Genomic DNA, 56,935 nt, shown 5'->3' with positions numbered 1-56,935 from the left:
CCGAGCTCATGGCGAAGACCGATCTTGACGCGCGGCAAAAGACCTTCATCGACATCATCGTCAAGTCCGGCAACGCGCTTTTGACGATCATCAACGACATTCTGGACTTCTCGAAGATCGATGCCGGACAGATGACGCTGCGCAAGGCGGCCTTCGATCCGGTGGAAGCGGTCGAGGATGTCGCGACGCTGCTTTCTTCGCCCGCGGCGGAGAAGGATCTCGAGCTTCTCGTGCGTGCCGATCCGAACCTGCCTGCCGCCATCATCGGCGATGCCGGGCGGTTTCGCCAGATCGTCACAAACCTCGTCGGCAACGCCGTCAAGTTCACCGAGAAGGGGCATGTCTTCGTCGATATCGGTTTCCGGCCCGGCTCGGACGGCGAGGTCATGGTCGCGATCAGGATCGAGGATACCGGCATCGGCATCCCGCCAGACAAACTGCAATCGGTCTTCGACAAATTCTCGCAGGTCGATTCCTCTTCGACGCGGCGCCACGAGGGTACCGGCCTTGGTCTTGCCATCACTGCCGGTCTGGTCGATCTGTTTGGCGGCTACGTCAACGCCGAGAGCGAACCGGGCAAGGGCTCGGTCTTCACCGTCAATCTGCCCTTCGCCATCGCTGCCGCCCGCCTCGATCCCAAGCCGCTGCCCGTCAATGTACGTGGCGCACGTGTGCTCGTCATCGACGACAACGAGGTGAACCGCCGCATTCTTTCCGAGCAGCTGTCGCTTTGGGGTTTTGACGGCGTGGCTGCGGAAGACGGCAGGACCGGCATTGCCATCCTTGAGGCTGCACACCAGATCGGCGTCCAGGTCGATGCCCTGGTGCTCGACTATCACATGCCGGAGATCAACGGTGCGGAAGTCGCCCTCAGGCTCAGGGCCGACGCCCGCTTCGAGAGCCTGCCGATCATCTTTTTGACCTCAATGGATATCTCCGGCACGGAGAGAGAGTTCGCAGCCCTCAACGGCCATGCGCATCTGATGAAGCCGGCCCGCGCCAACCTTCTGCGCAACACGATCGTCGAGGTCATGCGCGCAAGCCGCGTGAAGCAGGCTTCTGCAGCCGAAATCGCCCGCCTGCAGGCAGAAACCGAGATGAGGGAACCGGAGCCTTCTACGGCGCCGCCCTCCGAACAGCGCAAGACTGCCTTCCTCGATGTGCTCGTCGCCGAGGACAACGAGGTCAACCAGATCGTCTTCACGCAGATCCTGCAGGGCACCGGCCTGAGTTTCCTCGTCGTCAACAACGGCCAGGAGGCGGTCAACGCCTGGGAAAGCCATGCGCCGCGGATCATCATGATGGACGTCTCGATGCCGGTGATGAACGGCCACGACGCGACCCGCGCGATCCGTGTCCGAGAGCGCGGGCAGGGCCACCGCGTGCCGATCATCGGCGTGACGGCGCATGCGCTCGAAAGCGATCGCGAGCTCTGCCTCGACGCCGGCATGGACGATTACATGTCGAAGCCGATCAGCCCCGAACTGCTGGAAGAGAAAATCCAGCTCTGGCTCGGCAAGAGCGCGCAGTTGCCCGGCCGCTCAGGCCTTTAGGCTTTTACGCCGCAGAGCATCTCGCGCTTGCCGGCGAAACCCTTGCGCCGCTCGACCGCAAATCCCGCGGCCATCAGATTGCGCCTGACGAAGCCTGCCGCGGCATAGGTCGCGAAGCTTCCTCCAGAGAGGGTCTTCTCGCAGATGAGCCGCATCAGCTCTTCCGACCACATGTCGGCGTTGCGCGACGGCGCGAAACCATCGAGATACCAGGCATCAAAGCCGGGTTCGGCGGCCGCAACGCCATCGATTGCCGGGCCGCAGACAACGCTCAAGGTCGTCTGCTCGTCCAATGCAAGCGTCACGGTGCCTTGCGGCTGGCCGGGCCACAGCACCGTCAGCGCCTGCCGCTCGGCATCGATTTGCGGCCAGTGCGAAAGTGCGCGATCGATCTCCTGCGGGCGCATCGGGTAAAGCTCGAAGGAAATGAAATTCAGATGTTGGCCACTTTGGCGATGCGCTTTCCATTGCCGCCAGGTTTCCGCGAAGTTCAGCCCGGTGCCGAACCCCAACTCTCCAATGCGGAAATTGTCCTTGCCGGTCCACCGTTCCGGCAGGCCGTTGCCCGCCAGAAAGACGTGACCGCATTCGAGCCGCCCGTCCGTCTGGCAATAAAAATGGTCGCCAAAGGCCTGCGAATAGGGCATATCGCCGTCGCGCCATTCGAGCGGCTGGCTCGTGCTGCCAATCTGATCGGGATCAATCTCTGTCATGCCTAAAGCCGATAGTGCGGTCATCTCCTCCGGTCAATCGTCCGTCACCCTGCTGATTGCCGGCGGCGGCATCATGGGGCTGTGGGCGGCGGTTCATGCCGAGCGGCTTGGCATCGACACGCTCCTCGTCGATGCCGGCGAATTGGGGCAGGGTGCAAGCGGCGGGCTGCTCGGGGCGCTGATGCCGCATTTGCCGGACAAATGGAATGCCAAGAAGCAGTTCCAGTTCGATGCGCTGGTTTCCCTCGAACCCGAGATCGCTGCGATCGAAGCTGCCACCGGCCTTTCCACCGGCTACCGCCGCTCCGGCCGCATCATCCCGCTGCCGAAGCCGCATCTGCGCAAGATCGCGCTTACCCATTCCGCCGATGCCGAAACACATTGGCATCGGCACGGCCGCAGCTTCCATTGGCATGTCGCAGATGCTCCACCGGTTGCAGGCTGGATCGACCCTGCCGCCGGTGCGAGCGGCTTCGTGCACGACACGCTCGCTGCCCGCGTCGCACCCCGCACGCTGGTCGCCGCTCTTGTCGCCTTTCTGAGGCAGGCAAAGCGTGTGAGCATTGTCGAGAACACTGCAGTTGGCGGGCTCGAACCGGAACGCGGGATCGCCGACGCCGGTGGGACAACAATTGCCTTTGGCCGCTGCATCGTCGCGGCAGGTCACCAGTCATTTCCGCTTTTGCAGCGGTTCACGCCCGGATTGGAAAGGCCGCTCGGCCAACCAGTCAAGGGGCAGGCGGCGCTGTTGAAGGCCGAGATCGATCCCGCCTTTCCGACCATCTTCCGCGACGGCCTTTATATCATTGCTCATGAGGGCGGCCATGCTGCGATCGGCAGCACCAGCGAGGACCGTTTTGACAATCCCAATACGACCGATGCTCAACTCGACGTTCTGATCGAAGCGGCGCGCGAGATGGCCCCCGTGCTTGGCGATGCGCCGGTCGTCGAGCGCTGGGCCGGCCTTCGTCCGAAGGCGATCGACCGCGATCCGATGATCGGTCCGCATCCCATTTATCCGAAGCTCATCGCCTTGACCGGCGGCTTTAAGGTCAGCTTCGGCCTTGCTCACCGTCTTGCCCAAGCTGCCGTACATATGGCTGACGGCCGTTCCGCACCTTTCGACCTGCCGGAAAGTTTCGCGTTTTCGAGCCATATCACGGCTGCTTCACGTTAAACGTGAATTAGAAGCTGGTGCTTTTCGTTATTCTGTCATGCAAATCACCTATCTGCTTGCACATCGACGGCGCCGGAATCGTCTGCGCGCCCTTCCATTGATGGAGGAGATTGCATGCGCTATGCCATTTGCTTCACGCCTACGCCGAGCGATCCGCTCAGCCAGGTGGCGGCCAATTGGCTCGGCCGCAACGTCTTTTCCGGCGAAATGGTCGAACCTCCAGCCATTCGCGGCATCGGCATCCACGAGATCGCGTTCCATACTGCCGTGCCGCGCCGCTACGGTTTTCATGGCGTGCTGAAGGCGCCGTTCCATCTTGCGCCCGATGTTTCGGAAACGCAACTTTTGCGCGATATGATGCGCTTTTCCGGCAGCTTCCAGCCGTTCAGGATTCCAAGGATCGAGGTTGCGCGCCTGCACAATTATTTCAGCCTCGTGCCGTCGGTCCCCTGCGAATACATGCACTATCTCGCTTCGGCAGTCGTGCAGCATTTCGACCGCTTCCGGGCACCGCTTTCCGAAGCCGAGATCGAGCGCAGCGATCCGGATGGGCTTTCGGCCGCGCAGTTTGCCAACCTGCATCGCTGGGGCAATCCCTATGTGATGGACGAGTTCCGCTTCCACATGCCTGTGACCGGTCCTGTCAATCTTGTCGACATGCCGCGCATCGAGCAGGCGCTGCGCAACGTCTTCGAGCCTGTTCTCGCTGAGCCGGTCACCGTCGCCAACATCGCACTGATGATCGAGGAAGGCACAGGCGGGCCGTTCCGCGTTCATTCGCTGCATCCGATGGGCAAGGTCAGCGCGCGCAAGATCGCCTGATCACTTTTGTTCAAGAATGGGCCGCCCAAAGATGCTATATCCGGCCGATGGACAACATCTCCCAGGAACAGGCAACCGAGGCCATGCCGCTGTCTGGAGCGGAGACGACGCGATTCTGGCGTGACGGCCGTTTCGGCGGCATGGAATGCCTGAGCGCGACGTTCTTGACGCATGAGTTCGCGCCGCATGCCCACGAGACCTTCAGCATCGGCGCTATCGAAAGCGGCAGCCAGATCGCGACGATCCGGGGCACGCGCGAAAGCTCGGGCCCGGGCGATCTCTATCTGATCAATCCGGGCGAAATCCATGACGGCGTGCCTGTCCAGGGCGGCTATCGCTACCGGATGATCTACCCGGATACGTCACTCTTCCGGGAAATCCTGGAAGATGTCACGGGCCGTACCTTCAGCGGCATGCCGGCCTTCGGCAAGCAGATTCTTCACGATCCCCGGCTTGCCGAGGCTTTTTATGATGCGCACCGCGCGCTGGAATCGGGGGCTGGTGCGCTGGAGACCGGTCAGGGCATGTTCCTTGTGCTCGAGGCCATGTTTCGGCATCACGGCAGTTCAATCATCGTGCCGATTGACACGCAGGAGCGGTCGGCCGTGCAGCGCGCCCGTGACTACCTGATGGAAAACTACGCCTTTGATGTCGGACTTGAAGAACTCGCCGCCGTGGCGGGCCTCAGCCGTGCGCATCTGATACGCGCCTTCCGCAAGGAATTCCACATAACGCCGCACGCCTTCCTCACCGACATCCGCATTCGCGTTGCCCGGCGCAAGCTGCAGGCTGGCGGACAGCCGGCGGAGATTGCGCTCGAATGCGGTTTCGCCGACCAGGCGCATTTCAGCCGGCATTTCAAGGCGCGCACCGGCGTGACGCCCGGCCAATACCGCGCGCGGTAGTCACTTTCGTTCAAGACGACCATTCATCTCCATTCTAAAACCTCCGCATCAAATCGGAGATCCTGTCGTGAATGAGAATGGAAAATGGACGGAGTTCGTGGGCGGCATGCGAGCGATTTCGCCACTCATCGCTGCCGTCATACCGATCGGCCTCGTCTTCGGCGCGGTCGCAGTCACGAAAGGGCTTTCCCCGGTCGAGGCGGCACTGATGAGCGCGCTGGTCTTTGCCGGCGGCTCGCAGTTCGTGGCAATGGATATCTGGACGCACCCGGCCTCGTGGACGAGCGTCGGTTTTGCGGCCCTGCTCGTCAATATCCGCCATGTGCTGATGAGTGCTTCGATTGGCACCAAGATGCAGGCCTTTGGCGGACGCAGGCGCTATTTCGCAAGCCTGTTTCTTGCGGACGAGATCTGGGCGATGGCGGAATTTCGCGCGGGTCTTGCGCGGCTCACGCCCGCCTGGTTCGCTGGGCTTGCCGCGCCTTTCTATCTCGCCTGGGTGCTTTCCAGCCTTGCGGGCGCGACGCTCGGCGCTTTCCTCGGTGATCCCGTGGCGCTTGGACTGGATTTCGCCTTTCCGGCCGTCTTCATCGTGCTCGTCATGGGCTTCTGGAAGGGACCGGAAACCGGCGCTGTGCTTATCGCAAGCGGTGCGGCCGCGGTAGCGACCCAACATTTCGTACCAGGCGTCTGGTACATCGCAGCCGGCGCCGTCGCGGGTCTGCTTGCGGCAGTCGCCAGCGGCAGTCGGCGCGTTGAGGTGACGCAATGACAGTCGACTTCTCCACCCTTCTTGCGATCACCGCCATGGCAGCCGTGACGGTGTTCACGCGCCTGAGCGGTCTTGTGCTCGTGTGGCATGGGTCCTTGGAGGGAAGCCGCCGAAAGGCGATCGAATCCATTCCGCCTGCCGTTCTGATGGCGGTCGTCGCGCCGACCGCCTTTGCCACCGGTATTGCGGAAACGATCGCCTGCGCGGTCACCGCGATTGTGGCACTCCGTCTGCCGATGCTCGTTTCCGTGGCGCTCGGCGTCTTTTGCGTCGCGCTATTGCGGGCCACTGGCATATGATCCAGTTGCAGAGGCGGCGACTTGTGCCGTAGCGGCGAAAGTCAGTTTCGCATTTCCGTCTCGACATTCCGTCTCCGGGTGCTACCGTTTCGCCTGACTTTCAAAAGGTGATTTGATGGCTTCCGATACCTATCCGCGCAATCTCGTCGGCTATGGTCGAAATACCCCCGATCCGAAATGGCCGGACGAGGCCCGCCTCGCCGTGCAGTTCGTCATCAATTACGAAGAGGGCGGCGAGAGCTCGATCCTCGATGGCGATCCGGCGTCTGAGAACCTGCTGTCGGAAATCGTGGGAGCGGCGCCCTGGCCGGGCCAGCGCAACCTGAACATGGAATCGATCTACGAATATGGTTCGCGCGCCGGGTTCTGGCGGCTCTGGCGCATGTTCACCGAGCTCAAGGTTCAGGCGACTGTCTACGGCGTGACGCTTGCGATGGCCCGCAATCCGGAGGCCGTCGCGGCGATGAAGGAAGCCGGCTGGGAGATAGCCAGCCATGGCTACCGCTGGCTGGAGTACAAAGATTTTCCCGAAGACCTCGAGCGCAAGCATATTCTCGAAGCGGTGCGTCTCCACACCGAGCTCACCGGCGAGCGCCCCTACGGCATGTACCAGGGAAAGCCCTCAGACAATACGCTGCGGCTGGTTCAGGAGGAAGGCGGGTTCCTTTATTCGTCAGACTCTTATGCCGATGACTTGCCCTACTGGGTCAATGGGGTTGATGACAAACCGTTCCTCATCATTCCTTATACGCTTGAAACGAACGACATGCGCTTTGCGACGCCGCAGGGCTTCAATTCCGGCGATCAATTCTTCACTTATCTCAAGGATGCCTTCGATACGCTCTACGAAGAAGGCAAGGCCGGCAACCCGAAGATGATGTCGGTCGGCCTGCATTGCCGTCTGGTCGGTCGGCCCGGCCGCGCTGCAGCCCTGAAGCGTTTCATCGAATATGTGCTGAAGCACGACAGCGTGTGGATCCCTCGCCGCATCGAGATTGCCGAGCATTGGCACAAGCACCACAAGCAGGACATGACCTGATGATCCGGCGGGATGAATTCGTGTCGCGTTTCGGCGGTGTCTTCGAACAATCGCCCTTCATTGCCGAGCGCGCCTATGACGACGGTTTCATTGGTGATGAGTTGACTGTGGACAAGGTGCACATTCCGCTCGTCGCGATCTTTCGCGCGGCAAGCGAGGAGGAGCGTCTTGGCGTGCTTCGCGCCCATCCCGATCTTGCCGGACGCCTGGCAGTCGCCGGCGAACTGACGGAAGACAGCAAGAAGGAGCAGGCAAGTGCCGGTCTTGACCGGCTGAGTGGCGAAGAGCATGCCCGCTTCACCGAACTCAACGCCGCCTATGTCCAGAAATTCGGCTTTCCCTTCATCATCGCCGTGAAGGGACTGAACAAGGACGATATTCTCGCGGCTTTCGAAAAACGCATCGGCAACAGCCGCGACGAGGAACTTGCGACCGCCTGCGCTGAGGTCGAAAAGATTGCGCTTTTGCGCCTGACATCCATGCTTCCGGAGAAGTGAATGACCGAGAATACCAATGCCAGCCTGCCGTCCTTCGCGAACGGCGCGATCAATCTTGCTTCCGCGCGCCTCGGCGCCAGGGGCCTCTATGCGACGGACGAGTTCTTTGCGCCGCTGGAGCGCATGCTGCAGGATGTGCCGGCGAGCTTCGATCCGGACCTTTACGACGACAACGGCAAATACATGGACGGCTGGGAAAGCCGCCGCAAGCGCGTGCCCGGCCATGACTGGGCGATCGTCAAGCTTGCCATGCCCGGCCACATCTTCGGCTTCGACGTCGATACCAGCTATTTTACCGGCAACTATCCGCCGCATTGCTCGATCGAGGCCGCTTTCGTCGAAGACGGCGATCCGACCGATGCAACGGTGTGGATCGAAATCCTCGCGAAGTCGCCTCTGGGGCCCAGCGCGCATCATTTCTTCGAGAATGCCGGCAAGGAGAAGATCTGGACGCATCTGCGCCTGCATATCTATCCCGATGGCGGCGTTGCGCGCCTGCGTGTCTACGGCTCGGCCTATTTCGACTGGTCGAAGGTCGGTGCGAGCGAGGAAGTCGACCTCGGCTATATCTTCAATGGCGCGAAGTCGCTTGCCTGGTCGGACGCCCATTACGGCCACCCGGACAAGATGCTCGGCCCCGGCCGCGGCATCAATATGGGCGACGGCTGGGAAACCAAGCGCCGCCGCGGCCCGGGTCACGACTGGGCTGTGATCCGCCTCGGCCACCCCGGCACAATCAATCGCATCATTGTCGATACCGCCTTCTTCAAGGGCAACTTCCCGGACACCTGCGAGCTTCTCGGCTCTTATCTGCCCGATCTTGGCGATACGCTGAGCGAAGCGGACACTGCGGCTTCGGAAAACTGGAAGCCGATCCTGACACGCACCAAGCTGCAGATGGATCACATCCACGAATATGGCGCGGATGCCATCGCCAATATCGGGCCGGTGACGCATGTCCGCATCGCGATGCATCCGGATGGCGGCATCATGCGGCTGCGGCTCTTCGGGGTGAAGGGGTGAGTTCTTTCTTCTTTATCGCCGCTCGCCTATATTCGAGGCATCAGGAGTGATGCCTCGATGAAGCCATCGGAAGTGCTGGAAAAGAACAGGCAGGCGATCCGCGACGCCACGACGCGTTTCAACGCGGCGAACCCGCGCATCTTCGGTTCCGTCGCCCGCGGCGAGGACAGGCCGGACAGCGATCTCGATATTCTCGTCGATGCGCTGCCGGGGGCGACGCTATTCGATCTCGGCGGGTTGCTGGAGGAGTTGCAGGCGCTGATGTCCGAAACGGAAATCCACGTTTTGACGCCAGACGATTTTCCCGAACGTGTCCGCAGCCGGGTCCTGCAGGAAGCCAAGCCTGTATGAGTATCGATCGGCTTCGAACCTATCTCGACGAGATGCAGCAGGTCGCATTCGAAACCGTCGATTTCGTCAAGGACATGAGCAAGGATGAATTTCTGAAGGACCTTGTTAGACAGCGCGCAGTTGGAATGAACCTCCTGATGATCGGCGCGGCAACATCGCGCATCATGGAGGAATATCCCGAGTTTGCGGCGGAATTTTCCAACGTGCCCTGGCAAAAGATGCGCGGAATGAGAAACCGGATCGCTCACGGCTATATGAGCATGAACCTGGACACCGTTTGGGATACTGCGCAAACAGCCATCCCCGACCTTCTCGATCAACTGCATGGATTGCGTCACTGGCACGCCCAGGGTGAATGACTTTTGACAGATATTCTCGACATCCAGCCTCTCACCAAAACTGCTTTCGCGCCGTTCGGCGACGTTATCGAGGCCGATCCGGCAACAATGCGGTATATCAACGGCGGCACGACGGAACGCTTTCATGCGCTGGCTACCGCCGAGGCGGCAGGCGAGGGCGCGCGCGTCATCATCAATCTCTTCCGCGGCCAGCCGCGCGCCTTTCCCTATGAGATCGGCATGATGGAGCGGCATCCTTTCGGCAGCCAGAGCTTCTCGCCGCTTTCCGGGCGGCCATTTCTGGTCGTGGTTTCGGAAGATCAGGACGGAAAGCCCGGCAGGCCGCAGGTGTTTCTCGCACACGGCGACCAGGGCGTGAACTATCGCCGCAACGTCTGGCATCACCCACTGCTCGTGCTCGGCCAATCAAGCGACTTTCTCGTTGTCGACAGGGACGGTCCCGGCGACAATCTGCAAGAGCATTTCTTCGAAACCTCATACACGATCAGCGAGCCAGCTCTATGACCGGACTGACGACCCATGTTCTCGACACCGCCTCCGGTAAGCCCGCTGAAAGGCTGAGGATCGACCTTTTTCGCCTGGACGGGGATATCCGCCACCACATCAAGACGGTCGAGACCAATTCGGACGGCCGTGTCGACGGCGGCGCGATCCTCTCCGGCGAGAATTTCCAGGCAGGAACCTACGAACTGCTGTTCCATGCCGGCGATTATCTGCGCGCGTTAGGCATGCCGCTGCCGCATCCGGCCTTTCTCGATCTCGTACCGATCCGCTTTGGCATCGCCGACACCGGCGCGCACTATCACGTGCCGCTGCTGATCTCGCCTTACGGCTATTCCACCTATCGCGGGAGCTAGCCGATGCGGTTTGCAGCGATCGCCGATATCCACGGCAATCATCTGGCTCTGGAGGCCGTGCTTGCCGATATCCGCGCGCAGGGCATTTCGGATATCGTCGATCTCGGCGATTGCTTCAGTAGCCCGCTGGAAGCAGGAAAGACCGCCGATCTGCTTCTCTCGCTCGCCCTTCCGACAGTCCGCGGCAACCACGACCGCTACCTGATCGAGCAGAAGCCGGAATCAATGCATGCTTCCGACAAAGCTGCTTATCAGCAGCTTCTACCGCGTCATCTCGATTGGCTGCGATCTCTGCCGACCGACCTCATCTACAAAGGTGAAGCCTATCTCTGCCACGCGACGCCTAAGGATGACAATCTCTACTGGCTGGAATCCGTCGCGCGGGAAGGCCATGTGCTTCTGAAGCCGTTGAAAGAGATCGAGGCGCTCGCGGACGGGATCGATTTGCCGCTGATCCTGTGCGGCCATAGCCATATTTCGCGCCTTGTCCAGCTTCGCGACGGCCGCCTCATCGTCAATCCCGGCAGCGTCGGCGGCCCGGCTTATGACGATGACAAACCCTATCCGCACAAGGTGGAGACCGGCCATCCGATGGCAAGCTACGCCATCCTGGAGAAATCCGCGTCCGGCTGGACACCTTATTTCCGCAACGTCGCCTACGATCACATGGCGATGTCGAGACTTGCAAAAGCAAACGGCCGCCCCGACTGGGCGGCCGCGCTGGCAACGGGCTGGATTCGATAGTATTTAGTCGTCTTTGTGAAGCGCCTTCGGTGCGGTCGGTGCGCCAGACTTCGTTTCGGCTGCTCCAGATTGTCCAGCAGAGACGGAACGGCATTGTCGCCATCGAAACATTCTTCCTTCATGAGCCGGTCCAAGATGGGTTTGTTGGCCTGATAGGATAGCAGTTGCGCTGCAAAGCCTTCGCCCATGCCGATGCCGTTGGCGCTGTCATTGCCATTGCCGCATCCCGCCGGTGTCGAAGATTTTGATGTCCGAAATCTTCTCGGTCGGCTTGACCGCTTCGGCGAGCGCCGAAGGAATGATCCGGATGCGCTCGCGGGTTATCTCGAGTTCGATGATCGCTGCACTCAGCTAGTTCCGAGCTTCCCTCAGAATGAGCAGCCTTCTGAAAAGAGTCACGCCTTCAGAATGAAACCCCGCGTTTCCTGGCTTTGCTCGCGCTTCGTGCCCGCCCAAATGTCACGATCGCTCACTCATATGCGTCACATTCTCGAAACTTAACGCGTGACTGACAACAAAAAAGCCCCGACAATTTAATGTCGAGGCCATTTGATTGACTTTGATTTCATGGATCTAGGCGAGACTTCGAAGGAATTCCTCGACCTCACTGCGCTTGTAGAACGTCAGCGCTCGTCGTCCCTTGATCTCCCATACCGGGTTAATTCCAGCTTCATTGAGCATATTCTTAACATCGACCGGACGGCCCCGACCCTTTGATAGGGCGGCGAGCGAAACATGAACCTGTTGAAAACGTTCCAGCGATCCCCGGGTTACAACATCGAATTCCCGGTGGTTTGTCGGACTGGTTTCGCGAGACCGTTCAAAGAACTTCGAGTAGAAGAATTTGTCCCCTTCGAGCGGGCGGAATCGAAAAATTGCCGTGAACTCATGTCTCTTGATACCGACTGGTTTCACGAATTCTGCGCGGATCTCGGTTGGATCGAGCAAGAGGCGCATAAAACCTGTCCGATCAGTCCTGGACGTCAGGAAGCGCGTCGGCAACCTTCCTTCCAAGATCGCGACGATCAGGTTCGAGACCGATCGTCCTCCCAGGCGGGTGGCGTCGACAAGCGATATCAGGTTTCCGTCCTCGTTGCGTTCGGGAAGTCCCGACAGTACGTCACGAAGCGTCGCGTCGATCGCGGTCCGCGAGAACTTGGCCTTTATTCCCTTCGAGGATCCATACAAGGGTGAAATGATCCCAGCATTTACCAGCTGCCTGGCCGTGGACTCCAAGATGCCAAACGTTTCTCTGACGTACTGCAGATCGACGCCGTCTTGGCAGTAGCTGGCAAGTTCCTGAACCTTGTCCGCCGGGATGAGAATGTGGTTATCGCGAGATATCGCTTCGCCGTCGCCGATCAACCCGCGCTCGATCAGTAGTTTGCGCATGAGTCGGGGGTCGATGTCGTATTCCAGCTTGGCCGTTCTAATGGTGTGCCATTTACGACAGCCTCCGCCTCCGATGAAGTCGTCATTGGGTCCGATGGGGAGTGCGCTCATTGCATGCTCTCGGACTAGATCGATCAACGGCCGAGCGCCCGGCGTCTGAAGTAGCTGCGAAAGGTATCTTTGAAACGGACCATAGACATGGTAGCGGCTGGATGTCTTTATGCGGGCAAGATGACGCCCGCGCAGCTCGTCAAGAAACTGAAGGAGTTTTCCTCTGTCCGCCAGCAAATCGAAGCCCACACAGCGAGCGTCGTGCATTCTCGCGGGTGCAGCGTCGACGGTGTGAGGACTATTCCCGAGCAGCTTCATCTGACCCAGGAGTTCACAAAGGCTATAGGCGATATGGTATGGAAGCGGGTCGAGCAGTTGGACGCTTTCGACGTTCCGCGTCAAGCGGTGGTCAAAATAGACATCATATGGAAGTGGGTCATGGGACTTGGCGCTTCTCGCGGCTTCGTCCAACTCGCGAGGGTTCTCTCTGAGATGGCTTGTAAAGTCCCATCTGTTTGCCGCCGAATACGGGATTGGCGAGGTAAAAAGCTCAACTGAGTGCTCGACGCATACATAATTGTTGAGCCCGTACCAGCCACCACGCACCCACGGCCGAGCATCTCGGCGGTCGGACCCCGAGAGATAATCGTTTTGAACGCAAATTGGGCAGTACCTGGCTGACGTAGTGTGCAAGTTGGACCACCGCAGTTTTGCATGGCCGAGCTGTCCGTGGCCGGAAACGTTCAGCAGTTGGTGAGCATCCAAAATCGATTCCGAGATACCGGTCAGCCTGGAGATCTCGGAGATCAATTCTTTGGACGCAGATGATTGATGTGACTTCAGCGCAAAGTGTCTGCGAAACTCTTGCAGGCTCGCCGCGCCGTTGACGGCCGCCAGACGGGGAAGGAAGCTCTGAAAAGCTTCAGTCTTCGCCAGGTCGGGGACATGAGCGAGCCTGACCATCACTCGCCCCCTTTCGTCTTTTTTTGTCTCGGCCGCTTTTCGACCCGTGGAATGCTGTCGAGAATGTCGTCGAGCGCTGCCAAAGGGCTAAGCTTGCCCCATTTTGTCTGCACGAAGATGTTTTCCTCATTCAGAGCGCCTGTTTCTAGCTCGTAGACTGCCGCGTAATGGCGCAAACCGACGCAGATAGGCTCGTTTTGATCACGACTATCGCTGTAATTGCCAGCCAGTTGGCGCTCCAAGATGGCTTCCTCAGCCGCCGCCTGCATCCGCTTGATCATCGTTCCGAAGGCGCCATTACAACTGTGAATCAGCCGAGAAATGAACTCCGGGTTGTCGGTTTCGCCAACCTTAATGTTCGCCTCTTTCATGATGTGCTCTTGGAGCTTAAGCATCATTTCGGCGTTGGTGTCAGTGATCTTGTTGAGATGCACCAGATAGCTACGATTGCGAAGCTGGCGGTCACCGTCCTCTGGCACAAGGAACTGTGCAAGAGTTGGCACGCCCGACAAGATCATGTGCAAGGGCCAACCTGGAATCTGCAGGAGGCTTTTGATGATGTCTGAAACATTCTGCACTTCCGTGGTCGTATTGCCCCTGAGGACATGCTGCATCTCGTCGATCCACATAAAGATGACGCGCTTTTCGCGGATCTGATTTTTCAAGAGTTCGAACAACTCTTGTTCCGTGAGGCGCTGGTTCGTTACCGGGTAGCCGCATGCTGCCAAGGCCTTGCTCGCAAAACCCTTGATCGTAAGAGGCTTGGGGGCCTCAAAAAATACGAAGGATTTGCGCAGACCATTGGGCGTGTTTCTTGGTTGGAACTCTGGCCGCTTGCCAACGAGATTTGTCAGGGCACGCGATTTCCCGCTGTCGCTTTCACCGATGACAAAGAGTGCGCGACGCTTTTCGGATCCTCCGAACAGAGCGGCGGCCGTATTGTTACAGAGTTTGTCGACCGCTTTCGAAAGCCTCCGATCGCGGGACGAAGTGACATACTCAAAATTCTGCTTGCCCAGGCGTTTGACCTGCAGTTGTCGCTCGGGCGAAATGATGGAGTAGACCACTCCGGCTTCCTCTAAGAATGCCGGATCATACGCAAACTCGTTCGTTGGAAGTTCAGGGGCGGCCATGGGGACTGACCAGGTCCCTGTGTCACCCGAGGGCGTGACGGTTCCGTTGTCTGCTTCAGACATATTAATCTCCATATTTTCAACGAATCTGAACGTGAAAGTCCGCTCGGCGAAGTGCCGAACGGACTGACAGGGATGCTTGTGATTATTCGCCGAAGTCGATGACGAACTCGCTATCGCCGGGGCGTTCAGCCTCGTCCTGGCGTGCCTCGAACGCCGGATACTCCAGCTCTGACCGCTTGAAGTATTCGTCGTGTTCTTCCGTGTTGAGCGCGAGGAAGCGGTATTCCTCGATACTCGTCGTGAGCGGATCATGGGAAATCGCCAACGCCGAGAGCAACTGCTTCTGTTCGAGAATGTCGTCCGTGATGTCATAACCGTAGCGGCTCATCTCGACCTTTCGATAGGCCGCCGCACTGATGATATCGGTGCCGAGTTCCGCTCGCGCAGCTGCGGCTTCGCCTGATTTGCGGAGGTCGTTCACCGCCTTAACGAGAGTGGAGAGGTTGATTTTGGCGTTCTTCCGGTGCGTTTTGGCGACAGCATCCAAAGCTCCGGTCCATTCCCACACGCTGATATTGTCAGGCAGGTTCAACTCCGTATCGAGGTCCACCCAATCAAATCCATCGTGGTAGGAAATCGTCCGAATGTTGAACCGATCAACACGGATATCGACTGACGGCGTGGGTGAATTGGGGATCGCCGCTCTCTCTGCCCACAGCCTTGGGAGTGCGGGCGATTGATAGTGGATGTTCAGGAAGCGGATGCCGCGAGCGGAAATCGTGCGGGAGATAACGGTGCCGAAAATCCTTCGACGCTGCCGCTGGTCCAAGGGGGGGATCATTGCGTGCTCGCGAGATAGGCGCAACCAGGCGTTAGCGGGCGTTTCTCCGCCGAGACCACCGTGTGGCTCGTGATGATAGATATCCACGATAGCCCGGGTCAGCGCTCGGCACAGCTCATCGACGTTCAAAACAACCCGCGCTTCCGCGTCGTAGTCGCCGCGATCTTCCGGACTGGAGAATGTCCGTCCCTCGAAGTAATGCAGGTAGCGCTGTCCGAATGTACGGAAGACCGACTCGATTGTGCCGCGTGCCGATGCCATGCCCGCCGGAGGAATGGTATGAATGCATCCCAGGGTCGCGACCGCCGCCCGGAAGCTCGCATCGATGAATGCTGCGCCCGCATCGGTGACGATTTCCTGAGGGATAAGGGAATGGATCCACCGGCTTTCGGCACCCGCTACTTCCGCGATGTGCTCCTTGCTTGTGACAACCATTTCCAGCGCAGCCAGCGATGAATGAGCGGATGGTGCGCGTGTGCTAAAGCGGAGGGCGAGAATGCAACGCGTCGCGACATCAATCGCGACAGTGACCCAAAGCCGAATTTTCTTCAGCGCCTTCCGCTCTTCCGTAGTAAACAGCTTCCACGCGCTGGTCATCGCGAGAAGCGTAAAGAGGTCGATTTTCCATTCGTCCATTTCGACCCTTTGACCGGGGGCGAATACGGTCAGGCCTTCACGTACTGGCGCGAACTTCTTCGTGGCAGCATCTTCACCGTACCGTGCGGCATGAAGGAAGAATTCGCCCATTCCTTTGATCAGTGCTTCGAACGTGTTTCGCGAGGGCTTCTTGTACCTCCGCGCACCTTCGGGCAGCTCCTCGTTCAGACGCTCAACGGTCTTTCCAAGCTCGCCGAAGCAAGCCCGCATGGACGGTCGCTTTTTATCAGCGTAAAGCCGCGCGTGTTTCACCCAATTTTCAAGATCGGCGGGGTGCGCGTTCGTCGCATGCGATCCCGGCCCATTTTTTCTGCTGACCAGGACTCTCGGATCGCAGTTGCCCGCGACGTAAAGATCGTGCAGCCGTTTGAATTGCCGTTCTTTCGGGAATTTGTAGAGGGTGAACGTGGTCGTTCCACTGGTCGGCTTCCACTTTTTCTCGACCGCGTTGTAAATGATCGGTAACAAGACCTTAAGGCAGTCACGGCCGAGCGTTACCTTTCTGTTCCAACCAAGGTCAGCGAGAAGCGGATGCTTTTTTCCCGCCCTCTGCATATCCATAAAGAGGTTGAGGGAGTCGGCGAGAGCGAGAGCCCGCTGAGCCTTATTGGGATCCAGGTCAACGAGGTTTTTTCCGAAACTGAGACTCGACGGCTGGGCTTCGTCGCGGTCGACGGAAAACTTATTCTCAAGATGCTTGATATAGATGTAGGCGTGAGAAAATTCTTGGATCACGCCGTCGAGGTTTCGAAGATGCGTATTGTACGCGTCCTGTTTCACCACCTTATATTTCACATGGTCCATGGTCACGGATTTCGCATCCCCAAGCCAGTACATGGGTGCCGTCGAGCGGTTCTTCGCAAGCGAGAGTGGATTGTGAACGTTCATTGCTCTGTTCTCCTTCGTTAGAGCGTGACAGTCATGAGCGAGTGATCTTCGATGCGACCGGCCTTCACGGGCCGCAGGCGCTTTTCGTCGATGAGGTTCCAGAGGGCAGTTCGGCGGTGAGCCGGAGGTTCCGCGCCCGCAAGAAGTGCGCAGAAACGGACTGGTCCACGGACGTTCTTCAGAATGTTGAGCGCGATGTCGTACTCGGCCTCGTTGCGCAGGCGGCGGGCCTTGATGATCTCGCTTGCGTTGTAGGCCGCCTCGTCGGACGCGTACTTCTCAGTGACAAAACTCAGGGAGTCAGCGATGCCGGTAAGGCGACCCTGATCCCAAAGTCGCAAAAGCAGATCGACGAGTCCGGTCCGAACGAGCAAGAGCGTCGGCTTCGCCGCGACGAGGGCACGGCTGCCATCCACCTTGTGAAGCAAGAAATCGACAATGTGCTTCTTCTCTTTGCCGTCTGCCGCAGTGTACTTAATTACAAGCGGTTGCGGTTTAATCCGCGCGATCCGTGGATCGGTCTGGAAGATGATCTCGGCGTTGCGCTCGACTTTGCTTTCGAACGGCATAATACGATTGTCATTGATGCCGACCATCGTGCCACGGTAGTTGAAGGGGGACTTGATCGATGGTTCGCGCTTGCCTTCGAACGGCAGCGGCACTCGGTAGTCGAGAGGCTTCGTCGGGATGCCGTAGGTTGGTGAGGATGGAATAGCAAAGCTAAGGGTTTCGCCGTAGCGCAGCCGGATCAGGTAGTCGTTGGTGAGATGTTGGGGACGCATGACTTTCTCCGAAAAAAGGGAAAAGGGGAGCCCGTTCACGGACGCCGTGCGTCCGCGCTGGGTATTTTGCTAAAAAGGAGGAGGCTCAGCCTACGGTGGGTGGCGGCTCAAACAGGTCCCTTTAGCCATGGCAGGTCTCTTGTGTTGCAGGCTTATGACCGTCAGGCGTCAAGCTAGCGACAAGCTGCGGAAACCAGGCCGGAATGCGTTCAACCAAGCGACGATCGAAAGTTGTGAGAGGCAGAAGTCCGCGCTCTTCACGGCGTTGATTTTCAGCCGCCACAGCGACCTTGTATCCGCGATAAACCTCCGACGGCTTCAGGTCCTTGAGGTTGGAAGACCGTGCGATGTAATCCGCTGCGAAAGCGAAAGACTGCTGCCCGCGCTTGGCTTTTGGATGCGGAAGCTCAATCGATTGTATCAGCGTGATTGCAAAGACGTGGTCGTCCCAATCATCAGCGGGCTTTTGCCACTGGTGCTGTGGCACTAGCGCCAAAAGATGATTGCCGCAGGCACGATACCGCTTCCGATAGTCATGGAATTCGGGTACGGAGATCGGGCGGAAATAGAACCGCGTTGCCCACTGTTGCCGCGCAGAATTTTTCCGCGTCTGGATTTCGTTCCAGCATGCTCGAAGCCGTTCTGCGGAGGATGGGTCGTCCGACAGTTCCTCCTTCCCGTTGGCGTCAAAATACGCAATGCAATCCTGGAGAATAAGAGCATAGGCCCAATGTTGGTGGTCAACACCACGCGGCCCCCACTCGGCAGGGTCGACCCCGACCACGCCCGCACATTTGGGCACGGGGCGAAGAGGGCGGATCGCATCAAAGTCGGAATGATTCTTGTGGGGCAAGCTGCTATGCATAGACATGTCCTTCTTGCTTCTAATGGAGTTGTTCGAGATTTGGGCCTATCCTTACGCGGTGCGGCGACTGACCGCCTGGCGACCGTATCGGGCGGCAAAGACGAACTCCGGATCCAGCCTCTCAATGCAGGAGCGGAACATGTACAGACTCAAGATCGGCAGCTCCGGCTGATCGCGAACTTCGTTTCGGCGTGCGATTTCGGCGGAATAGGCGCGATACAGACAGAAAATGCCGGGGCGACGCGGATCAGCATACGAAAGCACGTACCCGATCATGATAGACGCGCTGATGGAATTGAAACGGAGCAGCCGCCCCATCAGCGCCGTAGCCATCACAGATTCAGCAATCGCGGCCTCCAGATCTGGATCGTTCGTCTTCATCCTAGACTCCTCTAAGTGTGCTTGGGATGTGGCTGCGATGATTTTTTCAGGTGACTTCATTTTGGTATCCCTTTGAAACCTGGTTGTTGGGTGATGCCGCCGATCAATAGCCGTTGGCGTAGTCGGTTCGTGCCTTGGCGCGGCGGGCCTTCTCGGAGGTCCGCAGTCGATTGAATTTCCTCGCCGCATCGATGAAGGAACAAGGCACGCGCGGAGACGGCGCGTGCGTCTTGTTCGCCCACATCGTGGGGGCGACGAACGAGGAACTGCTACATGCATAGGCAAGTTTGCCGGGTGTGGTCTGTGCTGCTTTGTATTTCAGTAAGCGGGTCACGATTGCCTTCCTTTTGGGCATAGCTTCGCCGGTGCCCTGAATTAGGGTTTCGGCCTAATGATTGTCGGGAGTTACTTCCGGCGCGGCTTAGCCGTTATGACGGCGGTGGACGGAGGGTTGCACGATGGGAACGAGCCGCACACGCGGACATTTAACGTAATGGAAGAGCCACCGCCGCTATTTGCTTGATCCATCTGTGCCACCTTCAACAAGCTTGCCTCCACACCCGAGCGTTTCCTGCCGGATGAGCGCATGTATGAAGTCTCGTTGAATTTCCGAAAATCGTCACCTGGCCACAGGGGGCAGGAATATTTTATTAAGATTTCCGCTCAATTGGAATACTGTTGCGAAACCTGAATGGGCGAGGGGGCGGCTTGCTGCTGGCGTGAAACAATAGAAGGTCGGGCACGGTCCTGAGACACCGAGTAATGCGGTGCGCAGAGCCATGCTCGGAGATCTTGTTGTGTCAGTACACGGGGAAGCGTTTCTCATGTCTGGCGCTTTCGACATCGGCTGAAGCAATCGCTTAAACAGGCGCCGTAGGAGCTGCCGACAGGCGGCTGCTAATACAGGCGTCTCTTACCGAGGTTTATTATTCGAAGCCGCGACATGTGAGGTAATCCAGCAAAACGTGGCGAAAGGCTGCCATGCGTCTCGCGATTGGTCTAGTCGAAAACTCTAAAATTTTAACTAAATCTTAATTATGGTTAACGGCCACGTCGGATCGTTGTCCCTTGCGAGCCGACCGAAAACAATCCGTGCCGACGACAACACGGATCGCTGCCTTGAAAATTCCGACGCACACTCGCCTATCCCAAATCAAGAACCATCTTAGGCCCACGTTGCAATCACTCGGCTTGCGGCCGCGACTTTGGACGTCAAACGATAGGTATCAGCACATTGTTTTCCAGACCAAGGACCGCGACGCGGCCTCCCCGGTACAGATTCTAGTTGCCGATCCAAGAGGGCCTGGTTGGGAAGGGTGCCTCCTTATGCGTTTCCGGTATAAGGTTTTCGCGGTCGGCGACGACGGGGCGAAGTATTTCGATGGCCCTTACGGAAATAAGGAGCACATATTAGGATCGGATGCAGAAGACGCGCTTGCGCGGATCAAAAACGAGGTCCTCGCTGGCGGCGTCATTTTCAAAGACGGTCACCCACAGCGCGTTCGTAACCGGGAAATGATTGGTATCTACGAGGAGGTCAGAAATCATCTCTCCGCGTGGGGCAAGGTTACATTCATATGCTCGCGAGACGCAGACGCCGAGAGATTGAAGTTCGTCGACTCATTCGGACATGATTGGACAATCGACGTCGAACGAGAGAATGCGACGATAGCCCTCGACGAAGTTCCTTTTGCCGTCCTTCCATCCTCCGAAGATGTGGAAATCGCAGAGGTGATCGCCAATCATCTCCTGGAGTTCGAGATCGCGAGCTGTACCAAGATGGACTGATTGAGGCATGAAGATCCAAACTACCGTTCATCGTCACCATTAAATAGGAGCGAGGCCGAAGCGTCCAAGTTTTGTGGCCGCTCGTCATCGTCCAGCGTGCTGCAAGCCGCTGGTTGCCCGACCGATGGAGGCGCGACCTTCATTGACAGGACGCCTCTTCTCCAAAGCTGAGCCACCCAGCCTTCCGGATCTTCAGCGTATTCAATTCGCGGAACCGAACCACGACCCCTCGACCACCTTAGATCGGGCGTGAGGCCTCCACGAGTGTTGATATCGATGATATCGCCGGTCAGTGCGGCATGGATCGACCTGGCAAGAGCAAGCGCGATGCTAGGTGGCGACGCCTCGCAGAGTTGCTCAATCTGCTGATGCAGCTCGCCTTTGAGCTTCCAGTGCGAGGGAATTCCGCGAAGTGCTTTGAGAATTTGTGGAGTCAGCGGTAGGAGCGGCGGCAACTTTTCGCCCACCTTTGGCGCTTCGAGGCTTCGGGCCTCCACATCGAACCCGTGACGGCTCCATCTGTCTTTGATCCATTGTGCGATTTCAAGTTTCCGCTCTGTTGATTTCCACTTTCTTGGTCGTCCCGGCCCACGTTTCTTGGGCTGTTCATTAACCGGCTCTGTCCGACTGCCATAAGTGTTCAACCCTTCAGCCGGGTCAGGAACCGTTGTTTCTCTGAGTGGGCTCGGGTCAATAGAACCGTAGTCTAATTTTCCGTCGAGGCGTTCGAGTGCCTCAGCGTCATATTTCTTTTGGTCATCTGACAGCGGCTTCGCCGTTTGCGGCCCGACGCGGAAAGTATAGGTGCGCGTTCGATAGGGAAACGCAGCGTGATCTATGATTTCCGCCACGGACTTATGTTTGGGCCGTCGGATGACGGGCAGACGCAGCTTCAAAGCAAAATCTTGTTTTATACCGACGAGATAGATTCTCCCGGGCTCATGCCGGTCTTCCTTTTTTTGCGGAATTCCGTAATCGGGGAAATTCGGTTTGAAGACCTTAATTTCATATCCCAAGGCATCGTAGCTGGTGACAAAGCGGTCCAACCGCCCGGGGTCGGTAATGAAGTGCTTAGCGGTCTCGAAAAAAAAGGCGCGTGGAGTGAATCGCTGGATGACATCCTTGGCAGCGTCCAAAAGCTCATTTGGGTCCTGTACCCCGGATTCGTCCTCCCGCTCTCTGGTAAGGAAAATTCCGGTCACGAGGTCAAGTTCGCGCCTCTCGCCGGTCGCATCGATTAGTCGACTCTCGATGTCCTCGAAAAGCTGCGTCCGCTCCCCTATAATGTCGCGTGCAACCGCATTCCACGACGGCCCGTTCGCGTCTAGCGTTTTAAATGCGATCGGATCTTTCTCGAAAACGCCTTTGACCATAAAGCCCGCCGAAGCGACGCCTATCGCTTGGCCGCCGATTCCAGCACATAGGTCGATAGCCGTCAGCTTTAAGACCGGACGAGCCCCATATTTTTTGTGCTTTGCTTGTGCGATCCCGGCGCCCGCTAGGAAACGAATGGCATCTAAAGCCTTCCAGGTAGGAAGCAGATACGCCGTGCCACGCAACAGGTAACGAAATTGGTGCGGACCTATGGATGGAAGTTCCGTCCGGAAATTACCTGACGCGAGTTCCTCTAACGCGTAGTGCGCCTCTGCGAGATTCTGCTCCAATTTATCCTTTTGACCGATGATTAGCCAATCTTCCATCGGCTTGGCGGCATTTCTAAATACAGCGGTGAAGTGCTTCTTCGCGTCGCCCGCCGCGCGAGTAATTTCCTCGTGCCGCCTTATTTGCTTATCGGCCGGAAGTTTGTCGTAGTCGACCATGAGGGCAAGCAGCCTCTTTGCACTCCGGACGATGCGAGCACGGCTAGCTCTCGCTTTGCTTTCGAAAATCGAGTGAACCCGCTTCGAGGTCTGCTCGGCAAGAGTGCTAAAGCCATCGGTTCTTCTCTCATCCTCATCTTTCATAAAGAAAGTAATGTCCGCGACATCAAGCATCGAGTGGTTTTCGAGGTGACGCAGTGCTTGGGCACGGGCCTGAATTCCCGCCTTGAGGAACAAATCAAGGGCCTGCAGACTGATACCGTTTTTCTCAAAGAGTTTCCTATGCTTAGGCGGAATGCTTCTCAGCCCAAGGACAGTCTGGATGATCTCATTTGGAAACCCAAGCTTCTTCAGGAAAGGTAGGAGGCGAAGACCGTGTTCATTCACGCCGTCAATGGCGTCGGCGAGCTTGAACAAAGTTGTTGTGTGTTGACGAAGCATGGTACGAATATGGACTTCCGCAGCCATTGCGCTTTCGTATCGTTTCTTTTTCGTGGCGTTTTCCGTGTCCATTTTCCAATTCCTGAGAAATCGAACGAGTTTTGCCAAAAAGAGATTTTCCATCTGCCAACGGGGTTGGTTAATCTGCGGTTTGTTGCGCCACTTCAAATACCAGGACGCGCGTCCTGGTTGGTGGGACAATCCTCGTGAAATCGTTGCCACGACTCGATCTTCCACCTGTCGTTCACTCACGGTCTCGTTTCCGAACCGGATACAATGATCGCTGCGGCGGCATTCGACAACTGACCCTGTTCTTCCAAATCCGCAGATTGTTTCCCAAAACAAAGGTCTGACGCATGCTGGTCGAACGAAAGAATTCCGATATGAAAAACTGCGCAGACCCGGTCGACGAAGCGCTTTCTTGGCATGACGGCGATGCGAGCGACGATCGAGACTCTCCTTCTCGACTGCAAGTTTCTTCGCGAGCAACTACACATAGCCAACGGCTGCATCAGTCGCGGGTTGACGAGGGGCTGGGTCACTAGCTCCGAACGGAGCACCGGCCAAGTTTAAAGAAGACGGTACATCAGGATTTGTGTCCGAAGTCGTCAAAGCGGCCAACCAGGTCGAAAGCTCACGCTGTTGGAAGTTCAGCTGCTACTTTAGAGTGCGATCGTAACCGTTCGCGATCTTCGGAAGAGGCGGATTCCTTCTGACGGAGAAGTCAACGATACTCTACTCCGAGTGAAAATGGCGTCGAAAGGCGTTGCACAGTTTACTTCGAGGCAGTGAGTAGACGCACTCCTGGGGGCCACGGATATGATCCGCACGGGATCGTTGTGGATAGCGGCACCGATGCTCGGTCTGGCCTGTCGACCAGTCAACAGATGAAGACTGTCGGAAACGTGGGACGTTAGGATGCCGTCCACATCAACTTTGCCAGCTCCTCATCTTCCGTATTCGCGGCCAAAGGATACTGATCAGCCAACGGTTCCATGCGGGTGTGCCACTGGTCTGTTAACGGATCGTATATCCCTGGTAGCGGATAGCACTCGTGGATCAGCATGAAATCTGCGACATTCATCGTTGCGATCGGTAACCGACGAACGAGCGCAGCCGCAGCTATATGAAGATCCTGGCCGCCCCGCAGCTTTTTCCTGCCGCCCGTTTGAGACAGTCCCTGGAGCCGAGGGTCGGCTGACAAAACGCCCCAGGTCTCACTGACTTCTCGGTCGGTCTCGATGATCGGTATTCCGGCTCGAACAAGCTGGTGGTACCAAGCGCTGAGCTTGACCGCCTTGATGGGGTTAGTGGCGCAGACCTTGGTTATCCCCATCTGCAATTCCATCAAGGCGCCTGCTGGCATGAAATAGTTGTCCGCCGCTTGGAGAAAACTGATCACGTTTTCCCTTGGACGGGGCAGGGCTGTTTCACTGATAACACAGGTATCGAGCAGAAAGGCTGTGGTCATATCGCGTCCCTCTGCGGAAAGCCTGCAGAAAGTATGGTTAATCGATCGCTAACGATTTTGGCGAAATATTACGGGCGCGGCCAGGCACCGGGAAATTGTCCTTTGACACGCCTCTACAGGAGCGGGATTCCGTGCTAAGGAAAAGTTCTCAGAATTCGAGATGATTCACCGGATGCCTTCCAAGGAAATCATTGTGATCGGCGAGCAGGACAAGGAAGTTGCCGATTTCCTTGAGAAGCTTCTTGCTGCCGGGACCTTGCGCGTTCAGATCGGTGCCAACGTTTTCGTCGTGAGAGTTTCCCCCGACTACGTCTCTCAATCCGCTCGGGATTTTTTGACCAAGGGCGGAGGCGTTGCCAAGTAGTGCCTGGCAGTTTCGAACCCGAGTTTCCGTCAAATGGAGTAGTCGGTAGAGAAATAGGTAAGCCCCTAAGCGCTCATGCCTCCTTGGGCAACGCGTTGAGTCTTCGTCAATCCTCTCAGGATCAAGACGATCGCTTGATCCACATGCGGCGTGCTCGCGAGAATCCTGTTCTCTTCTTCAGACAATCCGTTACTCAGATCGGTGCTGCTGAAGGCGCTGAACTTTTCACGGCCGGGCCATTCCCTGACGCCTCCTGGATCCAGTACGCCAATCGCTTCGGCGACATCACGAGCGCAGCCACCAAATCCGCCCATTACATACAGCGGCTGTCTTCCTTGAAGCGAATAAAGTGCCTCTTGCGCGATGCCCGGCATCTCTCCCTTGAATTTGTCGACGCGTCCTCCGAGAATTATTCTAGCGTGTGTCTCCGCGAGCATAGTTTGACGCATCGCTGAAAGCCCCTTCGCCCACTCGGGTTCAGTTGGCTCGTGGGCCGGGAGCTTATGACGTTCCTTCAGGTCGAGGATCTTGCCATCAATGTCCAAAAGCCGCAGCTCGGCGGTGCCTTCCAAGTCGGCTGCTACTTCATCCAGTTGCTCCGGCTGCTGAAGTATGTGAACAGGCCAGGCAAGATAATTTGTTACGGCCACTGAATTTGTGGCCTTGGTGTCTCGCCTATATCGGGCTGCAAGCTCGAACAGCACGTTGCTGAAGCCGTCAGCGCGAAGGTCCCCCCCGTAAACGAGTTTCGCTCCCAGGGCGAGCATGTGCCGTGCGATCTCCGCCATCGCGTCCCGGAGATGCTCGTTATGAAGGCCTAGACCGGGCATATCGGGACTTTCAGACGTGGACACCGCGATCGCTTTGTTATCCAGGATTTCGTGGTAGGTCATCGAACTGCTCCCGCCAACCACTCGGTGGCACTACGAAGTTGGATATGCGGCGCTATCGCATGGAAAAGGCGCTCTTCTTCCGCACCAAGAGGTGGGTCCGGATATACGATGACGGACGGCTCGCCATCGGTTGCGGGGACCAAGGCCGCGAGCGAAATCAGCTCAGGAGGTCGAGGAAGAAAAGTGATGTTCGGCTTAGCCATTGGACGCATCAGTTCAACCCGGCACTGCCATAGGAAATCTCGCAGGATTTCGTCCAGCAACGCGCGTATCACGACATCGACACGTTTAGTCTTTTTCCCTTCCAAGCGGATAATCGGGACATTTCCAAGGTACGGAAAGCCTCGCTCATCCTTGTCAGAGATGCAGTTCGCTATCACGAGCGGCCTATTGTGACGTTTCGCCTCGATGATTTCCCGTCGGCACCACTCCCTTGAGGAAAAGGAATCTGTGTGTATCGCGATGACCGCGCTCACCTCGATCTGTGTGAGCAGCACCTCCTGAAACTTCAGACCCGGAGGAATATCATATACATCGAAGAAACTTCCCAGGCCGTCACGTTTAGTCAGTTTGCTGCGGATCGCCTGCGCGACTTGCACTCCCGCGTCATTCTTGTCGTGTTTGGAGTGGCTCAGGAAGATGTCTACCTTCCTCAGGTATCCAAGAAGGGCCTGAGCAGTTTCGTTCGGCCGTCTGAGGTGTTCAAGGTAATGTCGGAGCATACGACAAAATTGGAAAGTCAGGTGGCCGATGAGGATCGCTGGCAAGTCCGCGTCCTTCTCTTTCCAGTCCGACCACCGTAGGATCTGCTCGTCAACCTGCAGTGCGCCGACAATGCCTTTTTCCATCGCGACCGGAAAGAGACGCGTCGAGAGTCCCGTCGCGTTGGTCTGCTCCGCAACAGTCCGGAGGAAATCCATCCACACTGCATCGCCAACGAAGTTCTTATCGGCGAGCACGACAACGGCCGATGTTTCGGCGGCTGAGAAATCGATTGGTAGCGGTTTGTCCGAACCGTCTGCGACAGCGAACCGATAAACGACGCTGATCCCCGTTCCGCCCGTGATCTTCTCGTAGCTTTCTCTACGGAAATGGTCGAACAGCGTTTTGGCCAATGCATGACCGGGGGCGAAGTCCGGATGCCAGACCACGTAAATCACGATGAACGGGCGTGCTAAATTTACCATGGGGCGTCTTGCTAATATAGTCGTTCGCGAGAAGGCATTGTCGCCACCGTAGCGCTAAGTACACTACCAAGCAAAGGGCATTGTAGGCCGCGTGGTCGCCTTGGAAGGAACTCAGCGTGCCGCTCAAAAAAGGTTGACGCTCCAGACAGTTCAACCAGCATTTCTTATCCCGAGTAAAAACTATCGATTTCAGGATGTGGGTTGATTTAAGTGATGCGGAAGTTGCGGCAGTCATTGCTGCGATGGGTCATGGTTCCGTTGTTGACAAGCTATGTGAACGTCCCAGCGCTGGCACCGGCGCTTTTGTGAACGCAGCCGAACAAGATGCGATTGACGGGATCTACGTTGAGCCTTTCGGCGTCGTCAAACGTGGTAAGTTCGGGGCGCACGTCATGTGCTGGCGCTGGGTTAGCTGGGGCAGCGACCGCCTACGAATCGCTGAACATTGCTCTGCAAATTGGCGCGTGACCGCTTCCGATCGCGACGGCATCAGGCATCTTTGGATGTACACCCCACGAGTGGCCTGATGATGAGGACATCGATCAAAACGACGCTATGTCGTGTGTGCTGATAGCACTGGAACATCTCACTAACCGGAAAAGCGATCCGACCAGTGATGAAGAACCGTTGTTCTGGCGGCTCAATCTCGAAGCCTACATCTACGGTGAAGTTGACCTGAGTGAAGCCGCGAAGATCCTGCGGATCATTCCTGAGAAGGTTGATGAAGTGGCTACCTCCCATCGTTTGACGATGGCAAAGACCGAAGGCGGTCTTCTTTGCTCCGCAGGGCTTGGCATTGCCAGGTTCGACCTCGTGGATTGAACACAGATGTCGAAAGACCTCTGCAGCTCATCGCGTCGCAAAGGTCCGCATCCGCCTGACGCCCGATGTCAGAAGCATGGAAAAAGAAGAACTCATGGGCCTGATGGTTTATCGATGTCCGCTTGGACGCCCGGATTGGGGGGGCGCGACGGCCCTCCCGCCTTTGCCGATGCCAGAGGGTCAAGGAAGCTCTTCCCGAGGCCGAGAAACCATTCTTCCAGTCCAACGTCGTCCTTGTCTTGGAAGCCCGTGATGGCAGGTAGAAACATCTTGTCACCCACATGTTCACCCAGAGCGCGGTACGCTTCGAACTGTACCTCGGTGAAGAACTGGTTTGCGGTGGGATGGTGAGGGAATGCTGGTTCGTCGAATTTATAGCGCCTGATAAATTCGCCTTCATTCCCGGTAAGTGAGAGCTTCAGATAGGCCAGATATCCGATTTCCTCACCGTGATCACCGGCGCCTGAAGGATATCGGATCCGGCAAAAGCGGAAGTGGGACCGGCTCAATCCGTCTTCGCCTTTGCGAAGATCGTCGAGGTCGGCTTCAATGACCACACCATGATCAATGTATGCGAGACGCTGAAGGTTGGTCAGCGCGTGAAAAGTCATCTGGCTATCGTTCTCTCCGTCGACGGCTACGATGAACCGGCAGCGGCGCCGCAGCAATTCATAGACGCCCAAATTTTCAATATGGCCGCCGTCGGAAATGTTCAGAAAAGCGCCCTTTTCGTCGGCGGAAGCAAATAGCTCTTTTTGAAGATTCCAAAGATTGGGAAAGTAACGAACGGGAACCTGCGAGCGCGGGTTTTTCAGCCAAAGGTTCAGCCGCAGGTTTAGTAGGGTGAGCCAGAAACTTCCGTATCGATTGGTCTTCAGTCCCATCTGAGGGGAAACCGCCGCTCCAGAGAGCGCCATTGCGGAGGCTAGATCCAGTTGCTTTCCATTCGCCTCTTCCCAGGCGGACATCGCCGAGTGACCGATTAGATTTGCTCCGGCACTTACGGGTGTGAAAGAGAAGAGATCAGATTGCCGCCCGCGCATTTCGGGCATTTTCGAATTGGGCACGTTCAGGGCGCAGTTGATGATGGGGAACATTGCCCGCTCAGCTTCGAAATCGGTCATCTTCATCGGAGACGCCGGTTCAGCTCTGCTGTCTAGCAGGAATGCCTTTGCAAGCTTTGTTCGGTAGTAGTGGTGCAGGGATGTTGTGTTTGCGCTGAATGTTATGAACAGGACGGCGCCCGCAGCGACAATCGGAGCCACGATCTGCAGCGTTTGTCCGTAGTCTTGTCCACCGTTCAGAATCTGGAAGAAAAACCCTTCGCTGAGCACGATGAAGATGATCGTGGCCGCGCTCATAAGCGCTGGGCGGGTGCGACTGAAACCTATGAAAAGCGCACAACCAATCGATAGGGTGGCTCCAAAAAGCAGTAGGAACACCAGCGCATACCCCATGAGCAAGGACCTGTCGGGTAACCAGGTCTCCCGGATCCATGTGGCCCCTCCATTTGCAGCTTGAATCACCGCCAAAAGCGGGGCGAGCAACAGACCGGCGCACAGCCATGGGTTCAATCCGTTAAGGAACCGACGTGATGTTGGCACTAGACTTCGGCCAACCTGCAACGCTATTGCCCAGACAAAGAAAGCGATCAGGCAACTAAACGCCAGGGACGCTACAAGGCTGCTCGGGATTAACTGGGCAAGGACGATCTGCGCGTTGGCTAAAAGCGATATAAGGAGCACCAAAAGCAGCAAGTTGATAAAGATGCCTTGTGCTTGGAACATCGCGACCGAGAAGCGCTCCCAAGCTCCGCCGGAGAGGAAGCTGGCTCCATGGCGGAGACGTTGCAGTAGAAGGGATTCTCCTTCCTCACGCTTGAACGGTAAATCGGACGCGCGAAGAGAAACTTTCGGGTTCTTGGGGTCTTCCAGCTTGGACTTGGGAGAGCCAAGCAATTGCGTAAGGAACGAGCCGGTGTATCCTCCTCCGGACACCGTCGATAGGTAATCGAATTGAGGCAGCAGGTTTCGCCTCGACAGTGAGACAAGGACGCCCATTGCGAATGTCGCGCTCCTGATCCCGCCACCCGAGAGGGCCAAACCCGAAGACCATTTCTCATCCTTGAGATTATAAAATTTACGCCGAGCCTTTACGAATTTCTCCTCGCTTGCTCGAAGTCGGTCCAGCTCGGCGGCGTATTCTTTCGTTCGAGGTCGGACCACGGCCACGGAAGAAGGCTCGCCCATCGGCTTCCAGACCGCCTGTCTCGGCGTGACGAATTGGTCGGCCATCTCCTTCTCGATTGCGTCGTCGCCTGGCCGCGACACCTCCCGTGCATCGTACCATTCCGCGCCTACGACCTTGGCCAAAAGCGTGTCCAGTGCGAGCAATTTCTTCTGCACAGACCGGAGTTCCGCGCGGAAGACATCACTGCTGTCCAACGCTCTCAGGTCACCTTTGTTGGCCTTGGCGTGCCATTTCGCGGTGAATGGCCGAACATGGGTATTGAGGACGTGCCAGACGATGGTCTCGAAGATGTAGGCGCCAGCGGCAGCCTGTGTCAGCGTCCGGGCTGTTCCAAAAAGGCTGTAAATGCTTTTCAAGGCAGCTTTTTCGCTGCCCTCGTTATAAGCTAGCGGCTGTGTGCTGATGCGGGAGATCAGCTCGACGTGCAATGAGTATGCCGCGTTTCGGTCACTGTCGGGGGGATCCAACCATTCACGATGACCGTACGCTTCGAAAAATTTGTCATCGAACAGTGGATCGTCGCCACCCCAAGCGGACAGTGCGTCGCGCCACAGAACCTTTCCCGCATCTTCCAACATTGTCGCTGAAACCCATCCTGTCGCACATCCAAGGGTAAACAACATCGATTCCACATTTGCCGCAACCTTTCCTTGCTGGCCGCCAGGTATCTGTGGCGCTTGAACAAACCCGTGTGAAATTGCGGGGACATGGATTTCATCGTGGAAAAGTTGTGCCGAAGCTTGACAAGATCGCTCATGCTGACTTGTTATTGTCCCGAGGCTTGACCCTCTAGTTGGTGCCGGTGAATTCACGGCAACTCGCTGAAACGTCAGTACACATCCGCGCGGGCCGGTGCGCTATGCTCGATGCGGTGACACGGGAAGGTACAGAGCGAGGGTCAAGCCTTGAACGTCTTCATTTCCTCGCTTGAGGACCCCATTGTCTCGCTCAGATTTGCGCATTCAGTACAAGACGTCGCGTCCGTTCTGGGATTGGATCCCGCCAGATTCTTTTACGTGGTCCAAAACGCTGACAATGGTAGCTATTACAAGCAATTCCAGATCCCCAAAAAGAAGGGCGGAAAGCGAGACATTTCAAAGCCGGTGAGGGGCCTCGCTTTGGCGCAAGACCGTTTGGCCGCGATACTTGCCCAGAAATATTCTCCGAAGCAGTACGTCAAAGGTTATGTGAAAGGTGAATCTTTTCTGACGAACGCGCAATATCACGAGCGTCAACGATGGATTCTCAATATCGACATCAAGGATTTCTTTCCTTCAATTAATTTCGCGCGGGTCCGCGGCTTGTTCATGTCGAGCTATTTCGGTTTCAATGATCGGGTAGCAACCATCCTGGCCAGGATAACGACGTTTAACGACGGACTTCCGCAGGGAGCAACGACCTCACCAATCATCGCGAATTTGATCGCGCACAATCTGGATAAGAAACTCTTGTCGATCGCCATCAGCGAGAGGCTGCGTTATTCCCGATATGCCGACGACATTACGTTCTCTTCAAATCAAAAGACCGTTCCGGCTTCCGTAATTAGATCATGGGAGCCTCTCCACGGCGAACGCTCGGTGGAATTGGGAAATGCGATCCGTGAGGCATTTCGCTCAGCCCGTTTCGAGGTGAACGAGGAAAAGACCCGCATTCTTTTCTCCAGTGAGCGACAGGAGGTAACGGGCCTTATCGTAAATCGAAAGGCAAACGTCTGGAGAGGAGATGTTGCACTCTTGCGCATGAAGCTTCATTCCGCGCGTGTGCATGGAGCACAGAATGCTGCAAAGCTCTGGCTCAAGACCACGGACAATCCCGACCATTTCTGGCGTCATATCGAGGGGTGGTTGGCATACATCTCTCAAGTGAGGGGACGGGACGATCCTGTTACCGCGAAACTTTGCAAGATGGCGGTTCTTAGCGGCCTGAAAGGCGCTGAATGGATTGAAAAGTATGCGGACATGGTTCGAGAATTCGATGTCTTTCTATCTCATGCCACCGAAGACAAGCCAACGGTAGTAAAGCTTAAAAGGAAGCTCGAAAGCCTTGGCATCAAGGTTTTTTTCGATGTGGACAGCATCCAGTGGGGCGATTCTATTGTCGAAAAGATCAACCATGGTCTTTTGAAGTCCAGCTTCTTTGTTCCCTTCCTGTCTGACACTTTTTCCGCAAAAGGTTGGACAAACAAAGAGCTGAACTCCGCGATAGCGATGAATATAAACCGAAAGGGTCGAATACTGCCGATATGTGAAGCCAACTTCTCGATCGCTGACAATTATCCGCTTTTGAACGAAACTCTCTATCAAAGATGGCCCGAAGATCCGGCGCTGGAGGCTGCGTTCGTCACGTCTGTTGCGGACCAGATTCTGAAAATCGTACAGCAGGAGAAAAGCAAACCCAACGATCTCAGTGACTGACCAAATGTGCGACATTGGATTAGCAGCATGACCAGCACCGACCAATCATCCTTTGACGATCTCAACCAGCTTCTCGACGATTTCATCAACGGTCAGGCTGGCTGTGGTCAATGCGAGTTTCCCCGCAAGGGTAGGGGCGTTCTTCAAAACCTCGTCTTTTGAGATTTTGTGCCATATCGGCAAGATTCTGGATCGGCCATCCATTTCGAGTCCAAACAGTCCGTCCAGCTCGCGCTTTGGCCATTCCTTTTTGAAGAATGCTTCCGATAGCACCACGACCGCGAAGCTCGAATTTGCCAGCCCGTGTTCGATACGCTCGCGAAGGCTCTCGCCCCACTGAATGGATTTGGCGTCGTAAAAGACTGACAAACCAGCCGCTGTCGACTTTTCAGCCAGTTCGTGAACGAGTTCTTCTTTATCCTCTGAAGCGTGGGATATGAACACGTCGAAGCTTTCAGTCGAGCTATCAGTTTGGAGTTCGGCTACCCGTCGCGAGGAAATTGCCGAAACGACGCGATTATCGATATCCTTTTGTCGACGTAGCTGCTCCGCCTGCTTTCGCTCGATCTCTTTGGAGACCTTGACCCGCTCCTTTTCTTCCTCCTTGGAAAGAGCGGTCTGAGCTTTCAGAAGCTCAGCATTTTTGTTGGCAATATCCTTTGCTATCGCGGCGCGTTTCGTTGTTGCGGCCGTCGCGTCCTTTTGGGCGTTTTCCGCTTCCCTTCTCTTTGATTGCATTGTCGACAGGGATTTGGTTTTTCCTGCTTCCATGGAGGCCCGGTTCGCCTTTACCTGCGCATCAAGCTCTTTTTTTGCCTCCTGGGCATCTTTCTTTCGGAGATCGGCGAGCTGGTTCTGCAACCGATTGATACCCGAATGTATCGACGAGATGCTCATAGTAGTCCCAAAGTTGCGGTTTAGTTCGACGGATCGATTGGAAGGGTAAGATTCCCTCAGGTCCGTCTCTGGCGCAGTTTCTCCAATCGATCATGTCTTGGGTGAAGGCGATGACCAAAGCACCCGCTTTGAAAAGCCCTCGCCCAAGACCACCTGCCATCTGGAAAATCCCGCTCGATAGTCACCAGTGGGAGGAAGACTGTCTTGCAAGGTCACGTAGGCGGCTGACATTGAACGGTCTGCCTTGGCGCGGATTGACAGTCGCGTCCCGCCTCGAACGATTGCGCCAATTTGATTTCCAAGGAAAGGATCGAAGCAACTTGTCTCGTCGACCTCGATCCGAACGTTGGGGATGAGCAGACCGTGCCAGTTCTCGCTTTCAGCCGTCAGGAAATATTCATTTGCGAATTGGCCCGAAAGAAGCACTGCGGCAGGTTTATTCTCAATGTGTCCGATGAGGACGGTTTGCTCATGTTCCGTGCGCGGCAAAATGAGACTGGTCGGCGAAGCGTCCTTGAAAGCGCCGACTGTAAATTCATGTGCTGACAGCATGGATAGTTCCTCAGTAACGATTGCCCTTCAGGGGCCGGATCAAAATGTCCCAGAGCGCCTCAGCCGCGCCTTCCTGAGAGAGCTTCTGGTCCCGACGGCCGCCGAACGAGGACATTCCGATGGTCTTTAGATACAAGGAATCGTCATCAGCTTCGACGCTCACGGACTCGTTCATGCTGTTGCTTTCGGTAGTCTCGCCTTGAACGTAATTGATACCGTTGCCCCAGCTGCCACCCATATAAATTGTGCCTCGTGAGACATCTTTTCCGTTTTTGTAGATTGTCGCGAAGAACCTATTGGCATCAACACGACGAAACACGCCCTCGTATCCGGGATTGCGATCCGCCAGCTCATTCAGGGAGTTTTCGAAGAAGCGTGCGACATAATCAAACGTCTCGTGCCTGAACGCATCCTTATCGCGCGGCGTGAATTGTTTGGCCAAGCTCAAGTTGCTTGATCGCGGACCTGGCGAGTGGCGTCGTGTACCTGGGGCTATTGAAGTAGCCGGGGTTTGCGCCACCGGAGCCGCGCCACGGCCGTTCACACGTTCCGCTGCTCCGCGTACTGCTTGAGCCACTTCAAGCAAGGCGGCGTCGATGTCAGTCCACTGCGTGACAGGCTTACCATCCTCTGGAACACCTTTGAGTTTGCCGAACGGTGCGTGCTTCCAATCGCATGCCCGCAGGATGACTGGGATCACAATTGCTTCCCCACGCGCCTGCCGCTCCATCGCTCGTGTCATCTCGATGTCGTAGCAATAGTCCGATGCAAGGAAATCGGCGCTGATCAGAAGGAGAATGATGTCGTCGGTGTTGATGTGTTCATCTATTTCCTTCGCGAAATCGTTTCCCGCGCCGACGCGCCGGTCATGCCAGGTCTCGATTACGCCTTGTCGCTTCAGCATCGAAAGCTGTGTTTCAAGCTTGTCGCGCAGATCTTTATCAACGTGGGAGAAGGAGAAGAAAACGCTCGGCATCGCTGTCTCTTTGTGTAGGTGCACATCAGATGTTAGCGAAGAGCTGCGGGGGGTGTCATTCCCTTTCAACCAGGCAGGAGTCGTTAGGCACAACTTTGATGCAACCCGACGCTCTCCACACGGGCGGCACACCCATCTCTGCAGCCAGCTTTTTTGACGTTGTGCTAACGAACCTCAATCGAGGCCTTTTCGTAATCGAGCAACGTCGTTCTTCCCTCGATCAACCTTACAATGACAGAGAACGTTTCTCCGGCGCTGTCCTCTAGATTAAAAGGCCTATCCAACTGGAACTGAACTGGCTGAGGTTTACCATCATCCACGGCGATGTTGTCGGCATAGATATAGGTTCGATTTGAAGTGTCGCGTATTGGGTTGAGCCTGCCGTTCAGATCCGGAATGTAACCAGTCGACTGAATTATAAGTGAACCTCGTCTTCGGTCGCGTCGGAGCCTCACGTTTACCTGCTTTCCAGGGGTGAAATCCTTGATGATTTTCGATGAAAATTCCGGGTGGGCAACTAAAATTTGATATGATGTTCCTGTCACGAGCTTCAAGGTCGCATTTCCATCAGTATCCGTGGTGCTTTCGATGACTGTACCATTATCGGCGAGCGCACAAACTTGAGCACGTACGACAGGGATATCGCCATCGGATGTGACACGAAGTGACAACTGAGAGTTATCTGGAACCGCGGCGGCTGGTGGCCGAATTCTCTCCCAGATTAAGTCGGCTGCCGTCTCCGGATCATGCAGGATTCCGTAACGATACTGGCGAACAAAAGATGGAAGCTCCTGAGGCACAGCGTTCGGCAAGACGAATGGAATGAATTGCCGCTCGACTTCATCGGATGCGGCCTGCCGCATAAATAGACGAGCGTCGTCGCTCATGAACTTGTTGTCACGGTCGCTTCTACCAAAGAGCAGCACGAAGTGGGTGGCGGTTTCCATTGCGCGACCGGCGATGTCAATCTCAAGCTCACCTGGCTGGCGGAGATCCTCTAGTAGCACACTAACGCCTCGCCGCATCAGTGAATTGGTAATCTGGCGTGCCGCGTCACGGTTTTCGGTTGAGTAACTGATGAAGACCGAGTTTTCCGAAGGTCGTCCAAGGCGTTGCGCCGCTCCCACATATTCGTCTCGCGATTCAACCAGCAATCTCGTTTGGCCGAGCCGGTGAGCAAGAAGCGCAGCAATGGTTTCCATGCTGTAGTTTATGCTCGACGTATCAAAGCTCCGGTCCTCGACCGCTGATATTCGCTCACCGAAGCTCCAGAACGGGACGTATGGGATCGTAGTGGCTTGAACCAATTTCTCGACCGGCGCGTCCTTGTTTGCCCAACCCTCGTAAAACGCCTTGAGCGTGCTGACGAAGCGGGTGCGCCATTTCGAGGATAGATCGTATTCAACCTGCGACTCGAACCGGGCCGGAATTGGCAGAAGCAACAGTCGCGACCTATCGATAGCGAGATCATTTCTGATTTTTGCAGCGCGGTTGGCTACCATCGTCGCGCCGCCAAGGCTTTGCTCATTCGCGGTAAAAAGGAAAGCCAGAATGTCGGGAAGCTGAGCGGTCACGATGCCGGAAAAATCCGTTACGCCCGTCCGCGCGTCGATCAGAACGAAGTCGTATTCACTACGCAGCTCATCGAACATCGTTTCGAGTGCGTCGCCTAGCCCTTGCTTATAAAGTTTCTCCCAGTCCAATTTTTGGACCCGACGCATGTAATTGGCGTCAGCATGGCCAGCCTTAATGAATTCGACGCCTGCCAGCTCTGGTTTGCGTAATCGCTGAACGAGCTGCCGCCATTCCAGTGGAACCGTCCTCGTTTTGGCGAATTCAGTAAGTAGTTCGACCATTCCGCCATCGCGCGGGTTCACTTCAGGAGCGAGATACGGTCTGAAAAAATCCTCAAGACCTGGCGCCTCAAGGTCCCAATCGATGCAGAGGACTCGAAAACCCCAACGGCCTAACAGTGTCGCAACGTTTGCCAACGCAAATGACCGGCCGACGCCTCCCTTATATGAATAGAATGTAACTACGGTTCCAGCCATCATAGCAAGGGTAGTCCGATCTGGGGATTGTTGACGATGACGGCCGACGGGTCAGCGAGCGGAAAAAGAGAATCCCACTGCGGAGCTTGTGCAATTCGTTCCTCGACTTCGTCGGCGATGGCCTTGACCTCGTCATGAAAGTCCAAATACTTCGGCGAATCCCTGAAGGCTTCCCAAGGATAGTTCATGTTACTTAAATCGCGCGACTGCGTGTTCTGGGCGCGTGGATCAAAGTTCCTGCCGTCCGAGAACACGACCGGGTAGACCAGCCCGTTCGGGTGAGCTTTCCCTTGAGTTTTTAGAAATGCCTCGCGTTGCAACATGCTTTCCCACTCGGCCATGCACCAATCAGACTTGAAGTATGGTGGTGTCCATACCGCCACCATCACGCGGCTTCGCAAAAGCGCGTCTCGAATATTCTGGGGCCATTGCACCCCGGTAGGCTGAGCTGAGTCGACAAATATCTTGGGGTCCTCTTGCAGAAGGCCCTGAAGGTGACCGCGAAACATCGGCAGAAAGTGTCTTTCTATCCAAGCTGGTACGTGCCCCTTGCGCGGATAACTGAGGAAGACGTCCCATTGGTAAGACACCGTACTGCAAGTCCCTATTTGTGGCTCGGAGGTCATGTTTCAGCGCGACCGCAATCATTCGTGTCAAAAACGACAACGCAATGCAACCTCAATTATCAGGCTATGGCGGGTCATCCTCAATCAAGCGAAGACCAGGCGATGAGCAAATCGCTACAGCTTAGGCTGTAAGGCTGATTGCCACAGGCGACCCGTAATAAGTCGTTGACATCCCAAATTCCGTTCCGTATTTGTTCAGGCATGGAAAACTTTGCTCGCACGCCAATACGAATAGCACACTGAAACTGTCCGCGCTCGCGGATGTTTCCGGTTGTTTGTGTTTTCGAGGGTTCATGATGAGCGTTTCCGCTTCCTCAAACGGCGACACTTTGCCGCTACCACCTCCAAACTTTTTCATTCCATTTATTGTGTTGGCCCGACGATCTTCCGCGACCAACTGGCCCATGATGTTGCGTGCCCGCTGGACGTTGATGCAGATGTAACTTCCTGGTCCTGCATGCCGATCGCGCTCGACCAAGGCGACGATCGATACCAGCCAGATTTCCTGGTAGAGCGAGCCGAAGGCTCTATTTTGATCGATGGCCACCGCCGCGAAGGCCCCCGCCAAGCTGGGTTCGTTCAGCTGCTGTGGTGGCGGGATATCGCTACGAAACAGTTGAGTTCGGCGGAAATCGCTCTATCGCAGGCCGCGTGGTTTATGAAACTCACCCAAGCTGAATTTTGGCACTGGCGCTGGACGAGCGATCCGAGGCTATCGCCCTCGAAGGCTCTCTATGGCGCTGCCATTGAACACATTGATGCCGCTACGATATCGCTCAGCGCGGCAGCCCAGCCGCTCGATGACGGCGTCAGGGCGGAAGCGGATGCGCAGTAGAATGAATTCAATGTAGATTATTCAAGAGCGCGATTTGATATATTGCATCACCAAGGCAATCGCCGTCGACGATTGATAAAGACCCAATAGAAAGGGGCGTAAATGAGCTTCTTCCCATATCAGCCGGTACGACGAAAGGTGTTTGTTAGCTATCACCATCGAAACGACCAGGATTACTACGATGGGTTCTCAAAATTCTTCGATGACGACTACGAAATGATCGCGGACAACTCTCTGGCGCGTGCGATCGATAGCTCCAGTTTCGATTACATTATGAGGCGGATCCGAGAAACCCGCCTCCACGGCAGCTCTTGCACGATTGTTTTGTGCGGGGCTGAGACGCTCAATCGCCGCTACGTCGATTGGGAGATTCAAGCTTCACTCGATCAGCAGATGGGAATTGTCGGGATAGGACTTCCTACGATCATATGGGAAGGGCAGGGAACGCGGAAGCCTGGCCGCTTACAGGATAACATTGACACCGGCTATGCGAGCTGGACGCTTTGGGAAAAGCTAGGCCCGAACCCCGCTCTTCTCAGCCAGCTGATAGAACAAACACTCGCGGCGCCGAAGCGCCTGATCAATAACGACCGTCCACGGATGCAACGAAACGCGTGAGCTGACGTGAGCCGAGGGGATAATCAGCCAACGTCTCGACGCTGTTCCCAGGATGCAAAAAAATTCTGACATCACTTTACGGTTTTCTTCGCGTCGCACTTCACGGGCTGCCCGCTCAATTTCCCGTCTTTCTTCTTGGGCGAGACGAGGAAGCTTTTTCCTGCCTTTGTGAGTATGCTGCTTTCGGCGCTCCCACTCGCGCAGATGTTCTTTTCGCTTCTTAACCGCGATCTTGTTCGATCTTCGGAATATGCAATTCGACGTTACCCGGTGAAAATCCGAGCAATGGGTCGATGGGTGCAAGAAATCGCTTCATGGGTTTGCTTGGCGTCGCGTCCCACAAATCGCTGAGAAAGTGATCAATGGACTGTCGGCATCCGTAGATATTGCAGCCTGAGAAATGTAGCTTTGTCGAGGTCGGACGTTTGACTCACGTTGTGTCCTCACTTGTGCTTGTACCGCCAGGCCGACTACTTGTCGGCATCTTGGAACATGCAAGGAGGAAGAAATTGCTTGCCTACGATCTGCCCGCTTCCATTTCGGATGGTCATTGTGACCTCCAATGGCGTGACATACTCCTCGGAATCTAGTTCCTAACGCCACGGACGGGGTGAACTTGAACTCCAGCTCTCTCGCCCCAGACCATCCCTGAGTGCATATACGTTCCAGTGTTCTTTCGATGGTAGCTTTCTCTCGTACCCATAATGGATCCATTGAGGAATGACCCACCGGAAATACACACTCTCGTCTCGCCCGTTATCTTGGAGCCTTTCTGCGGCGTTCCTTGGCAGAACAACGTATTCATATACGTTTTCATTTTCTCCGACCCGTGAAAGAAGAAAGTGATCTTCACCGAACACATGAGCGCCCAACGCACTGTTTTCTGGTTCGAGGTCGATCAGCCAGTCTGGCACGCGAGGCAGTGTTGGAAACGCCGAGTGGTCCTTCCAGTCAGGATCGGGAAGGAACTGGTCACCGCGCTGTAATAGGCGAATAAGCTGCAGGGCATTGAAGCCCGCGAGCTGCGTCAATACCTCGATCTGAGTGCTCTCGCACTCGCTCTCCACGCAAGCCTGAGCGGCACGCATTTTCTGGGGTGCGGCATCTACTTCTTTCTGAATTAGATCTCGCAGATGTCGCAGCCTTCTCCTTGTTCGAGTTGCCCATTTTTGAAAATCGGGCATGGTCCACTGCTCTGGTTTTCGTGCTTCAAAATTGCGATCAAATGTCGTCCACCATTCGTCGTATCGCTTTAGCTCTTCGAGAATGGAAGCGTGCCAATGTATCTTGGCTAGCGGTGCGCCGGACTTGACCACCTGGGCAACCGAATGCACGTTCACGATACAATCCTCATCGAAATAAATGTCAGAAGTGGTTGCGGAACGATCCAGCATGCTCGTCTCGACGCTGTGCGGCAACGTCTGGACCGGCGATACAATCGCCCGGCGTCGCTCAGCGGCCCGCCCCGCCGCATCTCGCACAGCCTGGGCAACCTGCAAGAAAGCGGCGTCAACATCAGACCATTGTTTTATGGGGCGGCCATCCTCTGGAACGCCTTTGAGCTTGCCGAAGGGCGCGTGTTTCCATTCGCACGCCCGCAGAATAACCGGGATCACGATCGCTTCCCCACGCTCGTGCCGCTCCATCGCACGCTTCATCTCGATGTCGTAACAATAGTCAGAAGCAAGGAAATCCGCGCTGATCAAAAGGAGAATGATGTCGTCGCCGTCTATATGCTCATCGATTTCCCGCTCGAAGGCATCACCGGCGCCAACGCGTCGGTCATGCCATGTCTCGATCACGCCCTGCCGTTTTAACACCGAAAGCTGCTTTTCGAGTTGATCCCGAAGTGCTGCATCGACATGTGAATAGGAGAAGAATACGCTCGGCATCGTGATCTCGTATTGAAGGCGATCATGTTTACGTTGTTGGCGACGGCATGGTGCGTCGGCCAGCAGATGCACCCGCAAATAAAACACAGATTTTGTTGCCGTTATCAATATAATTTTGTCGTTTAAAACATGTGGACCGACCGGAGCCCGCTCTACCTCTTGTCGGCAGATTTGGCGTCCAAGCTCGGAGATCTTTTGCGCGATCAAAAGCTCTCTGTTTATGTGGACAAGTACGATGATCCGGCAATGACGCCTGACACAATGTGACGAAAGAAACCAGCTAAGCGAGTTATTCACCTATTTTAAGTAAGTGTCGGCTATGGCCTCGGTCGGACAATGTGGGGTGGAAAATGTACAATCTGCTAGTTGTTGGCTCTGAGGGCTATTGGGACGAGACAACCGAGAAAACGTTGGGGTTCGACCGGGTTTTGTCATATACATCAGTACGGTTGAAATCCCATTTTCTACCTCTGTCGGATAAGACGGTAAAAGACATTTGCGGGCTGCCGACCCTCTTCGCGTACGAGTTCGCGAAACGACTTCCAAAAAATAAAGAAGATTGGACAGCACCCGCCCTGGTTGGGAAGATACTTTCCGTGAAGGAGCAGAAGCAGGAGGTACTAATAACATTTGAAATTGACCGGACCATTAAGCCTATCTCAGTGGAAGATATTCTTCGGGTCGCGGGTGAATTGGATATCGATCTTCCTGGTGGCGAGAGTTATCGCACTCATTGGGCCATCAAAGACGTCGATCTTATTGACGTACTTAGACGAGAAGACATTCTCAAAAGCGAAACTTCGGACAAAGTCGAAGATCAGCTCCGGACGATCGCCACCGAGATCGACAAGCCAGAAGGCGAGCGCCAAAAGGTTTTTATAGTGCATGGCCACAGCGACAGCATCCGAAACGATATAGCGCGATGGCTCAACAAAATTGGCTTCGACGAACTTCTGCTTGATGAACAGCCAAATGAAGGCCTGACCATAATCCAGAAACTGGAGCGATTTGCCGCTCAGGCTGCGTTCGCTGTGGTATTGATGTCCCCAGATGACGTAGGCGGCAAAGTTGGCGAACAACATTCGTTCCGGGCCCGGCAAAACGTCATTTTCGAACTGGGCTACCTCTTCGCGAAACTAGGCGGCGCTAAAGTCGCTGCGCTAGCGGAAGGCAAAGTCGAACTTCCCACGGACCTTGGCGGAGTATTTTTCATTCCTTATGATACGGCGGGTGGATGGAAAATCCTGTTGGCAAAAGAACTCAAAGCTGCAGGATTGAAGTTCGATCTTATAGCCGGGATCTGATCGTTTTGTGTATTGCAGCGACGACGCGCTCGTCGCTGCCAAGCACATTTGGGAACGCTTGCCTCCTGCAAAATCGCGTTATTTTCCGACATAGCTAGTGCAAATTGACTGGCAGCGACCGGGCGGAGGGATGTAGCGAGGGACTATAGGCCAACGAATGTATGGACGAAGTCAATCAGTTTGTCATATGCACGGGCACGAAGCGGCACACAAAGTTCGAATCTCAACATTGCCTCCGTGCCAGCCTCCGACGCGTTGTCAGATCAGGATATCGTTCACTGACGTTAGCCACCGTGTTCGGCGCGTTGACTCCAGGCTGTCATGTGCGTCGAAGGGACGGATGCGTTCAAAATTTAGCCCGGTCTCCTGCTCGATGGTCGCGATCGTTGTCTGGATCTTGCGCGTCCGTAATTCCTCAAAGCGATATGGTGCGAGAGCTTTGAACACCTTCGCTTCGTAGAGGGCATTCACATACTGGGTCTGACCAACAATGAAGGCAGCTGCGGAAACAGTCGTTGCGGTTTTTTGAACCACCGCGATCTTCCAAAAAGATAGGGGAATTTTCCACGGGCCGCCTTTTCGTTTCTTCCCGTACGGAGGATCGTCGTGGCGGTATATCGGCCCCTGGAATACCGTAACCTTGCGCTCGGTAAGCTGCGTTTGGTTTAGCACGTAGTCTTCGAGATTTCCCCAATCTACATTGTTGTAGGTCTGAAACTGCGGCGCGGCATTTGTATAGTGGAAGGAATCTGCGTCGCCGTCGCGAGCTTCCTCGTCGCTCTCGCCCCATGCTGGATCGAACCGTCTGACAAGATGGCCGCGGCTAAATTGGATCTTATCCTTGCCTTTGGCCTTCTCGTAAAACTCTCCATCCGGCTGATATTCGTTTGCAATTCGAGCGTCGCGCCGAAAACTGCCGGGGCGATCGCCGGGGTGCCTAAGTGCGGAGCCGTTTATGTTGACGGCCGTAATCAATGCGAACTTACGGTCCGCATGCATCACGACAGAGAACTTATTATAGACCAACTCGACCCCGGTGCCGCTGAGAAGCGGTGCGGCCTGACCTTTGACCGGGGCAATGATGTCGTCGAGAGGAAGGGTTTCCGAGAGGAAGTCGGGGTCGTAGCCATACACCACGTTTTGCTTTGTCCAACGGGTTGTCTTGTACGGCTTGCCGTCGGACTCTAGTAGCTCAGACGGCGTAGCTGCAATTTCTGGGACCATCGGCGTGAAACCCAGCGCACGCTCAAGCCGATCCAAGACACGCAAGGCATCGTCGTCATCCAACCGGTGGCGTTCAAGGAGCTTGAAGATCGCGCTAATCCTTACTCCTTCGTTTCCGATCCATTTGACGGGCGCTGTCGGTTTCGCTGGATCGGCTGGAGCGGCAACGGCCTTGTGATGGAGCGCAACGACTTGCCATTGATCGTTGAGCACAGGTGAGCCGGAGGATCCCGGCTCTGTGTCCGTGAGGTAGTGGATGAACGAATCCAATTTTAGGGCTGAAACATCGAGGTTCACGATCTGGTTCGCGCGTATGCTGATCTGCTTTGGGCCGCCACCAGGGTGCTGAATGATTGTCACCCATTCCCCTTCGACTGCTTTTCCGGAGAGAGGCAGGAGGCTGAGCCAGCCGAAACGTTCCAGCGGAATGCCTTTATCGGAAACTGGCGCCACTGAGACAAACGTTACGTCGGCTTGCGGATCAGAAAAGAAGATTTCATGCGGCATAAGGTTGTATTGGATGGGCGACCCGAGCACGCCATCCACGTCGTGCTCATAACCAAACTCCGCCTCCGCCTGGCCAGCTTCGATCTCATTTCCAAGGACATGGGCGTTCGTCATAAGTAGTCTTGGACCGACCAGGAAGCCCGTGCCGTACCACTCGCCACCAGGCGATGGTACCCTAATTCTGCAAACCGCGGCTGCGGCGCGTTTTCCGCGTTCGAGATAGTTGATCGACGTGAGATCACTCTCACCAATTATACGTTCGAAGCCAGTTGGATCGGCCTGACGTGGCTCTAACAGATCGCGCCGGATTGCGAGCCTCTCGATGGGCTCCACAGCGGGAGCGGTTTCGGCCGTTACCGCCTCCTTGCGAACCGATGCCTTGGCATCGGCCATTGCCTTGGAAAGCTTCTGATCGGTCGTCGTGATCAAGTCGCGACGACCGTTGGTGAACGTTGACTGGCCTGACATTACTTCCTCGACGCCTCACAGATCATTGAGATGCAAGTACATATCCCGGCGTTGGGTGCCGGTAGAGTCTGTTATTGCAGCACTACTTTAAACTGTAATATGACGGCGACAAGATATTGACTCGCCTTTTCTATCCGCGCGGGCATCGACGGTCGCAGATAAGCCTGGAAAGCACACCCAAATTTCGGTTGCCATCTGTTGACGAGTGACCCGATGTTCTGTATATGTTCCGGCATGATTTACGTCGCTCGCACCCTCATACGAATAGCCCGCTGAACCGCCCCCCATCCCATTCGGGGATCGGCTTCCGTGTCTTATTCGAGGGTTCATGATGAGCATCTCCTCCTTGCGCTCTTCCGCGCAGACTAATTCTGTTCAAATCTTTTATCCTCTCAGCACGGTCCGGTGCACCGGCCCGGTCTTGTTCAGAGATCAGCTGGCACGGGATATTGCATGTCTCTTGGATGTCGATAATGACATCCTATCCTGGTCGTGCCGATCGCTTTCGCTCTCGCACGGTGAACAGATCTACAAACCTGATTTCATGGTCAAACGAGCAGACCTGACTTTTCTGGTCGATGGCGTGCGTGACGATGGAGCGCCTGACTGGGCGCGGTCAAAGGCCGAGGAATCTGGGTTTCCCTATGAGGCTGTCGACGTGTCGGCCCTACCTCGTATCCGATTGAAGAATGCCCAGGATCTGTTGCGGTACGCCAGATATGAAGCCGCGTTGTCGGACCGGATCCGGCTCCTCGCGGCTCTAGACGAATGCTCAAGCTTAACGGTGGCGGAAGCCCTGATCATCTTCCGAGAGACGAAGCCCATAGCTGGCCTTGCGTCGATGGTGCTGCACAGGTTTATCACCATGGACCTGGATGAGCGGCTGATTGGACCCGAAACCGTCGTACGCCGCAAACGCGACTAATTAACCGCAATTCCGTTGAAGTTCATGGGCTGCCGCGAGCAGCAGAGGATCACTCATGCCTATTGGTACGCAAACTGACAATATCCACTCCTCGGTAAAGACCCACGCGCTCTACGGTACTCTCATGAGAGCGCTCGACAAATTCGAAGCTTTCAAACTGGGAGGTCCTGGTATCGTGGCTTTGATTACGCCTGCTAATCAGACAGCGAGCGACTATGCTAGCCCAGTTAGAACCTTTCTATACGACGGTGTGAACGGGGAAGAGGCTGACACCGCCGGTTTCGTCTGCATCTCGGCGAAAGAAAAACCGGATCGCGCGAAGAACGAGTTCGAAAGCCGGTGTTCCGACAAAGTGAGAGCGATCGTCGTGGCGGAAACGAGAGACTTGCCTCCAGCCATCGTTGTGGCTGTAGACACCGTTATCCAGCTAGGACCAATCGAAGAAGGCGACTTGCGGGCTGCATGCCAGAGTGTTCTAAAGCTGAAGGTTAGCGCAAATCAGGCTCGAAAGCTCCTCGCCTTTCCGCAAGAGCTGATGATCAGCGCTCTCCGACGAAACAGGTCGGCATCGGAAATCCTCAACCGCCTCAAATCGATCTCTCCCGATGTTGGATTGGGCAGGCCGATGGGGGAGGAAACACCGCTCCTGGAGGAACTTCATGGCTATGGCGATGCTAAAGCCTGGGGTCTCCAACTTGCCGCTGACTTGAAACTTTGGGAACGTGGCAAACTGAAATGGTCTGAGGTAGATCGAGGCTTGCTGCTGAGCGGCCCACCAGGGGTCGGCAAAACCATCTTCGCCAGAGCGCTTGCTCAAACTTGTGGCGTCTTCTTCAAGGCGACATCGGTCGCACAGTGGCAATCGAAAAGGGCACCTTGGCGACTTGCTGAAGGCAATGCGTGCCGATTTCGCCGCTGCCATCGACAATGTGCCTAGCATCATCTTCCTCGACGAACTCGACTCGATCGGTGACAGAAACACGTTCAGCGATGAGCACGCTTCCTACTCGATCCAAGTCGTCAATGGGCTCCTGGAGGTCCTCGACGGAGCGGCACGGCGGGACGGACTGATTGTCATCGGCGCTACCAATCATCCTAGCAAGATCGACCCTGCAATTCGGCGACCAGGTAGGTTGGACAGGCATGTGGTAATTGGAATGCCTGACGTGGGGGACCGAGTTGCGATCCTGCGTCAACAACTCGGTGCTGATTGTTCATTCGATTTGGAAGAACTTGGTCCCCTCACGGAGGCGATGTCAGGTGCGGACTTGGCGCAGGTTGTTCGCGATGCCAAGCGGCTCGCTCGAAAAGAAGGGCGTGCCGTCAGACTTTCGGATCTCACCTCTCAGCTACCTAAATTGATCCTGATCACTGGGGCGTATCGGCGTTCGGTCGCTATTCACGAGGCCGGTCATACGGTCGTCGGCACAAGATTGGCCCATGGCAAGTTTCACGGTGTTTACATCTCAAAGCAACTCAATCCGCGCTTCGCCTTGCAAAATGCGGGGGCCGCGGCGTTTGAGGTTCCCGTTCTATCCCTGCGGAACGAGAAGCACTACCGAGATGAGATCTGCGTCCGCCTCGCAGGCATCGCGGCTGAAAAGCTGATCTTGGGCAGCCACGACGACGGCGCGGGAAACGGGCCTCGCAGCGACTTAGCGCAGGCAACACACTTGGCCCTTGACATGGAAACTAAAGCTGGAATGGGGGAGCGCCTATTTCAGTTCGGACAGGGGACGAGTTGGGATGAATTTGGACCGCAGCAAGTTCCGTGGCTGATGGACCGAGTGAATCAAATCCTGCTCGATGAGCTGGCCCGCGCCCGAGACATCCTTGAGCAGGAGCTGCCTCTGCTGAAAGCCGTGAGTGAGGTACTCGACAAGTTGGGATCCGTTTCGCCCAACCGTCTTGAGGAATTGCGAGAGGCGGTAAAGGGAGGTGGGCGCAGGAGGCCTTTCAACAATGACGTGATCTCAAACGCGGACAAGTTTCGAGCCGGAAATGATGTGACGACGGGAAAGGAGGCGCGGCCATGAAGGCGTGGATTGTGAGCGATATTCATTCGTCCCCAATGGACTTTTTCCTGACCCGGCGTCTCGACGTTCCAGAGGCCGACATTTGTCTCTGCGCAGGTGACATCGCCAACAACATCGAACGTTCTATCGATTTCCTGTTCGCGGAGATCGCCCCGCATATGTCTGTTGTGGTGACATTAGGCAATCACGACTGCTACGGCTCGTCGATCGCCCGCGCTCTTGAATATGCGAGGAAATGGACTGCTGGAACGAATGTCCACGTCCTGGAGAACGAAGAATTTCGGAAGGATGACCTCCGGATCATCGGAGCGACGCTTTGGACTGAGTTCGAGATCACGGCGCACGACGCTGGACATCTACCAGTCGATGTTCGCAGGGACCTTGCGATCAGCGAGTGCCGCCGAGCGCTTGTGGATTTTCGTGAAATCTACCGGTCCGACGAACGTCGAGATGGGGAGGGCGGATACATCTCTGCGCGGGAGATGATCTCTCGACACAAGGACAGCCGGGCGTACATTGAGGCAGCCTTGCGAAACCGTTCGAGGGGACAACTATGGTTCTCACTCATCATGCGCCGACCGCGAGGTCACTTGACCCACGGTTTGCTGGGCCATATCTCGAACGCAGCCTTTGCTTCGGACCTGTCGACGATGATCCAGGCAAAAAAGCCGACTTTCTGGATCCATGGACACGTCCATTGCTTCCAAGATTACGTAGAGGGCGAGACGCGGGTTCTTTGCAATCCCAGAGGTTATCGCAACGAGCGGCCTGGCGGCGGATTCCAGCCGGGCTTCGTGATCGAAACGTCGTCGTCGGCGAGGTGATTTATGGCTCCGCAACAGACATATGGCACGGGCTCCGGTTCGAAAGATGAGCGAGGAACCGATTACGGTCCTGACGCCCTGAAGGTCTTGAAGGACCTCGCTCCCGTTGATCGGCGCCCAGATTACTACCTGATCGGGGATTTTGATCACGTCGATCCCGTCACCGAGCACGACATTCTGTGGAGCTGGTCGCAAGGTTTCCTCACGACAGAAACGGCGTCTATGATGCTGAAATTGGTGGAGGGAGACACAATCGGAGAGATCGTCCTGCAGCTCGGCATACCGTTGCCAACCGAGGCGGCGATATCTCCAGAAGAAGCTGCCGCGACGCTCGGCGATGAACCGGTCGACGGTGATCCCTTGTTCCATGTACGAAAGCGCATTCGTGACGGTCGCCTGCCGTCTCACCGCCGGTCTGATGTTGAGGCGCGACGGATATTCGAGGCGCAGGTGTGGCAGCGTCACGAGGGTACGAATATTGTTTAGGAGCTGCAAAAGCTGCCACGGGATGGCAAATGGCCATCTGCGAAGTTCAAGCAAGAAGACCAAGCTTAAAAGAACCTGCGGCGAGAGCCACGAGCAATGGCGAAGTTCGGCACGAGTTCTTCCCATGCTAACATCTTCGTTCGAACGCGATCAGGGACCGGGAGTCCAGACGGTGAAGATCGGGAAATGATCAGAGCCGAACGTGTCCGGTCCCACTTCGGCGGGGCGAAAGATGCAGCTTGCGCGGCGGGAACGGTCATGTGGTCAATCGCCTTGTCCCTTAAACGTTCGGCCCATGCAGCCGACCACCTTTGAGGTGAAGGGGAAGGAAATATCGTTCACCGGCTATGAAATGGGGTGGGACCTGGCAGCGCCTGTCAACCTCAACGGCACGGTGGCCGCGATGGGAATTTGTTCGGGCGAGGGGGAAAGTTGGATTCAGAACTACCTGATATCGCGCAAAGACAGTGCGATCGAAATATCGGAGTGGGACGGCGACATTTCGCAGTGGTTGCTTGGAAAGGCCGCGCAAAAGGTTCTGAACAAGTGTGCGGAAGAGATGACACCGAGTGCGAACTGAGAATGCTGCGGTTCCAAGAATCCCCGCCCCACCTGGTTCAAGATTTCGGGCGACGCTTGGCGGTGGCAAGCCACTGGATTTGCTCTAGGAAACGGTGCGAGATGATGGGGCGGTGGGATATTTGAAAGGGTACCGATCCATCACGGCTTGATAGCACCACATATCGCGGTGTTGATCAAAACCTCACCCACTGGGGCCTTCGCCTCGGTGGCGTAAACCCCCCGGATGTCGAGGCCCAAGTCCATCATCGGCTTCAATTGATCAGTCTTGCACCAGTTCTGTTGAACGAAATCCTTCCAACTATTATCGGGAGGCGTCACCGACACGGTGTAATAGTAGCTGAATATTCCATCTTCGTAGTCTGCTGCGGTAAGCGTGGTCACATCATCAAGCTTGCTTGGTACCTTCACCGCACTTGCTGCATCTTTCATCGTCTTTCGGAATTTAGCCTGCCACTGATCACAGAGGGCTGTATTGACTTTCAAACCCGCAAGCGGTTCACCTGCCAGGGAAACGTATTTCCCTTCTACGGTTGCACCGATCTCAATCATTAGTTTGAAGTTTTCCGATCTGCACCACTTATTGGTCATTATGTCTCGCCAGGCGCTGGTGAATTTGGCGCTAGTGTCGGAGATTTCATAAACATAGCGGAAGGTGTCGTTTTCGACCTCGACAGCTTTTAAGGTGGTTATTGAATCCAGCTTCGTTGGCACCCGGATTGCCTTTGCCGCTTCATTGAGTGACGCTTCTAGCCCGTTCACCTGTACTTCGTATTGAAGTGCCTTGCTTTGCAGCTGAGGGTCATTCTGCGCGACCTGTGCGGTGCTTGTTACCTGTCGTTCCACTAACGACCCTAATCCCCTTCCTACTCCCATCATCGCAAGAGCTGATACGACGAGCACAATATTTCTGGCGATCCGGCCGACGCCAGATTTTGTTTTTTCCTGGGTCGGTGCAAACAGTAACAACAGATTGGCGAGAGGGATGAACGCCAATACCCATTTAGCGTGTGTGCCGTAGGCGTCCTTTGATCGAGCCGCTGCGCAGGTGCCTGCAAAGACGCCAATCGGAATCAGGGAGCCGTAAATCAGAGCGACAATAACTGCCAGATAATTGTTCTTCATGGCATCCTGTACGCCGAGAACAAAAAGCGAAGTCGCGCCGCTGAGCAAAAATGACAGCCCCATGGTCAGGAAATACATCGGACGCCCGAGCCTGAACTCGGGCTTGATCAGCGCTACGCCAGCCGCTGCAGCGGCAAGCATGATGACCCAAGACAACATTAGGGATCCAAGCTCGCCGATCTGCAGAACCTGATAGGCTAACGCTTCCATGATCCCCTCTCTGCTTGGGATTGTGGTATAACTACCCAAGTCTGAGTTCAAGCAGTTATTCCGACCTCTTTTTCCGTTATTTGTCTATCAAGGTCGCCGAAGCTGCCCGCCGGATTTCGTTCAGCTTGGTGGCACTTGCGGAAGCGGGTCTGGCGCGACCTCTTAAGTGTCCGCGTTGACAGGGATCCTGTTCACAGGAGTTGCGCCGACGCCCAATGCCTTCATCACCGCCAGTTCTCCACCACGCACGGCGATCTTCGCCTGCAGCGCCATGAAATCTCTGCAAAATTCGGTCTCGGCTATACGTCGGCGACGGCATCGCGTGGATCGGCTGAGCCAGCGAAGCCGACCGTTCAAGAAGCCCTAGCTACTTCGAGTACCGAGCCGTCATCTAGTATCGCTCTCTCGACAGTCAGTTCCACTTTGTAGGTTCCGTTGGTAACCGATGGCAGCAGACGGTCGTAGACCTCGCGTGGAATGAACGGGTTGTCTTCCCATGAGTAGAAGATATCTGACGCCTTCGTTGTACCCTGCGGAATTTGAATGTCGAGGTTGTCGCGACCCTGGTGCAGGACTTCCCCAAAAGCGTTCAGGATGCGGAAGCGATGGGAGATGCCAACAATTTTTTGGCTCCAGCCGTTTCGGAACGCTACCCGAAATTCGATCCGGTCAAACATTACGTCCTGTTCGAAATCTTGGCGCTGAACTTTCAAAGTAAGTGAGGTAGGCACGATTGCCTGTTGGGGAGCCGAATAGTTTTGCCGTTGCGCTACCTTTTCGAGCGCTGGAACAACCAGGGAAACAGGGGAAGGAGCAGGAGCTGCTTTTCGCTCGACGGGCAAACTGTTGTTTGAGGTCATTGGCCCAGACAGGTTTCGCCCTGCTGTAGCATCATAGCATGCTAGGCGCTCAGCATCCGAGGCTATCGTCTTACAACCGTCCACGCGCGACGCCGTCGCCACTGGGCTGGGGGGAGCGTTGGAGTGCGCGGATTGGGGTTGGCTTATAACCAGCACCGTCTCAAGGAGCTGCGATCCACTGTCCAGAAACGCGTCGGGCTTGATCGACCCATTCTTCTTCGACTTATCAAGATCGAAATTGACAACCGGTCCAGAGACAAGTGCAAAGCGACCATTCCGAACGCGAACGATCCTCAGGTCGTCGATGCCTCCGTAGGCATCGACCACACCGCCCACCTCTACAAGCGATTCACTTGAAGCAAGGACAAGCCACTTAGCCCCACCACTCAAAACCATGTCCTCTGCCAACGCTGAAGAGGTGGATGCAGTAATCATACAAATGCAAAACCAAATGCGATGAAACATAGTCAGCTCCCTGATCCCATTGACGCAGTACCTAACAGTAAATCCTGAAGACACAGGATTCCTTTATGTTAAAGTTTTAGCCGTCCTACTCCGGCGGATGGAAAAGCTCTTGGCGAGAGGCGATCCTTGCCCAAGTAGATTGCACAGCCACTTTGAGAACTCGATTAGCTTAATGTATTTTAGGCTGTTGTTGCTACTCATCTCTGGACATGACCGCTACGCGGCCTTGCAACTGCGGATGTTGCCCAGATCTTTGCTACCCGTGCCGATCAGCCCTTCGACAGCGTCGACGATATGTGGCGGCGGTCAGGCGTTCCTGCTGCATCGCTGGTGGAGCTGGCTGAAGGAGACGCCTTTCGGCCCTCTCTTGGATCGGAGCGTCGCGATGCGCTCTGGGCGATCAAGGCATTTGCGAGACGAGCCTTGCCGCTCTTCGCGGCTGCGGCGGAGCGGGAGGCAAGAACCATTGCCGAGCAACAGGAACCAGCGGTCGAACTTCGGCAGATGACGCAGGTCATAATGTGGTCCCGGACTAGGGGCACACCGGGCTGACTTTGCGCGAACATCCTGTCAGCTTCTTGCGTCGGGAACTCGCGGAACGCCGGATCGTCACCTGCACGGAAGCGATTTCGGCCCGTGACGGCCGCTGGCTGATGGCGGCTGGGCTGGTGCTGGTGCGTCAACGGGCGTATCCAGAGGGAGGGCGATGTCGTGACCCGCCGACAGGGAGAGGTGATGAATTCGCTCACGGCACGCCCGGCGGGCCGGATTCGCGCGAGCCGTCAGGCCAATGAATCAAGTCGCGCGACATCGTTATTCCTAATCTGCATATTGATCAGCTCAAAGTGAAGAGCCGCAATTTTCATTGATGAAAGCGAAGAAAACCGCTTCAGGGGCACGCACGCACGATAGAGCCGAGGCTCGGCGAGTTCGAGGAATGGACTGAGGGCGCTGCATTTCTAGAGACCGTGAACCGCAACCGACCCAAGCGGACCCTCTAGCTGCACGAAAGGGTGAAAATGCCTCGCAGGCATCTGCTACGACTTCATCACGGTTGTAGATAGTCGACGGCCTCTCAATATGCTAGGATGTAATCTATCCATTCTTAACTCAATGACCAAGGGCAACCCATGTATATAAGGGAGCTGTTGAAATGGAAAATTCCAAGTCTGACGAACAGTATCTTTTCTTTAGCTCCGATATACTTCGGAAGCTTCACGCTAATAATTTAAGCCCAGCGGACGTATTGAAGAAGGCCGGAGTGCACGATCTCAAGGCGGTTAGCGATCCGGCGGTAAAGGCTGGACACCGCGATGTGATGTCGATTTTGATCGGCTCTTCCATCGCGGTAGCCGCAGCAACGCCGCTAATAACGAGGGTGCTTGCCACTCTTATAAATAAGCCGGTGATTGTTTATAAACGGGAACTCAAACCGGCGCTCGATGGGAGGGGCGAGGTGATACGGGATAATGACGGCCAGCCGATTTTCGTATGGTCAGAGGCTTCCACCGCGGACCGCGGGCCAGGCGATCCCAAGATGGCGACCAAGACAACAATCACAAGGAACGGGGTCGAACTATCCGTAAGTGAATCATAATGCGTCGCGCGGTTGTCATTGCTTCTAACGGCCCTCAAGACCTAAACCAGCTTAAGTATGCCGAGACCGATGCTCACAACGTGACTGCCATTCTATCAGACCTTGCCTGCAATTTTACTGTTCAAGGTTTAATTGGGTCGGACGCCGCAACGGCAAGGAGCAAGCTTTTTCTAGCAAGTGACAGCTGCACCGAAGAGGATACGTTTCTAGTATACCTTGTAGGTCACGGTATGCTTGACGGGAATGACCTATTCTTCTTGTTTGCGGATTCAAGGCCAAACAGCCTGATGGGCACCTGCTTACGCGGTGACGAGGTGTTGGCTGCGATGAGAAAGTGCAAGGCAGGCAACAAGCTGCTGGTGCTTGATTGCTGTAACGCCGGGCAAGTGGTTGGCAGAACCGGCCTGCGTTTGGGATCAACCTCCCGGATTAAAATGGAGGACATTGGATTTCAAAAAAGCGATCTGTTTGAAATGATTTTGGCGAGCGATGCGCTGGAATCCGCCAGGGAGTTTGATTTTCTGAAGGCTGGCTTTTTGACAGCTGTAATTTGTGACGCCTTATCCCATTCTCGTCACGAAGCAGATCGAGACGGCGACGGGGCAATATCAGTTACTGATGTGGTGGAATGGCTTGGTATTCGTGCCAAGCGCCATAACAACGCTCACGACCGGGATGAGCACGTACCAATGCCAAGAAGTGTTGGAGTGGGTCACGGCAAGACCTTTCTAACCAGACCACCACACGACTTTCCGCGCTATGAAGTTAAATCTGGTGACGGTATTCCACATATAGTTCTACCGATTTCTCACAAGAGCATTGCCTATACGATTGGGAAATAGTAAGCATACGGTGAAGGCCGCATATCAGGCAGCTTCGTGGGCTGCTGCGGTCGGCGGGCTCCAATTCCATGGGAGCAATTCTTCAAGCCTCGTGACCGGCATATCCGCAATATTAGACAAGACATCAGCCAGCCAGGCCTGAGGATCAATGTCGTTGAGCTTTGCCGTCATGATCATCGTCGCCATGAAGGCAGCACGATCTGCACCGCGATCGGAACCTGCAAAGAGCCACGATTTTCTGCCGAGAGCGAAGCCGCGCAGGGCTCGTTCAGCCGCATTGTTGGTCAGGCAAATCCTGCCGTCGCTGAGGAAGGATGTGAAGCCGTCCCAGCGCTTGAGCATGTAATCGATCGGCTCGGTGACAGGTGAGCTGCGCGATAGTTTTCCCCGTTCGCCTCGCAGCCAAGCCTCAAGCTCGTCGATGAGGGGGCGGCTGTCCTTGTGACGCCGCTGCAAGCGTTCGTTGACAGAAAGTCCTTTGATGTCGCGCTCGATATCAAACAGTGCATCGATCCGCCTCACAGCCTCAAGCGCCACTGGCGAGATCGGCGTCGCATTTTTTCCGCGCTTGGCGTTCGTTGCAATGTCAGCCAGGACGAAGAACTTGCGGCGCGAGTGAGCCCAGCAAAGCGCCTGCGTCAATGGACCGGAAGCACGCTCCGACTTGAAGAGCGGGTTGTAGCCGCCATATGCATCTGCCTGCAGAATGCCGGTGAAGGTCTTGAGATGCCTCTCGGGATGCTCCTGGCGACGATCTCGCGAGGCATAATAGAGGGTTGCCGGTGGCGATGTTCCGCCGAACGGCCGGTCATCCCTGACATAAGTCCATATGCGGCCAGTTTCGGTTTTTCCCCTCGCCAGGATCGGCACCGTGGTGTCGTCGCCATGCAGCCGCTCGGCGGAAAGGACGTGCGCTTCTATCAATCGGTGCAAGGGCTTCAAGATCGCGGCGCAGGCACCGACCTGGTCGGCGAGTGTCGAAAGGCTGAGGTCGATGCCTTCTCGGGCATAACGCTCGCTTTGCCTATTCAGCGGCTGGTGTTGGCCGAACTTCTCAAACAGGATCATGGCCAAAAGGTTCGGCCCCGCGAAGCCGCGCGGTGTCACATGGAACGGGGCTGGCGGCTGGGCGATCTTCTCGCATTCTCGGCACGAGAACTTCTCGCGCACCGTCTGGATGACTTTCCACTGGCGCGGGATCACTTCCAGGGTCTCAGTGATGTCCTCGCCCAGCTTTGACAATTTGGCCGAGCCGCAGCAGGGGCAGCTTTGAGGAGCGGCAATCACAACGCGCTCGCGCGGCAGATGCTCCGGAAACGGTTTGCGCGATGGACGCTTGCGCTCAAAGGTTTTGACTGTCGATGATCGTGCCGCAATCTCCGCGGCCAGTTCGTCCTGGCTGGCGTCGGCCTCCAGCTCTTCGAGCTGCAATTCCATCTGTTCGAGAAGGCGGGCCTTTCGCTCCGAGCGGCTGCCATGGATGTCGCGCTTGAGCTTCTCGATCTCCAGTCTCAGCCGGGCAATCAGCGCATCGGAATGGGAGTTCACAGCTTGCGCACGAGCAGCAACAGCCTCGGCTTCACGACGGGCGGCGCGCTCGGCGAGGATCATCGCGTGAGCGCTGGCAAGGTCGTCGGGAAGCTGATCGGCCGCTTCGGTCATGACCAGATGGAATCATATTCGGTCTTGCCTTTCCAGCCATTTCCGCTACCCAGCCGAGCTTGGACGCCAGGTTTTTTGCGGCATTCGCCAGTCAATCCCTTCAAGCAGATAGCCGAGCTGTGCAGGAGTTATGACCACCGTGCCGTCAGCCGCTGACGGCCATATGAAGCGGCCGCGCTCCAGCTTCTTCGTGAACAGACAGGCACCTTGGCCGTCGTGCCAGATCACCTTGATCAGCCCGCCCCGACGCCCACGGAAGCAGAATAGGTGGCCGCAATGCGGATCCCCCTTCAGCGTCTCCTGCACCATCAACGACAAGCCGGGGAAGCCTTTCCTCATGTCTGTGTGTCCGGTCGCCAGCCAGACCTTAACGCCGCTCGGAACCGGGATCATCGCCGCTCGACCACGTCGAGGATCCGAGCGAGCGCTTCAGTATCGACATCGCTCTCCACACGAATGCGCCGGCCGCGGCCAAGCTCGATCGTCACAATGCTTATCTTCTTGCGCGGTCGAGGTGGCAGTGTTGTCTCCACCGGATCAGGCGCAGGCAAGGCCGCGACTTCTACGGGAATAAACTGCCGCGCTGGCGGCGGTGAGACCTGGCAGAGTTCTTTGCGCCACCGGAACAACTGACCCGCGTGGATGCCTGCCGACCGGGCAATCTCAGATACGCTGGCATTCGGCTCGAGGCAGGCCGCAACCAGCCGCTCCTTCTCTGCGCGAGACCAGCGACGACGGCGCTCCACAGAGGTGATCACTTCGATTTGCTGCATGGTCATAGGACTATTCCTAGTGCTTGCACTAGGACATCCAACGTTCCGCCTCACATCACAAGACGGCCCTCACCGTGGGGTTAC

General features: G+C 56.0%; 54 protein-coding genes and 2 pseudogenes (1 of these 56 cut by a window edge). 31 read left to right on the top strand and 25 right to left on the bottom strand.

The window, feature by feature from the left end:
* Positions 1–1,553, top strand: partial view of a response regulator gene (locus A3C3_RS0123765; protein ID WP_022717081.1) — the end only. Its footprint begins 1,828 nt before the window's first position; 1,553 of the gene's 3,381 nt are visible here — the last part of the coding sequence; its start codon lies beyond the left edge, outside the window; it ends in the stop codon at positions 1,551–1,553.
* On the opposite strand, the gene mnmC2 is transcribed toward A3C3_RS0123765, so the two are convergent.
* The gene (gene mnmC2 / locus A3C3_RS0123760; RefSeq protein ID WP_022717080.1) at positions 1,550–2,266 is read right to left on the bottom strand and encodes a tRNA (5-methylaminomethyl-2-thiouridine)(34)-methyltransferase MnmC2; all 717 of its coding nucleotides are present in this window, start codon (positions 2,264–2,266) and stop codon (positions 1,550–1,552) included. The genes A3C3_RS0123765 and mnmC2 overlap by 4 nt on opposite strands.
* On the opposite strand from mnmC2, the gene A3C3_RS0123755 reads away from it, so the two are divergent.
* The 13 genes from A3C3_RS0123755 (at position 2,265) to A3C3_RS0123695 (ending at position 11,111) form a co-directional block, all read left to right on the top strand.
* A complete protein-coding gene (locus A3C3_RS0123755) occupies positions 2,265–3,443 on the top strand; it encodes an NAD(P)/FAD-dependent oxidoreductase (protein ID WP_022717079.1) in 1,179 nt (392 codons plus the stop codon). The genes mnmC2 and A3C3_RS0123755 overlap by 2 nt on opposite strands.
* A gap of 114 nt (positions 3,444–3,557) precedes the next feature.
* A complete protein-coding gene (locus tag A3C3_RS0123750) occupies positions 3,558–4,265 on the top strand; it encodes a DUF1045 domain-containing protein (protein WP_022717078.1) in 708 nt (235 codons plus the stop codon).
* 47 nt (positions 4,266–4,312) lie between these two features.
* Complete coding sequence (locus A3C3_RS0123745; RefSeq protein WP_022717077.1) at positions 4,313–5,170, top strand: AraC family transcriptional regulator; 858 nt, start codon at positions 4,313–4,315, stop codon at positions 5,168–5,170.
* A 106-nt stretch (positions 5,171–5,276) separates the two neighbouring features.
* Entirely contained in the window at positions 5,277–5,942 is a 666-nt protein-coding gene (locus A3C3_RS0123740) for an AzlC family ABC transporter permease (protein ID WP_051154518.1), read from the top strand.
* Entirely contained in the window at positions 5,939–6,241 is a 303-nt protein-coding gene (locus A3C3_RS0123735) for an AzlD family protein (RefSeq protein WP_022717075.1), read from the top strand. The genes A3C3_RS0123740 and A3C3_RS0123735 overlap by 4 nt, the downstream gene beginning before the upstream one ends.
* A 115-nt stretch (positions 6,242–6,356) precedes the next feature.
* Entirely contained in the window at positions 6,357–7,280 is a 924-nt protein-coding gene (gene puuE / locus A3C3_RS0123730) for an allantoinase PuuE (RefSeq protein WP_022717074.1), read from the top strand.
* A complete protein-coding gene (uraD, locus tag A3C3_RS0123725; RefSeq protein ID WP_022717073.1) occupies positions 7,280–7,777 on the top strand; it encodes a 2-oxo-4-hydroxy-4-carboxy-5-ureidoimidazoline decarboxylase in 498 nt (165 codons plus the stop codon). The genes puuE and uraD overlap by 1 nt, the downstream gene beginning before the upstream one ends.
* Positions 7,778–8,800, top strand: coding sequence for an allantoicase (gene alc, locus A3C3_RS0123720; RefSeq protein ID WP_022717072.1), 1,023 nt, complete (start codon positions 7,778–7,780; stop codon positions 8,798–8,800).
* A 57-nt stretch (positions 8,801–8,857) separates the two neighbouring features.
* The gene (locus tag A3C3_RS0123715) at positions 8,858–9,151 is read left to right on the top strand and encodes a nucleotidyltransferase family protein (RefSeq protein WP_022717071.1); all 294 of its coding nucleotides are present in this window, start codon (positions 8,858–8,860) and stop codon (positions 9,149–9,151) included.
* Entirely contained in the window at positions 9,148–9,510 is a 363-nt protein-coding gene (locus A3C3_RS0123710) for a HepT-like ribonuclease domain-containing protein (protein WP_022717070.1), read from the top strand. Before A3C3_RS0123715 ends, A3C3_RS0123710 begins: the two co-directional genes overlap by 4 nt.
* A 3-nt stretch (positions 9,511–9,513) precedes the next feature.
* A complete protein-coding gene (locus A3C3_RS0123705; protein ID WP_022717069.1) occupies positions 9,514–10,014 on the top strand; it encodes an ureidoglycolate lyase in 501 nt (166 codons plus the stop codon).
* Positions 10,011–10,367, top strand: coding sequence for a hydroxyisourate hydrolase (gene uraH / locus A3C3_RS0123700; RefSeq protein ID WP_022717068.1), 357 nt, complete (start codon positions 10,011–10,013; stop codon positions 10,365–10,367). The genes A3C3_RS0123705 and uraH overlap by 4 nt, the downstream gene beginning before the upstream one ends.
* Positions 10,368–10,370: 3 nt before the next feature.
* The gene (locus tag A3C3_RS0123695) at positions 10,371–11,111 is read left to right on the top strand and encodes a metallophosphoesterase family protein (protein ID WP_022717067.1); all 741 of its coding nucleotides are present in this window, start codon (positions 10,371–10,373) and stop codon (positions 11,109–11,111) included.
* Here the strand turns inward: A3C3_RS0123695 and A3C3_RS43920 are convergent.
* The 8 genes and pseudogenes from A3C3_RS43920 to A3C3_RS0123655 all read right to left on the bottom strand — a co-directional run.
* A pseudogene (locus tag A3C3_RS43920) lies at positions 11,030–11,462 on the bottom strand (flotillin domain-containing protein); the annotation flags it as partial. The gene A3C3_RS0123695 and the pseudogene A3C3_RS43920 overlap by 82 nt on opposite strands.
* Positions 11,463–11,684: 222 nt before the next feature.
* Entirely contained in the window at positions 11,685–13,517 is a 1,833-nt protein-coding gene (locus A3C3_RS0123685) for a TniQ family protein (protein ID WP_022717065.1), read from the bottom strand.
* Positions 13,517–14,713 carry an ATP-binding protein gene (locus A3C3_RS39095; protein WP_022717064.1) on the bottom strand — a complete coding sequence of 399 codons (1,197 nt, stop codon included), beginning with the start codon at positions 14,711–14,713 and terminating at the stop codon, positions 13,517–13,519. The genes A3C3_RS0123685 and A3C3_RS39095 overlap by 1 nt, the downstream gene beginning before the upstream one ends.
* Positions 14,714–14,795: 82 nt before the next feature.
* Positions 14,796–17,039 (bottom strand): integrase catalytic domain-containing protein, encoded by a 2,244-nt coding sequence (locus A3C3_RS39090; protein ID WP_022717063.1) that lies wholly within the window; start codon positions 17,037–17,039, stop codon positions 14,796–14,798.
* Between the two features lie 17 nt (positions 17,040–17,056).
* Positions 17,057–17,821 carry a hypothetical protein gene (locus A3C3_RS0123670; RefSeq protein WP_022717062.1) on the bottom strand — a complete coding sequence of 255 codons (765 nt, stop codon included), beginning with the start codon at positions 17,819–17,821 and terminating at the stop codon, positions 17,057–17,059.
* A gap of 121 nt (positions 17,822–17,942) precedes the next feature.
* On the bottom strand, positions 17,943–18,686 hold the full coding sequence (locus A3C3_RS0123665; RefSeq protein WP_145611782.1) for a hypothetical protein: 744 nt from the start codon (positions 18,684–18,686) through the stop codon (positions 17,943–17,945).
* Positions 18,687–18,737: 51 nt separating this feature from the next.
* Positions 18,738–19,067 carry a hypothetical protein gene (locus A3C3_RS0123660; protein WP_022717060.1) on the bottom strand — a complete coding sequence of 110 codons (330 nt, stop codon included), beginning with the start codon at positions 19,065–19,067 and terminating at the stop codon, positions 18,738–18,740.
* 103 nt (positions 19,068–19,170) lie between these two features.
* Positions 19,171–19,401 (bottom strand): hypothetical protein, encoded by a 231-nt coding sequence (locus A3C3_RS0123655; protein WP_145611784.1) that lies wholly within the window; start codon positions 19,399–19,401, stop codon positions 19,171–19,173.
* Between the two features lie 785 nt (positions 19,402–20,186).
* Here A3C3_RS0123655 and A3C3_RS39085 point away from each other — a divergent pair.
* Positions 20,187–20,855 carry a hypothetical protein gene (locus A3C3_RS39085; RefSeq protein ID WP_145611786.1) on the top strand — a complete coding sequence of 223 codons (669 nt, stop codon included), beginning with the start codon at positions 20,187–20,189 and terminating at the stop codon, positions 20,853–20,855.
* A 20-nt stretch (positions 20,856–20,875) separates the two neighbouring features.
* On the opposite strand, the gene A3C3_RS0123645 is transcribed toward A3C3_RS39085, so the two are convergent.
* On the bottom strand, positions 20,876–23,368 hold the full coding sequence (locus A3C3_RS0123645) for a DNA cytosine methyltransferase (RefSeq protein ID WP_145611788.1): 2,493 nt from the start codon (positions 23,366–23,368) through the stop codon (positions 20,876–20,878).
* Between the two features lie 661 nt (positions 23,369–24,029).
* Complete coding sequence (locus A3C3_RS0123635) at positions 24,030–24,587, bottom strand: PIN domain-containing protein (RefSeq protein ID WP_022717055.1); 558 nt, start codon at positions 24,585–24,587, stop codon at positions 24,030–24,032.
* A gap of 172 nt (positions 24,588–24,759) precedes the next feature.
* Between A3C3_RS0123635 and A3C3_RS0123630 the strand changes: the two genes are divergently transcribed.
* Positions 24,760–24,951: a hypothetical protein gene (locus A3C3_RS0123630; RefSeq protein ID WP_145611790.1), complete on the top strand. Its 192-nt coding sequence runs from the start codon at positions 24,760–24,762 to the stop codon at positions 24,949–24,951.
* 65 nt (positions 24,952–25,016) lie between these two features.
* Here A3C3_RS0123630 and A3C3_RS39080 read toward each other — a convergent pair whose 3' ends face one another.
* The gene (locus A3C3_RS39080; RefSeq protein WP_022717053.1) at positions 25,017–25,844 is read right to left on the bottom strand and encodes a hypothetical protein; all 828 of its coding nucleotides are present in this window, start codon (positions 25,842–25,844) and stop codon (positions 25,017–25,019) included.
* Positions 25,841–27,031: a toll/interleukin-1 receptor domain-containing protein gene (locus A3C3_RS0123620; RefSeq protein WP_022717052.1), complete on the bottom strand. Its 1,191-nt coding sequence runs from the start codon at positions 27,029–27,031 to the stop codon at positions 25,841–25,843. Before A3C3_RS0123620 ends, A3C3_RS39080 begins: the two co-directional genes overlap by 4 nt.
* Before the next feature lie 194 nt (positions 27,032–27,225).
* Between A3C3_RS0123620 and A3C3_RS45430 the strand changes: the two genes are divergently transcribed.
* Both A3C3_RS45430 and A3C3_RS0123615 read left to right on the top strand, forming a co-directional pair.
* The gene (locus A3C3_RS45430; protein ID WP_145611792.1) at positions 27,226–27,558 is read left to right on the top strand and encodes a hypothetical protein; all 333 of its coding nucleotides are present in this window, start codon (positions 27,226–27,228) and stop codon (positions 27,556–27,558) included.
* 37 nt (positions 27,559–27,595) lie between these two features.
* Complete coding sequence (locus A3C3_RS0123615; RefSeq protein WP_145611794.1) at positions 27,596–27,853, top strand: hypothetical protein; 258 nt, start codon at positions 27,596–27,598, stop codon at positions 27,851–27,853.
* A 92-nt stretch (positions 27,854–27,945) separates the two neighbouring features.
* Here the strand turns inward: A3C3_RS0123615 and A3C3_RS0123610 are convergent, their stop codons facing one another.
* Positions 27,946–30,681 (bottom strand): patatin-like phospholipase family protein, encoded by a 2,736-nt coding sequence (locus tag A3C3_RS0123610; protein WP_233450616.1) that lies wholly within the window; start codon positions 30,679–30,681, stop codon positions 27,946–27,948.
* A gap of 327 nt (positions 30,682–31,008) precedes the next feature.
* Between A3C3_RS0123610 and A3C3_RS42715 the strand changes: the two genes are divergently transcribed.
* Entirely contained in the window at positions 31,009–32,517 is a 1,509-nt protein-coding gene (locus A3C3_RS42715) for a TIR domain-containing anti-phage reverse transcriptase (protein ID WP_022717049.1), read from the top strand.
* Positions 32,518–32,562: 45 nt separating this feature from the next.
* On the opposite strand, the gene A3C3_RS0123600 is transcribed toward A3C3_RS42715, so the two are convergent.
* The 4 genes from A3C3_RS0123600 to A3C3_RS39065 form a co-directional block, all read right to left on the bottom strand.
* Positions 32,563–33,414, bottom strand: coding sequence for a toll/interleukin-1 receptor domain-containing protein (locus A3C3_RS0123600; protein ID WP_022717048.1), 852 nt, complete (start codon positions 33,412–33,414; stop codon positions 32,563–32,565).
* Between the two features lie 562 nt (positions 33,415–33,976).
* On the bottom strand, positions 33,977–34,942 hold the full coding sequence (locus A3C3_RS0123590; protein WP_022717046.1) for a TIR domain-containing protein: 966 nt from the start codon (positions 34,940–34,942) through the stop codon (positions 33,977–33,979).
* 164 nt (positions 34,943–35,106) lie between these two features.
* Positions 35,107–36,993: a KGGVGR-motif variant AAA ATPase gene (locus tag A3C3_RS42710; protein ID WP_267903866.1), complete on the bottom strand. Its 1,887-nt coding sequence runs from the start codon at positions 36,991–36,993 to the stop codon at positions 35,107–35,109.
* A complete protein-coding gene (locus A3C3_RS39065) occupies positions 36,993–37,619 on the bottom strand; it encodes a toll/interleukin-1 receptor domain-containing protein (protein WP_022717044.1) in 627 nt (208 codons plus the stop codon). Before A3C3_RS39065 ends, A3C3_RS42710 begins: the two co-directional genes overlap by 1 nt.
* A 271-nt stretch (positions 37,620–37,890) precedes the next feature.
* On the opposite strand from A3C3_RS39065, the gene A3C3_RS39055 reads away from it, so the two are divergent.
* Both A3C3_RS39055 and A3C3_RS0123565 read left to right on the top strand, forming a co-directional pair.
* Positions 37,891–38,454 (top strand): hypothetical protein, encoded by a 564-nt coding sequence (locus A3C3_RS39055; protein ID WP_145611795.1) that lies wholly within the window; start codon positions 37,891–37,893, stop codon positions 38,452–38,454.
* 102 nt (positions 38,455–38,556) lie between these two features.
* Entirely contained in the window at positions 38,557–39,072 is a 516-nt protein-coding gene (locus tag A3C3_RS0123565; RefSeq protein ID WP_022717041.1) for a TIR domain-containing protein, read from the top strand.
* Positions 39,073–39,665: 593 nt separating this feature from the next.
* Here the strand turns inward: A3C3_RS0123565 and A3C3_RS43910 are convergent.
* On the bottom strand, positions 39,666–41,171 hold the full coding sequence (locus A3C3_RS43910) for a toll/interleukin-1 receptor domain-containing protein (RefSeq protein ID WP_233450618.1): 1,506 nt from the start codon (positions 41,169–41,171) through the stop codon (positions 39,666–39,668).
* 143 nt (positions 41,172–41,314) lie between these two features.
* Between A3C3_RS43910 and A3C3_RS0123555 the strand changes: the two genes are divergently transcribed.
* Positions 41,315–42,268, top strand: coding sequence for a TIR domain-containing protein (locus A3C3_RS0123555; protein ID WP_022717039.1), 954 nt, complete (start codon positions 41,315–41,317; stop codon positions 42,266–42,268).
* Positions 42,269–42,526: 258 nt separating this feature from the next.
* Here A3C3_RS0123555 and A3C3_RS39045 read toward each other — a convergent pair whose 3' ends face one another.
* Entirely contained in the window at positions 42,527–44,467 is a 1,941-nt protein-coding gene (locus A3C3_RS39045) for a DNA/RNA non-specific endonuclease (protein WP_022717038.1), read from the bottom strand.
* 328 nt (positions 44,468–44,795) lie between these two features.
* Here A3C3_RS39045 and A3C3_RS0123545 point away from each other — a divergent pair, with 328 nt between their 5' ends.
* The 6 genes from A3C3_RS0123545 to A3C3_RS0123525 all read left to right on the top strand — a co-directional run bounded on the left by A3C3_RS0123545 (position 44,796) and on the right by A3C3_RS0123525 (position 49,318).
* Positions 44,796–45,392, top strand: coding sequence for a hypothetical protein (locus A3C3_RS0123545; protein WP_022717037.1), 597 nt, complete (start codon positions 44,796–44,798; stop codon positions 45,390–45,392).
* Between the two features lie 55 nt (positions 45,393–45,447).
* Positions 45,448–46,329, top strand: a complete 882-nt coding sequence (locus A3C3_RS47965; protein WP_051154514.1) for an AAA family ATPase — start codon at positions 45,448–45,450, stop codon at positions 46,327–46,329.
* Complete coding sequence (locus tag A3C3_RS47230; RefSeq protein ID WP_051154513.1) at positions 46,289–47,428, top strand: AAA family ATPase; 1,140 nt, start codon at positions 46,289–46,291, stop codon at positions 47,426–47,428. Before A3C3_RS47965 ends, A3C3_RS47230 begins: the two co-directional genes overlap by 41 nt.
* Positions 47,425–48,252, top strand: coding sequence for a metallophosphoesterase (locus tag A3C3_RS41705; RefSeq protein ID WP_084797012.1), 828 nt, complete (start codon positions 47,425–47,427; stop codon positions 48,250–48,252). Before A3C3_RS47230 ends, A3C3_RS41705 begins: the two co-directional genes overlap by 4 nt.
* Positions 48,253–48,255: 3 nt before the next feature.
* Positions 48,256–48,738: a hypothetical protein gene (locus A3C3_RS0123530; RefSeq protein WP_022717036.1), complete on the top strand. Its 483-nt coding sequence runs from the start codon at positions 48,256–48,258 to the stop codon at positions 48,736–48,738.
* Between the two features lie 295 nt (positions 48,739–49,033).
* Positions 49,034–49,318: a hypothetical protein gene (locus A3C3_RS0123525; protein WP_028739937.1), complete on the top strand. Its 285-nt coding sequence runs from the start codon at positions 49,034–49,036 to the stop codon at positions 49,316–49,318.
* Between the two features lie 140 nt (positions 49,319–49,458).
* On the opposite strand, the gene A3C3_RS0123520 is transcribed toward A3C3_RS0123525, so the two are convergent.
* Together A3C3_RS0123520 and A3C3_RS0123510 are read right to left on the bottom strand one after the other, a co-directional pair.
* On the bottom strand, positions 49,459–50,652 hold the full coding sequence (locus tag A3C3_RS0123520) for a hypothetical protein (RefSeq protein ID WP_145611796.1): 1,194 nt from the start codon (positions 50,650–50,652) through the stop codon (positions 49,459–49,461).
* A 353-nt stretch (positions 50,653–51,005) separates the two neighbouring features.
* The gene (locus tag A3C3_RS0123510; RefSeq protein ID WP_145611798.1) at positions 51,006–51,977 is read right to left on the bottom strand and encodes a hypothetical protein; all 972 of its coding nucleotides are present in this window, start codon (positions 51,975–51,977) and stop codon (positions 51,006–51,008) included.
* A gap of 216 nt (positions 51,978–52,193) precedes the next feature.
* Here A3C3_RS0123510 and A3C3_RS43900 point away from each other — a divergent pair.
* From A3C3_RS43900 to A3C3_RS0123495, 3 genes and pseudogenes are all read left to right on the top strand, one after another.
* A pseudogene (locus A3C3_RS43900) lies at positions 52,194–52,846 on the top strand (helix-hairpin-helix domain-containing protein); the annotation flags it as partial.
* A gap of 284 nt (positions 52,847–53,130) precedes the next feature.
* Positions 53,131–53,574, top strand: a complete 444-nt coding sequence (locus A3C3_RS0123500) for a hypothetical protein (RefSeq protein ID WP_022717030.1) — start codon at positions 53,131–53,133, stop codon at positions 53,572–53,574.
* Positions 53,574–54,416 (top strand): caspase family protein, encoded by an 843-nt coding sequence (locus A3C3_RS0123495; protein ID WP_022717029.1) that lies wholly within the window; start codon positions 53,574–53,576, stop codon positions 54,414–54,416. Before A3C3_RS0123500 ends, A3C3_RS0123495 begins: the two co-directional genes overlap by 1 nt.
* Before the next feature lie 24 nt (positions 54,417–54,440).
* Here the strand turns inward: A3C3_RS0123495 and tnpC are convergent, their stop codons facing one another.
* From tnpC to tnpA, 3 genes are read right to left on the bottom strand one after another with little or no spacing between them, the layout of a single operon-like run.
* Entirely contained in the window at positions 54,441–56,078 is a 1,638-nt protein-coding gene (gene tnpC, locus A3C3_RS0123490; RefSeq protein WP_022714075.1) for an IS66 family transposase, read from the bottom strand.
* Between the two features lie 45 nt (positions 56,079–56,123).
* Positions 56,124–56,471 (bottom strand): IS66 family insertion sequence element accessory protein TnpB, encoded by a 348-nt coding sequence (gene tnpB, locus A3C3_RS0123485; protein WP_022714076.1) that lies wholly within the window; start codon positions 56,469–56,471, stop codon positions 56,124–56,126.
* Positions 56,468–56,857 carry an IS66-like element accessory protein TnpA gene (tnpA, locus tag A3C3_RS0123480; RefSeq protein WP_022714077.1) on the bottom strand — a complete coding sequence of 130 codons (390 nt, stop codon included), beginning with the start codon at positions 56,855–56,857 and terminating at the stop codon, positions 56,468–56,470. The genes tnpB and tnpA overlap by 4 nt, the downstream gene beginning before the upstream one ends.
* Positions 56,858–56,935: the final 78 nt, after the last annotated feature.

Source organism: Rhizobium mongolense USDA 1844 (assembly GCF_000419765.1).
Classification (GTDB): Bacteria; Pseudomonadota; Alphaproteobacteria; order Rhizobiales; family Rhizobiaceae; genus Rhizobium; species Rhizobium mongolense.
This window is presented reverse-complemented; position numbering and strand designations above follow the sequence as displayed.

Excerpts from the sequence above, each read along its gene's own strand:
- A3C3_RS39095 (WP_022717064.1), bottom strand. The coding sequence starts at position 14,713 with ATGTCTGAAGCAGACAACGGAACCGTCACGCCCTCGGGTGACACAGGG.
- A3C3_RS47965 (WP_051154514.1), top strand. The coding sequence starts at position 45,448 with ATGCCTATTGGTACGCAAACTGACAATATCCACTCCTCGGTAAAGACC.
- A3C3_RS0123545 (WP_022717037.1), top strand. The coding sequence starts at position 44,796 with ATGATGAGCATCTCCTCCTTGCGCTCTTCCGCGCAGACTAATTCTGTT.
- A3C3_RS0123715 (WP_022717071.1), top strand. The coding sequence starts at position 8,858 with ATGAAGCCATCGGAAGTGCTGGAAAAGAACAGGCAGGCGATCCGCGAC.
- A3C3_RS0123740 (WP_051154518.1), top strand. The coding sequence starts at position 5,277 with ATGCGAGCGATTTCGCCACTCATCGCTGCCGTCATACCGATCGGCCTC.
- A3C3_RS0123500 (WP_022717030.1), top strand. The coding sequence starts at position 53,131 with ATGGAAAATTCCAAGTCTGACGAACAGTATCTTTTCTTTAGCTCCGAT.
- A3C3_RS0123525 (WP_028739937.1), top strand. The coding sequence starts at position 49,034 with ATGCAGCCGACCACCTTTGAGGTGAAGGGGAAGGAAATATCGTTCACC.
- tnpA (WP_022714077.1), bottom strand. The coding sequence starts at position 56,857 with ATGACCATGCAGCAAATCGAAGTGATCACCTCTGTGGAGCGCCGTCGT.
- uraD (WP_022717073.1), top strand. The coding sequence starts at position 7,280 with ATGATCCGGCGGGATGAATTCGTGTCGCGTTTCGGCGGTGTCTTCGAA.
- A3C3_RS39045 (WP_022717038.1), bottom strand. The coding sequence starts at position 44,467 with ATGTCAGGCCAGTCAACGTTCACCAACGGTCGTCGCGACTTGATCACG.
- A3C3_RS0123630 (WP_145611790.1), top strand. The coding sequence starts at position 24,760 with ATGCCTTCCAAGGAAATCATTGTGATCGGCGAGCAGGACAAGGAAGTT.
- puuE (WP_022717074.1), top strand. The coding sequence starts at position 6,357 with ATGGCTTCCGATACCTATCCGCGCAATCTCGTCGGCTATGGTCGAAAT.
- A3C3_RS42710 (WP_267903866.1), bottom strand. The coding sequence starts at position 36,993 with ATGGCTGGAACCGTAGTTACATTCTATTCATATAAGGGAGGCGTCGGC.
- A3C3_RS0123590 (WP_022717046.1), bottom strand. The coding sequence starts at position 34,942 with ATGCCGAGCGTTTTCTTCTCCTTCTCCCACGTTGATAAAGATCTGCGC.
- A3C3_RS47230 (WP_051154513.1), top strand. The coding sequence starts at position 46,289 with ATGCGTGCCGATTTCGCCGCTGCCATCGACAATGTGCCTAGCATCATC.
- A3C3_RS0123660 (WP_022717060.1), bottom strand. The coding sequence starts at position 19,067 with ATGAAGACGAACGATCCAGATCTGGAGGCCGCGATTGCTGAATCTGTG.
- mnmC2 (WP_022717080.1), bottom strand. The coding sequence starts at position 2,266 with ATGACAGAGATTGATCCCGATCAGATTGGCAGCACGAGCCAGCCGCTC.
- A3C3_RS0123635 (WP_022717055.1), bottom strand. The coding sequence starts at position 24,587 with ATGACCACAGCCTTTCTGCTCGATACCTGTGTTATCAGTGAAACAGCC.
- A3C3_RS0123695 (WP_022717067.1), top strand. The coding sequence starts at position 10,371 with ATGCGGTTTGCAGCGATCGCCGATATCCACGGCAATCATCTGGCTCTG.
- A3C3_RS0123670 (WP_022717062.1), bottom strand. The coding sequence starts at position 17,821 with ATGCGTCCCCAACATCTCACCAACGACTACCTGATCCGGCTGCGCTAC.
- uraH (WP_022717068.1), top strand. The coding sequence starts at position 10,011 with ATGACCGGACTGACGACCCATGTTCTCGACACCGCCTCCGGTAAGCCC.
- A3C3_RS0123610 (WP_233450616.1), bottom strand. The coding sequence starts at position 30,681 with ATGTTGGAAGATGCGGGAAAGGTTCTGTGGCGCGACGCACTGTCCGCT.
- tnpC (WP_022714075.1), bottom strand. The coding sequence starts at position 56,078 with ATGACCGAAGCGGCCGATCAGCTTCCCGACGACCTTGCCAGCGCTCAC.
- A3C3_RS0123735 (WP_022717075.1), top strand. The coding sequence starts at position 5,939 with ATGACAGTCGACTTCTCCACCCTTCTTGCGATCACCGCCATGGCAGCC.
- A3C3_RS0123755 (WP_022717079.1), top strand. The coding sequence starts at position 2,265 with ATGCCTAAAGCCGATAGTGCGGTCATCTCCTCCGGTCAATCGTCCGTC.
- A3C3_RS39065 (WP_022717044.1), bottom strand. The coding sequence starts at position 37,619 with ATGACCTCCGAGCCACAAATAGGGACTTGCAGTACGGTGTCTTACCAA.
- A3C3_RS0123745 (WP_022717077.1), top strand. The coding sequence starts at position 4,313 with ATGGACAACATCTCCCAGGAACAGGCAACCGAGGCCATGCCGCTGTCT.
- A3C3_RS45430 (WP_145611792.1), top strand. The coding sequence starts at position 27,226 with ATGTGGGTTGATTTAAGTGATGCGGAAGTTGCGGCAGTCATTGCTGCG.
- A3C3_RS0123530 (WP_022717036.1), top strand. The coding sequence starts at position 48,256 with ATGGCTCCGCAACAGACATATGGCACGGGCTCCGGTTCGAAAGATGAG.
- A3C3_RS0123520 (WP_145611796.1), bottom strand. The coding sequence starts at position 50,652 with ATGGAAGCGTTAGCCTATCAGGTTCTGCAGATCGGCGAGCTTGGATCC.
- A3C3_RS0123620 (WP_022717052.1), bottom strand. The coding sequence starts at position 27,031 with ATGGTAAATTTAGCACGCCCGTTCATCGTGATTTACGTGGTCTGGCAT.
- A3C3_RS0123495 (WP_022717029.1), top strand. The coding sequence starts at position 53,574 with ATGCGTCGCGCGGTTGTCATTGCTTCTAACGGCCCTCAAGACCTAAAC.
- A3C3_RS0123665 (WP_145611782.1), bottom strand. The coding sequence starts at position 18,686 with ATGCATAGCAGCTTGCCCCACAAGAATCATTCCGACTTTGATGCGATC.
- A3C3_RS39090 (WP_022717063.1), bottom strand. The coding sequence starts at position 17,039 with ATGAACGTTCACAATCCACTCTCGCTTGCGAAGAACCGCTCGACGGCA.
- A3C3_RS0123600 (WP_022717048.1), bottom strand. The coding sequence starts at position 33,414 with ATGAGCATCTCGTCGATACATTCGGGTATCAATCGGTTGCAGAACCAG.
- A3C3_RS0123555 (WP_022717039.1), top strand. The coding sequence starts at position 41,315 with ATGTACAATCTGCTAGTTGTTGGCTCTGAGGGCTATTGGGACGAGACA.
- A3C3_RS0123710 (WP_022717070.1), top strand. The coding sequence starts at position 9,148 with ATGAGTATCGATCGGCTTCGAACCTATCTCGACGAGATGCAGCAGGTC.
- A3C3_RS41705 (WP_084797012.1), top strand. The coding sequence starts at position 47,425 with ATGAAGGCGTGGATTGTGAGCGATATTCATTCGTCCCCAATGGACTTT.
- A3C3_RS39080 (WP_022717053.1), bottom strand. The coding sequence starts at position 25,844 with ATGACCTACCACGAAATCCTGGATAACAAAGCGATCGCGGTGTCCACG.
- A3C3_RS0123750 (WP_022717078.1), top strand. The coding sequence starts at position 3,558 with ATGCGCTATGCCATTTGCTTCACGCCTACGCCGAGCGATCCGCTCAGC.
- alc (WP_022717072.1), top strand. The coding sequence starts at position 7,778 with ATGACCGAGAATACCAATGCCAGCCTGCCGTCCTTCGCGAACGGCGCG.
- A3C3_RS0123565 (WP_022717041.1), top strand. The coding sequence starts at position 38,557 with ATGAGCTTCTTCCCATATCAGCCGGTACGACGAAAGGTGTTTGTTAGC.
- A3C3_RS0123510 (WP_145611798.1), bottom strand. The coding sequence starts at position 51,977 with ATGTTTCATCGCATTTGGTTTTGCATTTGTATGATTACTGCATCCACC.
- A3C3_RS0123685 (WP_022717065.1), bottom strand. The coding sequence starts at position 13,517 with ATGGTCAGGCTCGCTCATGTCCCCGACCTGGCGAAGACTGAAGCTTTT.
- tnpB (WP_022714076.1), bottom strand. The coding sequence starts at position 56,471 with ATGATCCCGGTTCCGAGCGGCGTTAAGGTCTGGCTGGCGACCGGACAC.